We start from the raw sequence: 52217 nt of genomic DNA on the forward strand, positions 1-52217 counted from the left end.
TGGCCAGGAAGGCGATCGTCCCCGCAATCTCTTCCACCGTGCCATAGCGCTGCATGGGCACAGCCGCGCGGCGCTCGTCCTTTTCGGGCAGGCTGTTGATCCAGCCGGGCAGCACATTGTTCATGCGCACCCCGCGGCGGGCGTATTCATCCACAAACAGCTTGGTAAAGCTGGCCAGCCCCGCGCGCGCCACGGCGGACGTGGGGAACAGATCGGCCGGCTCAAACGCCCAGGCGCTGGAAATATTGATGATGGCCCCGCTCCTCTGCTGCACCATGATGGGCGTCACACAACGCGCCGCGCGCACCACGTTCAGCAAATAGGCATCAATCCCAGCGTGCCAATCGGCATCGGTCAATTCCAGCACCGGCGCACGCGGGCCTTTGCCTGCGGAATTGACCAGCACATCCACCCGGCACCAGCGTTCCATGACCTGATCGACCAGTTGCTGGATATCGGCCTGGCTTTGGTTGGTACCGGTGACGCCGACGCCGCCCAGTTCCTGGGCCAGTGCCTCGCCCTTGCCCGAGGACGACAGAATGCCGACGTGGTAGCCATCGGCAGCGAATTTGCGGGCAGCGGCGGCGCCCATGCCGGAGCCTCCGGCGATGATGATGGCGGTTTTTTGTACGTTCATAAGCTATCTCTTTTCGTAGCAATTGACGCTTTGCTGTCAAAGCAAAGACGGTGATTCTTTCAAAATCCCAGATGCTCGGACATGGTGGATTTTTCTGCGAGCATCCGCAGTGAGTTGCCCTGCCAAACCGCTTGACCGCGACCCAACACGCAATGCAGACCGGCAATCTCCAAAAGGCGGTTCACATACTTGTCCACCACCAAAATGGCTTGACCCTCCGTCTTGAGCTGTGCCAAGCACGTCCAAATCTCCTCCCGAATCACCGGCGCCAAACCTTCGGTGGCCTCGTCCAGAATCAAGAGCTTGGGATTGGTCGACAACGCCCGTCCAATCGCCAGCATCTGCTGCTCGCCACCGGAAAGCTGATTGCCCATATGGTGCTCACGCTCCTTGAGCCGCGGGAACAGTGCATAGATTCTGGGCAAACCCCAAGGCGCAGCCTGCGCAGCCAGCTCTCCTTTTTGAGGCTGGGCAGGCGGGCGCGCAAAGGCCACCAGGTGCTCGCGCACCGTGAGGTTGGGGAAGCACTGCCGCCCTTCGGGCACGATGGCGATGCCCAGGCGCGCAATCACATCGGCGGGCAGGTTGGTGATGTCACGCCCCTCGAACAGGATCTGCCCCTTGCGCACGGGCAGCGCGCCGGTGATGCATTTGATGGTGGTGGATTTGCCCATGCCGTTGCGGCCCATGAGGCTGACGACCTGGTGGGGTTCCATCGTCAAACTCACGCCAAACAGCACCTGGCTGGCGCCGTAGCCGGCCTCGATGCCGCGCACTTCGAGCAAGGGGGTGGTGGCATTGCTCATGCTGCGCCCTCCTGGGGTTCTGGGAGGCTGGCGTCGACCTCGTCTTCCTGCCCCAGGTACACGGCCTGCACGCGCGGGTCGGCCTGGATTTGGGCAGCGCTGCCCTGGGCCAGTACCTTGCCGTAGACCAGCACGGTGATGCAGTCGGCCAGCTGGAACACGGCGTCCATGTCGTGCTCGATCAGCAGGATGGCCATGTCGGGCGAGCTGGCGCGCAGCTGCTGGATCAGCGCCACCATCTCGCTGGATTCCACCGGCCCCATGCCGGCCATGGGTTCGTCCAGCAGCAGCAACTTGGGCTGGGCGGCAATCGCCAGGGCCACGTCCAGCTTGCGCTGGGCGCCATGGGGTAAGGTGCCGGCCACATCGTTCCAGCGTGCCTGCAGCTGCACGCGCTGGGCCAGGGCCCAGGCCTGCTGCAGCAGTGCAGGGTCGTCATCGCGCACGTGGAAGCTGCGAAAGCTGTTACGGCCCTGCGCCTGGGCGGCCAGCAGCAGGTTCTCGGCCACCGTCAGCCGGGGGAAGATGCTGGTGATCTGAAAGCAGCGCGCCAGGCCGGCGGCCACGCGCTGGTGCGGGGCCAGGTGGATCAGCTCCCTACCGTCCAGCGTCAGGCTGCCGCCGTCGGCCGGCAGCAGGCCGGAGATCAAATGCACCAGCGTGGATTTGCCCGCGCCATTGGGGCCGATCAGGGCGTGGATCTGGCCGCGCTCGACCGCCAGGCTGACGTGGTCGGTGGCGGTCAAGGCGCCAAAACGTTTGACCAGGTTTTGAATGGAAAGCAGGCTCATGCCGCGCCCTCCTTGCGCTGGGTGCTATTTTTTTTGGCAAAGAACGCCGCCAGCCCCTTGGGCGCCAAGAACACCACGGCAATCAGCAGCACGCCCATGGGCGCGTGCCAGTAGTCGGTGCTGTGCTTGAGCACTTCTTCCAGCGCGCCCCACAGCACCACGCCCAGCGGCGCGCCCCAGCGCAGGCCGATGCCGCCCACTACCACCATCACGATCAGCAGGGCCGACTGGGTCCAGTGCATCAGCGAGGGGCTGACAAAGCCGTTCTGCGTGGCCAGCAGCGCACCGGCCAGGCTGGCCACGCCCCCGGCCAGGGCAAAGGCCAGCAGCTTGAGGCGGAAGGTGGGGTAGCCCAGGGCCTGCATGCGGGTTTCGTTGTCGCGGATGCCTTCCAGCGCGCGGCCGAAGTACGAGCGCTCCATGCGCGACAGCCACAAAAAGATAGCTGTCAGCGCAAGCAGGACAACGACAAACAGCCAATTGTCTTGTGCCAACACATCGCCATCGGCCTGGCGCAGCAGCACCAGCGGGGTGTAGAGCGTGTAGCCATCGTCCCCGCCGTAGGCGCGCAGCGACACGGCCAGGTAGTACAGCATCTGCGCAAACGCCAGGGTGATCATCAAAAAGTACACGCCGCGGGTGCGCAGCGCGACCAGGCCGATCAGGCCGGACACGGCCGTGCCCGCCAGCGCGGCCACCAGCCAGATCAGCCAGGCGTTGGCAAAGCCGCCCTCCACCATGGCCACCACGGCATAGGCACCGACGCCGACGAAGCCGGCATGGCCCAGGGCCACCAGCCCGGCGCGGCCGATCAGGAAGTTGAGGCTGAGCGCGGCCATGCTGACGGTGAGCATGCGGCGCACCAGGTCCACGTAATAGTCCAGCCCCCACAGCGGGGCCAGCCACGGAAAGACCGCCAGCAGCAGCACCAGGGCGGCCAGCACGGCCGGGCCGGCCCAGCGGGGATGGTGGGAGGCCGCCAGCGGGGGCGGCACAGACGTGTTGGCCAAGGCCTGGGAAGAATCGGACACGGAATTCATGCGCGCGCAGGGAAAAGACCGGAAGGCTTGAACACCAGCACCCCGGCCATCAGCAGGTACATGGCAATGCTGGCCACGGCGGGGCCCACGTCGGCCGCCAGGCTGGGCGACAGCACTTCGCGCAGCAGCGGCGGCAGCAAGGCGCGGCCAGCGGTATCGACCAGGCCGACCAGCAGGCTGGCGACCAGCGCGCCGCGCACCGAGCCGATGCCGCCGATCACGATGACCACCAGGGCGGGGATCAAAATGCTCTCGCCCATGCCCACCTGCACGGCGGTGATGGGGGCCACCAGCGCACCGGCCAGGGCGGCCAGGGCCGCACCGATGGCAAACACCAGGGCAAACACCCGGCGCACGCGCACGCCCATCCACTCGGCCATGGCGCGGTTGGAGGCCCCGGCCCGCACCCACATGCCCAGCCGGGTGTGGTTGACCAGCAGGTACAGGGCCAGCGCCGCGCCCAGGCCAGCGCCCAGGATCAGCAGGCGGTAGGCCGGATAGTGCAGAAAACCGAACAGCTCCACCGGGCCGGACAGCGCGCTGGGCGTGTCGGCCATGATGGGCGACGGCCCCCAGAGGTACTTGACCACGTCATCGGCGACCAACACCACGCCAAAGGTGGCCAGCACCTGGGACAGGTGGTCGCGCGCGTAGAGGCGGCGCACCAGGGCCGCCTCCAGCAACGCCGCCAGCGCCACGGTGACGGCCATGGCCACCACCACCGCCAGCAGGAACGAGCCCGTGTGCGTGTGCACCGTGGCCGACACATAGCCACCGGCCATGAACAGCGCGCCGTGGGCCAGGTTCAGCGTGTCCATGATGCCGAACACCAGGGTCAGCCCGGCGGCCAGCAGGAACAGCATCAGGCCGTATCCCAGGCCGTTGAGGGCCTGCTCCAACAAAAAAACCGCATCCATACGCTAAGGGGGTTACAGCAGCTTGGTGCCCAGCGGCACGGGCTGGTCTGGCACGCACAGCACCACGCCACCATCGGCGTCGTGAAAGCCCGTGACCAGGCATTCCGACATAACGGGGCCAATCTGCTTTTTGGGAAAGTTCACCACGGCCACGACCTGTTTGCCGATCAGGCCCTGCGGCGTGTAGTGGTGGGTGATCTGGGCGCTGGACTTGCGGATGCCGATCTCGGGGCCAAAGTCCACCTGCAGCAGGTAGGCGGGCTTGCGCGCCTGCGCAAAGACCTCCGCCGCCACAATGCGACCGACGCGCAGCTCGACCCGCGTGAAGTCGTCCCAACCAATCAGTTCCATGGGGGCTCCTGGTGCATTCAGACACTGCCCTCGCGTTCCACGACCAGCACGCGCCGCCCCCTGGGGGTGGGCCACGTGCTCGTCACCAGGGGCGGCGTAAAAGATGTCGCCCACCTGCAGGCGGTGGACCTGTTCCTGCCCGTGCTGGCGCGTGTGCATGTGCACCACGCCGTCGAGCACGACGAACACCTCATGGCCATCGTTGACGTGCCAGCGGTAGGGCTGGTCGGTCCAGTGCAGGCGCACGCTGGTGGTGCCGCTCAGCGTAGCGATGGGCAAGGCCTCCCAGGCGCGCTGGCCGGTGAAATCGCGGGGCGAGATGGTCTGCATGCCCTCCCCCGCCTTACTTCATGCCGCACTGGCTGGCGTAGCTGTCCTGGTGGGCGGTGAACAGCTTGCCGGGTTGCAGGGCGTTGGTGATCTTGCCGTCCTTGGTCTTGACGACCTGGCGCAGGTAGTAGTCCTGCACCAGGAACTGGTTGTTGCCATAGCTGACGGGGCCGCGCACCGAGTTGAACTTGGCCGTCTTGACGGCCTTGGCCACGGCGGCGCGGTCGTCCAGCTTGCCGTTCAGGCTTTTGACGGCGGCGTCGATGTTCATCACCACATCGTAGGCAAAGGCCGCGTACAGCGTGGGCAGGCGGCCATAGGCCTTCTGGAACTCGGCCACGAACTGCTTGTTGGTGGCGTTGTCCAGGTCGTGGGCATAGGACGAGGCGTTGTAGATGCCGACCATGGGCTCGCCCACGGCGGCGATGATGTCCTCGTCGGCCGTGAAGGGCGAGGAGATCAGCACGATGTCCTTGTTCAGCCCCGCGCCCATGAACTGCTTGATGAAGTTGATGCCCATGCCCCCGGGCTGGAAGATGTAGACCGCATCGGGCTTGGTGGCGCGCAGTTGGGCCAGTTCGGCCGCAAAGTCCAGCTGACCGACCTTGGTGTAGACCTCGTCGGCCACGGGCTGCTTGTAGGCGCGTTTGAAGCCGTTGACCGCGTCCTTGCCGGCGGGGTAGTTCGGGGCCAGCACCACCACCTTCTTGTAGCCCTTGTTGGCCGCATGCTGGCCGGCGGCCTCGTGCATGGCGTCGTTCTGGTAGCTGGTGCCGAAGAAGAAAGGATTGCACTGCGCACCCGCCAGCTGGCTGGGGCCAGGGTTGGCCGACAGGAACGGCACCTTGGCACCAAACACGCTGGGGCCCACGGCCAGCACCACGTTGGAGCCCACGGGGCCGGTGAAGAAGTCCACCTTGTCACGCTTGAGGAAGCGGTCTGCCACCTGGCGCGCGGTCTCGGGGTTGCCGGCGGTGTCGGCCTGCAGGAATTCGGCCGGCAGCCCGCCCAGCTTGTTGCCCAGTTGCTTGGCCGCCAGGTTCAGGCCGTCGCGGATTTCCGCACCGGGGCCGGCAAACGGGCCGGAAATGTCCAGCGCCACGCCGACCTTGATGGTTTCGGCCGCAGCGGCCGCCAGGCTGGCGCTGCCGGCGGCCAGGCACAGGGCGGCAGCAGCGAGGGCGAAAGGTGCCAAGGGGAACCGGCGGCGGGCTGGGGTCATGGTGCGTGTCTCTCTGTCTGGATGGTGGAAAGGTGCGCGGGCGCAACGCCGCACAGCCTACACAGGCTGCTCTGTTTTGTGCAGCTTATGGCCGCCCCTTGTTGCATGCATGCTCACATGCCCTCAGCTTTGTGCAAGCTTGCTTGACAGCCCCATCAGCTGCAGCGCCGTCTGGTGGACGATGGAATCCGGCTCGGCCAGCTGCAGCGGCAGGTCGAAATGGTTGGTGGCCGGCGCCTCCACCCACTGCCCGGGCAGGCAGCGCGCGCGCCAGGCCGCCAGGTATTCGCGCGACTGGCGGTGGAATTCGCGGCTTTCAAACTCGCCGCACGCCACGCGCAGCTGGCAGTGGCCGTGCGTGCGCGCATCCGGCAGCGCAAAACGCGGGCTGTTGCGCATGGCGGCGGCATCGTCCAGCCGCATCCAGTCGTTGATGTGGGTGTGGAGCAGCGGCTGCAGGTCAAACAGCCCACTCAAGGGAAAGGCCGAAGCCGGCAACGCGCTGGCTGGCAGGTCGTACTCGTCCTGCCAGCCACGGGCCAGCAGCATGCCCACCAGATGCCCGCCGGCCGAGCTGCCGCAGACACAGATGTTGCGGGCATCGCCGCCATAGATGGCGATGTTGCGTACCACCCAGGCAAAGGCCTGGCGCACCTGGTCGACGATGTGGTCCAGGCTGACCGCCGGGGCCAGGTCGTAGTCGGGCACGACGACGATGGCGCCGGCCTGGGTCAGTGCCGGGGCCATGAAGGCCGAGTCGTCCCTGCCCAGCGCGCGCCAGTAGCCGCCATGCAGGTAAATGAAAACAGGAGCTGTTGGCCCTTGTCCAGTCAGGGCTGGAGGCAGATAGATATCCAGAAGATCGGTGGGCCTGGGGCTGTAGCGCTGGTGGCGCACGGCACCAGGCAAGGCAAAGGCGGCCTGGCTCTGCTGGGCATAGCGGGCAATCAGCGCCCCGGCATCCTGCACGCTGGCGCGGGCGTTGTACTGGCGGTCGAAATAGGCAGGGGTGGCATCCATGGCAGGGTCCAACAGGTTTGGGCGGCGGTACACGCCGCCGACACAGGCTGTGCGCAGCATACGGTGCGCTGCGGGCGGCCCAGCACATCGCCCCTCTTCCATCCACCACGGCATGACGCCGACGCGACAACTGTGGGGTCCAGGCCATGCATTCACACACGTCACCGCAGCCTGGCCGATTCCATGCACAATGCGCGCTCCTAAAAAACATTGTTTTACATATCCGCCATGTCCCCGTCGGTGAATGCATTGCGAATGAAGCCGGCCGGCATGGCCTGTGCAGCCCTGACGCTGAGCACCTGCGCCCTCGCCGGCGGCGTGGACAGAACCAGCCAGAGCCTGTCGCCACTGTTTGAAAAAGGCGCGCACCTGAGCGTCGAGGCCTATGCCTCGCGCCCGCAGATCCAGGGCACGGACGCATGGGGCCAATCCACCGGCCAGGTGGCGCCCCGCTTTGCGCAATGGGGCTTTGCGTACAAGCAGGATGTAGACGCCCGCAACTCCGTGCTGGTCATGCTGACCCGCCCCTATGGCCTGGACATTGATTACGACCGCCAGTCCTCCCGCCTGTTTGGCGGCACGCAGGCCCGCATCAGCACCTATGAGTTGATGGCCGCGCTGCGCCACCGCTGGACCGAGCGCTGGGCCGTGCATGGGGGGCTGCGCGTGCAGCGCTCCGAAGGCCATGTGGCCCTGAACGGCCTGGCGTTTGGCCCGCTCAATGGCTACCGCGTCGATTTTGCGCCCAGCACCCGCCCCGGCTACCTGCTGGGCCTGAGCTACGAGCGCCCCGAGATCGGCTTGCGCATCGCGGGCACCTATTACTCCGCTATCAAACACCACGTCACCACCCGCGAAACCCTGCGGGCGGGGACCACGACCACCGATTCCAACTCCCCCCAGAGCTTCACGCTGGACCTGCAGACCGGCCTGACGCCCTGCACCCTGGTGTTTGGCCAGATCCGCTGGAGCCAGTGGTCGCAATTCCAGCTCAGCCCCCAGGCCTTTGCCGCCGCCACCCAGGGGCGCGGCCTGACGGACCTGGAAGACGCGACCACCTACACCCTGGGGCTGGCGCAGAAACTGGGTCCGCAGTGGTCCGGCTTTGTGGCGCTGGGCTATGACCCCAAAAGCGGCAAGACCCCCCTGTCCCCGCTGCGCCCCAGCAGCGGGCGCGTGGGCTATACCCTGGGCCTGAGCTACCAGCACGAGCGCGTCAAGATCACGCCCTGGATCAGCTACCAGCGCCTGGGCGCCACCGATGTCTCCAGCACGCGTACACCCATGGCCCATTTTGGCCAGAGTTCAGCCACCGCCGTGGGGGTGAAGCTGGGGTACAGCTTTGAATGATGGAACGTATGGATGGGCATGCGTGATGCGATGACTGCTTGGTCCGCTGCGGTCATATGGGTCGCAACAGGAAAACTGGTCGATTGAGGTGCGGCACTGCCGCACAGGGACTAGCGACTGGATGTCCATTGCACGCCAAACACACTGACCAACACAACCAGCAGCCCCAACAGCGAAATACCGCCCATGGACTGGGATAGCAACACCCATCCCAGAATGACTGCGGTCAGAGGGCTTAACAGGCCCAGCGACGCCACAGCCACGGACGGCAGACGTGCCACACCCCGAAACCACAGCACATAGGCCACAAGCGCACCTGCCCCGCTGAGATAGGCGTAGGCCGCCCACTGCGATGCCGTCAATGCAGGCAGTGGCGCATCTACGAGCCATGCAACTGGGGCCAGCATCATCCCTCCCAGCACCAACTGCCAGCCCGTCATGGATAGCACTGGCAATCCGATCTGCCAACGGCGTGTCAACCAAACACCTGTGGCCATTGAGGCCGCACCCAGCAAGGCCGCTGCCATGCCGATGGGTTCGAACACGGTTTGCGGCGACAGCAACAACATGGCCATGCCAAATACACCTGCAGCAGCACAGCACGCGGTGATGCCCCTTGGCGCCTGGCGGTCTACAGCCCATGCCAGCAACATGACCAAAAGCGGTTGAATCGCTCCCAACACCGCTGCCAAGCCGCCTGGCAAACGGTAGGCGGCGACAAACAGCAGTGCCTGAAAAACACCAATGTTCAAAGCGCTGAGCACGGCCAATCGCCCCCAGTGCTGCTTGTGCGGCAACCGCCACGTAACCAGCAGCAGCAACAGCCCTGCAGGCAGCGCGCGAATCAGTGCGGCGGTGAAGGGCCGATCCGGCGGTAGAAACTCCGAGGTCACGATGTAAGTGGATCCCCAGATCACAGGAGCGCATGCCGTCAGCAGTGCGTCACGCCATGGGCGTGGAGGAGTATCAGCAGGCATGTGTTATCTTCAAATCAAGACAATTCATTGTGCAAACCAATTACCTTGAAGTCAAGACAAATGAAAGACCTTACGTTCTCTCCGCCACGTGATGCCGTGGATGTCATCCTTGGCCAGTGGCGGCGTGAGCGCCCCGATCTGGATGTCAGCCCCATGGGCCCAATTGGACGGATCAAACGCTGTGCAGTGCTGCTGGAGGCGCGGCTGGAAGCGGAGTTTGCGAAGTTTGGACTCAGCATGTGGGAGTTCGATATGCTGGCCACGCTGCGGCGGTCTGGCGCGCCCTACTGCCTCAGTCCTACGGAGTTGTTCTCGATGCTCATGGTCAGCTCAGGCACCATGACCCATCGGCTCAAACGTCTGGAAACCAGGGGCTGGGTGGAACGTGTCCCCAATGACCAGGATGCACGCAGCACCCTGGTGCGGCTCACCGACGATGGACTGGCGCTGATTGAGCGTGTTGTCGAAGCACACGTGGTCAACGAGCATGCTCTGCTCTCAGCGTTGTCTGCCGATGCGCTGCACGAATTGGATTTGCAACTGGTTGATCTGTTGCGCGCCCTAGAGTCTCCAAAAGATGGAGCTGAAGCCAAGTTGGCAGCTTGAATCAGCAATCATCACAAACTATCTGTACTTGCCATCTGCAGCGGAACTCGTGCTTGCCGCGCACGTTTCAGACTCAGGCCGCGAAGTTTTCGAAAATTTTTTGAAAAATGATTGACTCGCCCTGTGGCTATTTCATGCGAGAAACTTCTTGCACATTCAAAATCAAGAATATATAAATTTGCCACTCAGTAGTGAATGATTTTAAAATTAAAGTGGATCAAATTAAATAATTAAAAGTATAAAATTATTTCATGTAAAACAATCTAAATATTTAATATTTTTCTTACCAAGGGGTGATTTTTGCTACGTGAGCTATATATCCCGTAGATTTCTTCATTAAGCCCATCGCTGCATCCAAGAAGTTTCAGGCTTTGTATATTTACAAGATCTGCAGAACCTAACTCTGTCACAGGAAAAACGCCCATCCCTTGGGCAGAAAAAATACTCAACAAGGCACTGTCTTCGAATTCGCCAACAATCTGAGCTTGTATGCCCAGATTTTCTAACCAGCGATCCATGCGCTCACGCAGTGCTGCATGGTATGTCGGTGCAAGTATGGGCAAATCTTTAAGACTTTGCGGAAACTCCGCAATTTTCTGATCACTGACCAAAGCGGCAGGTCCATACCAATCGACCCGAGAAGCAACCAAACGCTCGCTCGACAAACGAAAGCTGGAGTTATGCGGTGGTGGCTGACAGGCCAATACCAAATCCAGCTTGTGCAAAGCCAACTCTGCCATCAACTGCTCAAGCTCGCCATCATGGCAGATAAGCTTTAAACCAGAAGTTGCCAGTACTGGTTGAAGCAGTCTGTGTGCTGCGAGCTTTGCTATTCCGTCTGAAAGACCTACGGATAAACGTACCGATGGCCCGGTTGCTGCTGCGGCAGCCTCCTCTGGGATGCGTGACCCTAGCAGGAATATTTCATCCGCACGCAAAAATACGGCACGGCCTGCATCGGTGAGAACCACAGTTCGCCCGGAAGGTTTGAGCAATTGATGGCCTATCGAGGACTCTAAAAGTCGCACTTGTGCACTGATTGTTTGGATGGCCATATCCAAACGCTCCGCTGCTCGGGCAAAGCCACCTTCGTTGGCCACAACCCAGAAGTAGTAGAGGTGTCGATAGTTGAGCATAGTGGATGCATGAATACTTCGAAAAAAACGAAGTGCAGATCATTGTAAAGCTGCTTTTTTAGTGCTGTTACGTTGAGAAGAATGGAGGCGTCGACACTGATCTCACTCCAATGAGTGAGGTTTATCAACCCATCCTCTCACATCATGGAATTCCTCTCTACCCTTTGGTTAGGCATGCCACTCTGGATATGGTTTGCCTTCTTGACCACTGTCATCGCCATTTTGGCTTTCGATCTGGGCATCCTGCACAAAGATGCGCGCGCCATCGAAATCAGCGATAGCTTGAAAATGTCAGGCTTGTACATAGGTTTGGGCCTTGCCTGGGCTGCAGCTGTTTACTGGATCTATGTCCATTACTCTGGCACGGGGGCCGTGGATCCGCAAATTGCAGCGGCAGCCAGTCCAGAAGAAAGAGGATGGATAGCCGTCAAGCTGTATATGACAGGCTATCTGGTTGAGAAGACATTGGCAATGGATAATGTATTTATCATTTCTTTGATATTTACATATTTCGCAGTGCCTCGTGAATATCAGCATCGCGTACTTTTCTGGGGCATTTTGGGCGTGATCGTGCTGCGAGCAATCATGATCGGTCTTGGCGCGGCGCTGGTGATGGAGTTCTCCTGGGTGATGTACTTGTTTGCAGTTATTTTGCTGGCAACAGGTATAAAAATGCTCATTATGGTTGATCATCAACCAGATATTTCCAACAACCCCGTGCTCCGTTTTTTAAAATCCCACATGCGGGTGACAGAGACATTGCACGGCCAAGCGTTCACTGTGCGACAAATCGACCAAAATACTGGAAAAGCCGTCCTTTTTGCAACCCCCTTGCTGTTGTGCTTGATACTGGTTGAAATCGCAGATTTGGTGTTTGCGATTGACTCTGTCCCCGCTATCTTTGCGATCACACCTGATCCATTCATTGTTTATACCAGCAATATCTTTGCAATCCTAGGCTTGAGAGCACTGTACTTTGCTTTGGCTGCTATGGTGCACAGATTCCACTACCTCAAGTATGCGTTGGCTTTGGTTCTGATATTTATTGGCGCCAAAATATTCTTGGGAGACTTTATGTTTGATGGGAAGGTGCCGGCCTCTATCAGCTTGGCAGTCACAGGTGGTCTTTTGGCTGCAGGTATTGTTTTCTCACTATTTAAAACCAGGAATAAAAACAGCAGCAACTAATTATTCCAATCAATTCAATGGGGCTTTAAGCCCCATTGAATTTTTGGAATCCGCCAGAGCGTGGTCGATGTCTCACTTCCTGGAGGCGTGAGTACACATAGCGGTGGTATCGATGGCGATCGCCCGCTGACGCTGGTGATGCATGACTGGTAGGAGGCTTGTAGCAGGTACCACGCTGCTGCGACGTGGGGGATGGAAGGCCCAAAAAGCTTAAGGCCGAAGAGCACGCTTACGAGGCGTTGCAGCCGCTATGGCTGCGCCTCATCTGCAGGAGCAGCCATAACGGCCATGGCGCCCAATACCGCCTGGGTCACAGGCATGGCTTGCACATAGAGTTGAGAGATGTCCCTCCCGTCACGCCCCGAAGTTGGACGTTTTCTGGGAAAAGCTGGCCGGTTCACACAGGCTAGGTGGAGCCCCCAGCAACCCGATCTCCAGGTTGCCCCTTTAGACTGGCAGCCTCGCCCACGCATGCCACTGGGTGTTTCTCCCGACAGGCCAGACGCTGCAACAACCATCGATGAAAACTGACTCGCACACCTATGAGCCCCGCAAAGGGCACGGACTGCCGCATGACCCCTTCAACGCCATCGTCGGCCCGCGACCAATCGGATGGATTTCGAGCAGGAGCGCAAGCGGGCAGGTCAATCTGGCACCCTACAGCTTCTTTAACGCTTTCAACTACGTCCCTCCCATCATCGGCTTCTCCAGCATCGGATGGAAAGACACGGTGCGCAACATCCAGGAGACCGGAGAGTTCGCTTGGAATCTGGCCACACGTGAGTTGGCCGAGGCCATGAACCAGACCTGTGCTGCCGTCCCTCCGGAGGTGGATGAGTTCGAACTGGCAGGGCTAGAGGCGGTGGATTCGGAGTTGATACAGGTACCCAGAGTTGCACGAAGCCCGGTGACCTTCGAATGCCGTTTGACCGACATCCACCAGTTGCGGACCGCCAGCCATGAGCCGATTCCGTCCTGGCTTGTGCTTGGGGAAGTGGTCAAGGTCTACATCGATCGTCGGCTGCTCAAGGACGGGGTGTTCGACACGGCCAATTCCGGGGCGATCCTGCGCGCGGGGGGCCCCGCAGACTATTTCGCCATCGGCGATGCGCAGAAGTTCCGCATGTATCGTCCCTGATAGCAGCTGGCATTCGCCTGCCCTTGCAAGTCAGCTCAATCCTAATGTCGGTCGCTCAGGTAGCGGCACTACGGCCGATCGCGCGGGTCCAAGACATCGCTGCGACAGGCGGCCATCAGCAACGGAAGTGCTGAAGACCGCAGCGGGCCAAACTTATTCGCCAGAGCACCACCACAGGCCGCTGCGACGCCCATGCGCGGCTACAGCACCACCCGGTCTTCCTCGAACGCCTTGCCCCAGGTGCGCAGCACATACTGGCGCGCGCCGCTGAGGTAGTACGGGTCTTGCTCGATCAGCGCCACAGCCCGGGCACGGTCGGGCACTTCCAGCACCCACAGGCCGCCGACGTAGTCGCCGCCGGCATCGCTGCGGCAGCCACCCGCCAGCACGATCTCGGCCTTGTGCCGCGCCAGAAAATCCAGGTGGGCCTGGCCCTGCTGGGCCCGCACGGCCAGCATGGCGGGGGTGTCGGTGAAGATGGCAATCCAGCGCATGTCGGGCTTTCTTGAAATTCAGGGGGGGCCGCACGGCGGTAGGCACATCCCCGATGGCGCGCAGGCTTCAGGCGGCCCTGCCCCCACAGTGCGACTGCGACGGAAGGCGACGGGGGTGCCGCCTTGGAGGCCCACCGCCAGCGGGTTCGGCGTTGCGTGGGGCCTCAGCCCAGCGCGGCGATCACTTCGGCCGGGGCCTGCACCAGCTCGATCAGCACGCCCTCCCCGGCAATCGGGAATTCGTCGTTGCTCTTGGGGTGCAAGAAGGTGATGTCATAGCCGGCCGCGCCCTTGCGGATGCCGCCCGGGGCAAAGCGCACGCCGTGGGCGGTCAGCCATTCCACGGCTTTGGGCAGGTCGTCGATCCACAGGCCGATGTGGTTCAGCGGCGTGGCATGGACGGCGGGCTTTTTCTCGATGTCCATGGGCTGCATGATGTCCACTTCCACCTTCATGGCGCCTTGGCCAATGGCGAGGATGTCCTCGTCCACGTTCTCGCGCTCGCTCTGGAAGGTGCCGGTCTGCTCCAGACCCAGCATGTCCACCCACAGGCGCTTCATGCGCTGCTTGTCGGTGCCGCCGATGGCGACCTGCTGGATGCCCAGGACTTTGAAGGGACGTTGGTGCATGGTGTGACTCCTTATTGAATAGCTGTCAGCGCAGGCACAGCAAGCGCTGGAGGTTGTTTTGATGGTTGAAATCCTCAGACTTCGCGCAGCACCCAGCTGCTGGCCATGGCGAAATATTCGCGCAGCCAGGCGTTGAAGCGGGTGGCCAGCGGCGTGGGCGCGGCCACGGGGTACATCTGGCTCAGCCCCTGGCGCTGGGCAATGCGCAGTGCGCGCATGAGGTGAAAGTCGCTGCTGACCAGGGCCGTGGGCGCATTCGCCACCACGCCACGCGCGGCCAGCAGCGGGCGGCTGAGCTGCAGGTTCAGCTCCGTGCTGGTGCTGAGCTTTTCCAGCACCAGGCGCTCGGGCGCAATGCCGTGGCGCTGCTGCAGGTAGCGCGCCATGACCTCGGCCTCGGATTCGGTCTCGCCCCAGTCCACGCCGCCGCACACGGCGATCAGCGCCCCGGGCTGCAGCCGGGCCAGCTCGGCCGCGGTGTCCAGCCGCTGGGCCAGCACCGGTCGCGGCTGCCCGTCCAGGGTGCCGCTGCCCAGCACCACGATGGCCTGCACGGCAGGCACCTGCGGTGGCTCCAGCCCCAGACTGAACAAACGGCTCCAGAACCACAGCACGCTCAGCACCCACAAGGCCAACAACACCCAGGCGGCGCGCCACATGCGGTGGCGCCAGGGCCGGGCCTGGCGCCAGACCTGCACCGCCGGCCACTGCCAGGCCAGCACCAGCGCGCCGGCGCCCAGCACGGCCGGCACCTGCACGCCAACGTTGAAGTGGCCCAGGGCGATCAGCACCAGCGCATCCAGCAGCAGCACCGCCCCCACGACGGCCAGCAGCCCGCGGGCCACTTGCGCGCCGCGGGAGGAAGAATTTTGTGCTTGCAAAGCCATAGCTGTCTGCGCAGGCTGGATCAGCGTTGAAGGGGGATTTGGCATAAATGGTCAGAGAAGGAAAAACCCGCACAGCCTAAGCCATGCGGGCCCTGCCTGTCAGCCCCGGTGCGCAGGCGCAAGCCGCCATGTCGGCGCCGCGCACCGGGGCCCATACCCACGCATCACTCGAATTCGAGGATCACGTCGTCCACGGCCAGGGAATCGCCCTTGCCGGCGCTGACCTTGCTGACCACCCCATCCTGCGTGGCGAACAGGATGTTTTCCATCTTCATGGCCTCGATCACGGCCAGCTTTTCGCCGGCCTGCACCTTCTGGCCGACCTGCACGGCCACATCCACCAGCAGGCCGGGCATGGGCGAGAGCAGGAACTTGGACAGATCGGGCGGCGCCTTGTAGGGCATCAGCTGGTGCAGCTGGGCGCCCCGGGGCGACAGCACCATGGCGTCGATCTGCGTGCCGTTGTGCGTGATGCGCAGGGCCAGCGGGTTCTTGGGCGTGCCGCGCTCCACCTGGACGGTGAAGGGCTGGCCGTTGCAGCTGCCTTGCAGGCGCAGCTCGCGCATGGCGCTGAAGCTCTGGAACTCATAGCGCTTGCCGTTCAGCGTGACCGTGCTCTTGCGGCTGTCGTACTCGAAGTCGCTCACGGTCACGGGGTGATGCTGGCTCTGCCCTTCGGCGCCCAGCACGACCACGGTGTAGTCGGCCGAGACCACCACCTCGTGGCCACGCATCTGGCCGCTGATGGTGGAGGCGCGCGCGCGGTAGCGGCGGTTCATATGGGCGGCCAGGGCCACCAGGAAGTCCGGGTCGCTGTGTGGCACGTCGCTGCTGTTGAAGCCGTGCGCATAGTGCTCGGCGATGAAGCCGGTGTTGAAGTCGCCGCTCTGGAACTTGGGGTGCGCCAGCAGCGCCGCCTGGAACGGGATGTTGGAGCTGATGCCACGGATGACAAAGCCGTTCAGGGCTTCGCGCATCTTGGCGATCGCCTCGGCGCGGTCCTTGCCGTGCACGATGAGCTTGGCAATCATCGAGTCGTAGAACATCGGGATCTCGCCGCCCTCGTACACCCCGGTGTCCACGCGCACACCGTGCAGGTGCGCGGTGTCGCCCTGCCACATGCTCTGCTCGGGCGGGTTGAAGCGCACCAGGCGGCCGGTGGAAGGCAGGAAGTTGCGGAACGGGTCTTCGGCGTTGATGCGGCACTCCATGGCCCAGCCGTCGCGCTTGACGTCTTCCTGGCGGATCGTCAGTGCCTCGCCGGCGGCCACGCGGATCATCTGCTCCACCAGGTCCAGGCCGGTGATGCACTCGGTCACGGGGTGCTCCACCTGCAGGCGGGTGTTCATCTCCAGGAAGTAGAAGTCCTGGTTCTTGCCAACCACAAATTCCACCGTGCCGGCCGACTGGTACTGCACGGCCTTGGCCAGGGCCACGGCCTGCTCGCCCATGGCCTTGCGTGTGGCGTCGCTGATGAAGGGGCTGGGCGCCTCTTCGATCACCTTCTGGTGGCGGCGCTGGATGGAGCATTCGCGCTCGTTCAGGTAGATGACGTTGCCGTGGCTGTCACCCAGGATCTGGATTTCGATGTGGCGCGGCTGCTCGACAAACTTCTCGATGAAGATGCGGTCGTCGCCAAAGCTGTTGCGCGCCTCGTTCTGGCACGACGCAAAGCCTTCGAAGGCTTCCTTGTCGGTGAAGGCCACGCGCAGGCCCTTGCCGCCGCCGCCGGCCGAGGCCTTGATCATCACGGGGTAGCCGATGCCCTTGGCGATCTCCACCGCCTGCTCGGGGCCGGCGATGGGGTCGTTGTACCCGGGGATGATGTTGACCTGGGCCTCGTTGGCCAGCTTCTTGGAGGCGATCTTGTCGCCCATGGCGGCAATCGAGTGCGCCTTGGGGCCGATGAAGGCAATGCCCTCGTCCTCGCAGCGCTTGGCGAAGGCCTCGTTCTCGCTCAGAAAGCCGTAGCCAGGGTGGATGGCCTGGGCACCGGTCTGCTTGGCGGCGGCAATGATGCGGTCGGCCACCAGGTAGGACTCGCGGCTGGGCGCGGCGCCGATGTGCACGGCCTCGTCGGCCAGCTTGACGTGGCGCGCTTCCTTGTCGGCGTCGGAATAGACGGCGACGGTGGCAATCCCCATCTTCTGGGCGGTGGCGATGACGCGGCAGGCAATTTCGCCGCGGTTGGCGATCAGGATCTTGGTAAACATGGTGTGCGATCTCCTGGTTGTTCTTGTTGTGCTCACAAAGGGATGTTTCCGTGCTTGCGCCAGGGGTTCTCCAACTCCTTGTTCTTGAGCATCTCCAGCGAGCGGCAGATGCGCTTGCGCGTCTCGTGCGGCTGGATCACGTCGTCAATGAAGCCACGGGCACCGGCCACAAACGGGTTGGCAAAGCGGGCCTTGTACTCGGCCTCGCGGGCGGCCAGCTTGGCGGGATCGTTCTTGTCCTCGCGGAAGATGATCTCCACCGCCCCCTTGGCGCCCATCACGGCGATCTCGGCGTTGGGCCAGGCCAGGTTGACGTCGCCGCGCAGGTGCTTGGAGGCCATCACGTCGTAGGCGCCGCCGTAGGCCTTGCGCGTGATGACGGTGATCTTGGGCACCGTGGCTTCGGCATACGCGTACAGCAGCTTGGCGCCGTGCTTGATGATGCCGCCGTACTCCTGGCTGGTGCCGGGCATGAAGCCGGGCACGTCGACAAAGGTGATGACGGGGATGTTGAAGGCATCGCAAAAGCGCACGAAGCGCGCCGCCTTGATGGACGACTTGATGTCCAGGCAGCCGGCCAGCACCAGGGGCTGGTTGGCCACGATGCCCACGGTCTGCCCGGCCATGCGCGCAAAACCGATGAGGATGTTCTTGGCGTAGTCGGGTTGCAGCTCGAAGAAGTCGCCATCGTCCACGGTCTTGAGGATCAGCTCCTTCATGTCGTAGGGCTTGTTGGGGTTCTCGGGCACCAGGCTGTCCAGCGACTTGTCGGCGCGGCCCACGGGGTCGGTGGTGCTGCGGATGGGTGCCTTTTCCTTGTTGTTCAAGGGCAGGTAGTTGTACAGGCGGCGCAGCATCATCAGCGCCTCGACGTCGTTGTCGAAGGCCATGTCGGCCACGCCGCTCTTGCTGGTGTGGGTGACGGCACCGCCCAGTTCCTCGGCCGTGACTTCCTCGTGCGTCACGGTCTTGACCACCTCGGGGCCGGTCACGAACATGTAGCTGCTGTCCTTGACCATGAAGATGAAGTCGGTCATGGCCGGCGAGTACACGGCGCCACCAGCGCAGGGGCCCATGATCATGGAGATTTGCGGCACCACGCCGCTGGCCAGCACGTTCTTCTGGAACACGTCGGCATAGCCGCCCAGCGAGGCCACGCCCTCCTGGATGCGGGCGCCGCCCGAGTCGTTGAGGCCGATCACGGGGGCGCCGACCTTCATCGCCTGGTCCATGACCTTGCAAATCTTCTCGGCATGGGTTTCGGACAGCGCACCGCCGAACACGGTGAAATCCTGGCTGAACACGAACACCAGACGGCCGTTGATCATGCCGTAGCCGGTCACGACGCCGTCGCCGGGGATCTTGGTGTTCTCCATGCCGAAGTCGGTGCAGCGGTGCTCGACGAACATGTCCCATTCTTCGAAGGTGCCATCGTCCAGCAGCAGCTCGATGCGCTCACGGGCGGTGAGCTTGCCCTTCTTGTGCTGGGCATCAATGCGCTTTTGGCCGCCTCCCAGACGGGCGAGTTCACGTTTCTTCTCCAGTTGCTGGAGGATGTTGTCAGCTTGTTCCATGCTTGTCTTCCTCGGTTCCTTGTTGGGACGGTATTTCAATTACATGTAATGTGGATTCAAGAATCTCTGGCCGCAGCGCATGCTCTCACGGACCTGCCTGCGCCGCCAGCAACTGGCGCGCGGCGGTGCTGGCGGCCAGGCGGCCGCTGGACACCTCGCCGACCACCTGCGGCAGCAAGGCCTGGACCTTGGGGTGCTGCTGGAAGGCTTGTTTGAGCCCGGCGTCGATGCGCTCCCACATCCACGCCAGGGATTGCTGCTCGCGCCGGCGCGCCAGCCGGCCGTTGGCGGTCTGCAGCTGGCGGAAATCCTGCACGGACTGCCAGAACTGCTCCACCCCCTCGGCCTTCAGCGCGCTGAGCTGCAGCACCCGGGGCTGCCACAGCTGCTCGTTGTGGGCCGCGTGTTCGGGGTGGCCGTGCATGCCCAGCAGGCGCAGGCTGGACGTGATCTGGGCCTGGGCACGGGTGGCGGCGTGCGGGTCGATGTCGGCCTTGTTGATCACCACCAGGTCGGCGCGCTCCATCACGCCCTTCTTGATGGCCTGCAGGTCATCGCCGGCATTGGGCAGCTGCAGCACGCAGTACATGTCGGTCATGCCATGCACGGCGATCTCGCTCTGGCCCACGCCCACGGTTTCGACGATCACCACGTCGTAGCCCGCGGCCTCGCAGACCAGCATGGCTTCGCGGGTCTTCTCGGCCACGCCACCCAGGGTGCCGCTGGACGGGCTGGGCCGGATGTAGGCGTTCGGGTCCACGGACAACTGCTCCATGCGGGTCTTGTCGCCCAGGATGGAACCGCCGGACACGGTGGACGACGGGTCGATGGCCAGCACCGCGACCCGGTGCCCCTGGCGCGTCAGGAACAGGCCCAGGGCCTCGATGAAGGTGGACTTGCCCACCCCCGGCACACCGCTGATGCCCAAGCGCAAGGCCTGGCCGGTGTGCGGCAGCAAGCCGGTCAGCAAGGCATCGGCCTGCACCCGGTGGTCGGGGCGGGTCGATTCCAGCAAGGTGATGGCCTTGGCCATGGCCCGGCGCTGCACCGCAGGGTTGCCCTGCAGGATGCCGTGTTGAATTTGCTCAGGCGTCACGCGCGCTGTCCTCTTTTTCGTCGAACGGACCAGGGATGGTTACAGCGCATTCGCCTTCTTGATCTGTTCCAGCACATGCTTGGCGCTGGCCGGAATCGGGGTGCCGGGGCCATACACGCCCTTGACGCCCGCGTTGTAGAGGAAGTCGTAGTCCTGGGCCGGCACGACCCCGCCCACGAAGACGATGATGTCGTCCGCGCCCTGCTCCTTGAGCGCCTGGATGATGGCGGGCACCAGGGTCTTGTGGCCGGCGGCCAGCGTGGAGACGCCCACGGCGTGCACGTCGTTCTCGATGGCCTGGCGGGCGCATTCCTCGGGGGTCTGGAACAGCGGGCCCATGTCTACGTCATAACCCAGGTCGGCAAAGGCCGTGGCCACCACCTTGGCGCCGCGATCATGGCCATCCTGGCCCAGCTTGGCGATCATCACGCGGGGGCGGCGGCCCAGCAGCTCGGCGGCGGCGTCGATTTCGGACTTGAGCTTTTCCCAGCCTTCGGCCGAGTCGTAAGCGGCAGCGTACACACCGGTCACCTTTTGCGTATCGGCGCGGTGGCGGCCGAAGATTTTTTCCAGGGCGTCGGAGACCTCGCCCACCGTGGCGCGCAGACGCACGGCCTGGATGGCCAGATCCAGCAGGTTGCCCTCGCCGGTCTGCGCTGCAGTTGTGAGAGCATCCAGCGCTTGCTGCACCTTGGCTGCATCGCGTTTTTGCTTCAAATCCTTGAGGCGGGCAATCTGGCTGTCGCGCACCTTGACGTTGTCCACGTCCAGGATTTCGATGGGGTCTTCCTTGGCCAGCTTGTACTTGTTGACGCCGACGATGACTTCCTTGCCGGAGTCGATGCGGGCCTGCTTCTCGGCGGCTGCGGCTTCGATCTTGAGCTTGGCCCAGCCGCTGTCCACCGCCTGGGTCATGCCGCCCATGGCGTCGACCTCTTCGATGATGGCCCAGGCCTTGTCGGCCATGTCCTGGGTCAGCTTTTCCATCATGTAGGAGCCGGCCCAGGGATCGATCACGTTGGTGATGTGGGTCTCTTCCTGGATGATCAGCTGCGTGTTGCGGGCGATGCGCGCCGAGAACTCGGTGGGCAGCGCGATGGCTTCATCCAGCGCATTGGTGTGCAGCGACTGGGTGCCGCCGAACACGGCCGCCATGGCTTCGATGGTGGTGCGCACCACGTTGTTGTAGGGATCCTGCTCGGTCAGCGACCAGCCCGAGGTCTGGCAGTGCGTGCGCAGCATCAGGCTCTTGGGGTTCTTGGCGTTGAAGCCCTGCATGATGCGGCACCACAGCAGGCGCGCCGCGCGCATCTTGGCCACTTCCAGGTAGAAGTTCATGCCGATGGCCCAGAAGAAGGACAGGCGGCCGGCGAATTCGTCCACGTCCATGCCCTTGGCGATCGCGGTCTTCACATATTCCTTGCCATCGGCCAGGGTGAAGGCCAGCTCCAGCGCCTGGTTGGCCCCGGCTTCCTGCATGTGATAGCCCGAGATCGAGATCGAGTTGAACTTCGGCATGTGCTTGGCCGTGTACTCGATGATGTCGCCGATGATCTTCATCGATGGCTGGGGCGGGTAGATGTAGGTGTTGCGCACCATGAACTCTTTCAGAATGTCGTTCTGAATGGTTCCGGACAGCTTGTCCTGGCTCACGCCCTGCTCTTCCGCCGCCACCACATAGCCGGCCAGCACGGGCAGCACGGCGCCATTCATGGTCATGGAGACCGAGACCTTGTCCAGCGGGATCTGGTCGAACAGCACCTTCATGTCCTCGACCGAGTCGATGGCCACGCCGGCCTTGCCCACGTCGCCCGTCACACGCGGATGGTCGGAGTCATAGCCGCGGTGCGTGGCCAGGTCGAACGCCACGGACACGCCCTGTCCACCGGCCGCCAGCGCCTTGCGGTAAAAGGCATTCGATTCCTCGGCCGTCGAGAACCCGGCGTACTGGCGGATGGTCCAGGGGCGGCCGGCGTACATGGTGGCCTGGGGGCCACGGATGTAGGGGGCAAAACCCGGCAAGGTGTTGGCATAGGGCAGATCGGCCGTGTCGGCCGCGGTGTACAAGGGTTTGACCTCGATACCGTCCGGCGTGACCCAGTTCAGGTTGCGCAGATCCCCCTGGGGGGCCGCCTTGCTGGCCGCCTTCTCCCAGTCCGTCAGGCTGGCGGTGGGAAATTCCTCGGGAGTTCCTGTGGCCGCCGCTTGGCCTTGCTTTGCATCGATGCCCATGGGTAAAACAATCTCCGTGATGGTCATGTTCTGGAAAACGCCAGTTCTCCGGAACTTTTCGTGATTCATAATTATTGATTCATAACCATGACGAAACTTATGGGGTTAGCCCTAATACATCCATGACGGACACCACCACCCTGCTCACGCCCAAACCGCTGTACGTCGAGGTGGCCGAATTGATTCGGCAGCGCATCTACAGCCGCGAGCTGGAGCCCGGCAGCTGGATCGACGAGATGAAGATGGCCGAGGCCTTCGGCATCAGCCGCACCCCCCTGCGCGAGGCACTGAAGGTGCTGGCCGCCGAAGGCCTGGTCACCATGAAGGTGCGGCGCGGTGCCTATGTGACGGAAGTGTCGGAGAAAGACCTGCGCGATGTCTATCACCTGCTGTCCCTGCTGGAAAGCGATGCTGCGGCCACCGTGGCCGAACAGGCCACGGCTGCGCAGCTTGAGCAACTGCAGCGGCTGCACCAGGAACTGGAAGCCGCGGTCGCCGATGCCGACCAGTTCTTCCGCGTGAACGAGGCCTTCCACATGCAGCTGCTGGCCCTGTGCGACAACCGCTTCCTGTCCCAGGTGGTGGCCGACCTGCGCAAGGTGATGAAGCTCAATCGCCACCAATCCCTTTTCAAACGGGGGCGCATCGAGGACAGCCTGCAGGAACATGCTGCCATCGTGCAGGCCCTGGCCCAGCGCAACCCCGCTGCGGCACGGCAGGCCATGCACACGCACTTTGCGAATGGGCTGGCTGCAGCCAAAAACCAACCCCTGCCCGCCGCATGACCGATTTCCCTGGAAAAACCATGGCAGACCGCAGAAATTGCCCTATTGTTTCCAGGTGTGTTTGTGTGCGATCGATTTGTGGGATGGATAGACGCCATATGTAATGTAGATTCAAGAGTCCGTCATCTGCCACGACCATGACACCCGAGGCCTCTCACCATGCTGGATCTCCTGATCTTTGACGCTTCCTCCATGGCTGCCGACTGGCAGTCGGCCAGCCATGACGGCAGTCTGGTGGCCTTGTCGCTGGCGGTGGCCTTCACCAGCAGCTGTGCCGCCTTCTACATCGCCCAGACCAATCGGCAGGCCAGCAGTCCCCGCCACCAGCACCTGGCCCTGCTGTGCGCCAGCCTGGTGCTGGGTCTGGGCATCTGGGCCATGCACTTCATCGGCATGCTGGCCATGGAACTGCACCCGGCCGTCAGCTACAACCCGCAGTGGACCGCCCTGTCCATCCTGCCGGGCCTGGCGGCGGCGTGGCTGGCAATGTGGTCGCTGCAAGGCCTCCGCCCCACGAACGCCCGGCTGGTCGCCAGCGGCTGCCTAGTGGGCCTGGGGATTGCCACCATGCACTACAGCGGGATTGCCGCCATGGACCTGCCCGGGCACCTGCGGTTCGACGGCCCCCTGTTTCTGCTGTCGCTGCTGACCGGACTGGTGTTTTCCGTGGCCGCGTTTGCGCTGCACCGCCGCCTGCGCACCCAGGCACCGCCCACGCGGGGGCCCTGGTGCTGCGCCCCCGCGGCCCTGTTGACGGCGGCCATGGCCAGCATGCATTACCTCTCCATGCTGTCGCTGCGCCTGGAGCATGCGACCGTGCATCCCGCCGCAGAGCCCCAGCTGATGCCCGAGACCCTGGCCCTGATCGTGGCCTTTGTGAGCTTGCTGGTGGTGGTGGTGCTGGGACTGGCCAGCACCATCCTGCGCTACCGCGACCTGTGGCAGGCCGTGGCCATCCGCGACGCACGGCTGGCGGCCATGATCAACACCGCCAGCCACGGCGTGATCACCATCAACGCCCACGGACTGGTGCAGGACTTCAACCCCGCGGCGCAGCAGATCTTTGGCTACAGCCGGGACGAGGTGCTGGGCCGCAATGTGTCGATGCTGATGCCCTCCCCCCTGGCGGAGCAGCACGATGCCCATGTGCAAAAGCACACCAACCAGCCCGACAAACCCATCGGCGCCCACAGCCGCGAGGTGCTGGGCCTGCGCAAGGACGGGCGCCTGATTCCCATCGAGCTGACCATCGGCAAGGCCCAGACCCCATCGGGCACCATTTTTGTTGGCTATCTGCAGGACATCTCCGAGCGCAAGCGCACCGATGCGCAGCTGCGCATTGCCGCCAGCGTGTTCCAGCACGTGCGCGAAGGGGTGGCGATCGTGGACGCCAACCACAACATCTCCGAAGCCAATCCCGCCTTTCTGCGCCTGATGGAGCAAACCCGTGACAGCTGCATCGGCAAGCCACTGGAGGCGCTCTACGAGGATGCCGACCTGCCACCGGACACCGGCAAACTCTGGAAAACCGTGGCCACCGCGCATTACTGGCAGGACGAGATCACGCTCACGCGCCGCGACAGCAGCGCCTGGGTACTGCGGCTGTCGATCTCGCCGGTGCTCAACGAACTGCAACGCCCCCACCATTTCATTGCCGTGGCCAGCGACGTGACCGAGCGCCCCGGTCTGGAAGCCCAGCTGCCGCACGATGCCCTGCACGACGCGGCCACCGGCCTGCCCAACCCGCAGCTGTTCATGGCGCGCCTGGGCAGCCAGCTGCAGCACAGCCAGCGCAAATCGACCTTTCTGGGGGTGGCCATCGTCCAGCTGTGCCCGCAGGCCAGCCCCGCCACCCAGCCCACCGCAGCCAACCACGACGCAGCCATGGCCTGGCTGGCGCAATGGCTGCCCCAGCAGCTGCGCAGCCCCGACACACTGGCACGCTGGCAAGACCACCAGCTGGCGCTGGCCCTGCCGGGCATCCAGGACCCCGCCGCCTGGCTGCACATGACCCAGCGCCTGGCCCAGACCCTGGTGGAGGCACAGCAGCTATGCCAGCCCTACGGCATCCAGTCGCTGCAGCTGGGCTGCAGTTGCACCCTGGTGCCCTTGGGCACCGCGGCCGAGCTGGTGGAGCGCGCCTGTGCCGACCTGCAGCCGCTGCCCGCCAGCCCACCGCCCACGCCCGCCAATGCGGCGCAGATCAAGGAAAATCCCTGAGTCGCCCGGGCTGCCGGGCGCCCCCCCGCGGCCCGCCGCCTGTTTGCTTGCCCTGAATGCCCGACCTGATTGCCCCGCCCCCACCGGCCCCTGCGCTGCTGCCCTTGCGCGGCGAGCACGTGTTTGACCACTGGCTGCTGCACTGCGGCCAGAACCCCTGGTCGCCCCTGAGCCCCGAGGCGGCCAAGCCCTACAGCTTCATCTGGCAATCGTGGCTGCGCTTTCTGGCCGGCCACGCGGCGGGGGACGAGCTGGCCTGGGCCCACGCCAGCGCCGTGCAGGTGCTGGACTTCATCAACCACAGCCCGCAAAGCCCCAAGCAGGCCCAGCCCAGCGACATCACGCGCCGCCGCTACTGGCGCGTGCTGGACCGCGTCTACGACCATGCCCTGCTGCAAGGCTGGATCCGCAGCAATCCGGCCCAGGGCATCACCGCCCAGGACATGCCGCCCAGCGAAGACCCCAAGGGCGCCATCCTGTCGCCGCGCATGTGGCACGCGTTGCAGCGCCAGCTGCCGGCCCCGGACGACCTGGTCAGCAGCCGCGACCGCGCCGTGCTGGTGCTGTTGATGGAGCTGGGCCTGACGCCCGAGGAAGTGCGCCTGCTGGAAATTGGTCACCTGCGCTGGAGCGACGGCACGCCGCGCGTGATCGAGGCCATCGATGTGGTGGGGCAGCGCGACCGCCAATCGCGCAGCCTGCCGGTGTCGGCCCACTTGCACAGCGCACTCAGCGCTTGGCTGCAGGCACGCGCCGGCTACCACGCCATGCAGGGGCAAAGCGCCCTGTTCTGCACGCGCAAGGCGCCACAGCTGTCCAACCACACCTTGCTGCACCTGGTGACCAAGACCTTGCAGCAGGCCGCCCAGCGCCACGACCTGCCCGAGCCCGCGCGCATGGGCCCACAAGTGCTGCGCAACACCGTGCTGGTGCAGTGGCTGGATGCGGGCTGCAGCGTGGAAGAGGTCCTGCAGCGCGCCGGCATGAAGCACCCGAATGCCCTGCAGCATTTGCGCGCCTACTTCGGCGACGACACCACTGCCGCGGCCTAGTGCCGGCACCTGGCACATAAAAAAAGAGCGGTTGGCGCTGGTATTCACAAGTTTTCAGGTGCTTTTCAACCTGAAAACTCCATGGCTACAGCGCGAACCGCTCATTTTTTAGGGGTCTGCACCACTGCGCAGCCCCAGACCACTCAGTGGCGCTCCCCGGCCTTGCGCGCCGCAAAATACTCGCGGGTCAGCCGCGCCACCACCGGCGACAGCAGCAACAGCGAAATCAGGTTGGGGATCGCCATCAGCGCGTTCAGCGTATCGGCCACCAGCCATGCCACGTCCAGCGTGACCACGGCGCCCACGAACACCCCCAGCACCCACAGAAGTCGGAACGGCTTCTCGCACACTGGGCCGACCAGGTAGTTCCAGCACTTCTCGCCGTAATAGGCCCAGCCCAGGATGGTGGTGAAGGCAAACAGCGCCAGCGAGATCGCCAACAGGTACTTGCCCACGCCGGGCATGGCCGCCTCGAAACTCTGCGTACTCAGCAGTGCGCCGCTGGCGCCGCTGTCCCACACGCCGCTGACCACGATGGCCAGGCCGGTCATGGTGCAAACGATGATGGTGTCGATGAAGGTGCCCATCATGCCGACCACGCCGGAGAACACGGGGTCGTTGCTCTTGCCGGCCGCCTGCGCGATACCGGCTGTGCCCAGGCCCGCCTCGTTCGAGAAAATGCCGCGCGCCACACCCATGCGGATGGCCATCAGCACGGTCGAGCCGGCAAAGCCGCCCACGGCCGCCGTGGGGTTGAAGGCCTGCTCGACGATCAACACCAGCGCGCCCGGGATCTGCGCGTGGAAATGCGCCAGCACCCACAGCACGCAGACGATGTAGACCACGCACATCGAGGGCACCAGCTTTTCCGCCACCGCACCGATGCGCTGGATGCCGCCCAGCACCACCGCCGCCGTCAGCGCCGCCACCACCAGGCCGGTGATCCACGTGTCCAGGCCGAAGGCGCCATGCATGGCCGAGGAAATGCCGTTGGCCTGCACCATGGCGCCAATCCCGAAGCCGGCAAAGCCGCCGAACACGGCAAAGGCCGTGGCCAGCCAACGCCAGCGTGGACCCAGGCCGTTCTTGATCGCATACATGGGGCCGCCCACCCACTGGCCCTTGGCATTCTTCTCGCGGTACTTCACCGCCACCACCACCTCAGCGTACTTGGTGGCCATGCCGACCAGCGCCGTCATCCACATCCAGAACACGGCACCGGGGCCACCGACGGCAATGGCCGTGGCCACACCGGCGATATTGCCGGTCCCCACCGTGGCCGACAGGGCCGTCATCAAGGCGGCATAGGGAGAAATGTCGCCGTGCTGCTGGTCGTCCACCGAGCGGCTCTTCCAGATCATCCGGAAACCGTAGCCAATATTGCGCAAAGGCATCAGGCCCAGGCGCAGTTGCAGGTAAAAACCCGTTCCCAGGATCAGCACGATCATGGGAACGCCCCAGACCCATCCGTTCAAGGCCTGGAGCCATTCAGTCAGTTGTTGCATACCGTGTTTTTCTTTAATTGAGTCACTGCGCAGCCGGGCCGCCCAACGCCACCCTCGCCAAACGCAAGGGCGACATTCTCCTCCCACGATGGACCCTGCGCAGCCAGTTATGCGTTAAACCTCAGTCCAAGCTCTGCTCTGGCGCATAACTTGCTTGTTTTTTGCACCGTTTGACCCCGCCTCACGCCCATGCCCACGCTCTACATCGTCAAGACCGGCAGCACCTTTGACCACATCGCCCAGTCGCTGGGGGATTTTGAGCAGTGGATTGCCGAAGGACTGCACCCGCCGGAGCTGTTGCCGGCCGAGCGGCTGCGGCTGGCCGTGATCCATGCCCCCAGCTGCCGCTATGCGACCCTGCACTACCCCGAGGCGACGGACTGCGCCGGCGTGGTGATCAGCGGCTCGCACGCCATGGTCACCGACCACGCCCCCTGGATGCAGGACCTGCAGAGCTGGCTGCGACCCGTGTGCGACGCCGGTGTGCCCGTGCTGGGCATCTGCTTTGGCCACCAGATCTTGGCGCACCTGCTGGGCGGTGAGGTCGGTCCCCATCCCGCAGGCCTGGAACTGGGCACCATCCCCGTTGCCGTGCAGGCCGATGTCAGCCACGACCCGCTGTGGCGGCACATGCCCGGCTGCTTTGAGGCCCAAGCCGTGCACTACCAGAGCGTGCGCCGGCTACCGCCTGATGCCCGCGTGCTGGCCGGCAACTCGCACGAAGCGCACCACGCTTTCCGCTGGCGCCACAACGTCTGGGGCGTGCAGTTCCACCCGGAATTCAGTGCTGCCGCCATGCAGGCCTACATCGACCACATCCCGCCCACAGCCTGGCCGCGCACCGGCCGCGGCCGCCCGCATTGCGACGACACGCCGCAAGCCGCCCAGTTGCTACAGCACTTTGCCCGGCATGTGCAACAGCAGGCGGCACTGCGCGCACACAGCCTGGCGCACTGAAGGGCGCTGGCACCTGGCATGGCGGCGTGCGCCGGACAAGGGGGTCTTGTCCGACGCCTGGCGCCCCTGCAGCCCTCTAGAGTGGCAGCTTCTCAACGCTTTCTAGGAGTACTTGGCCATGATGTCCTTGCTGGGAACCTTGTTGGTCGGATTCATCGTGGGCCTGATTGCCCGCGCCCTCAAACCGGGCGATGACAGCATGGGCTGGATAATGACCATCGTGCTGGGCGTGGTCGGCTCGATGCTGGCCAGCTATACCGGCGCCGCCATGGGCTGGTACCCGGCCGGCAGCAGCGCCGGCTGGATCGCATCCATCATTGGCGCCGTCGTGCTGCTGTTCCTCTACAACCTGGTGCGCGGCAAAGGCAAGTCCTGAGCACCGCCATGCACACCGATGCCCCGCCGCCGCGGCTGGGTGCCATGCCCCACGATGCCCAGGCGCTGCAACAGGCCCTGCAGCGCAGCCAGGCCCTGCTGCACCAGCGGGCGCTGGTGGCTGCGGCCGTCAGTGCCGTGCCCATCCCGGGGCTGGACTGGGCCGTGGATGCCGCCTTGCTGTCCAAGCTGCTGCCGCAGATCAGCGAGCACTTCGGCCTCAGCCCCGAGCAGCTGGACGCCCTGGACCCCGACCTGCGCGCGCACGTGCAAAAAGCCGTGGCCATGGTCGGCTCCGTGTTCATTGGCAAGCTGCTGACGCGCCAGATGATCCTGCGCCTGGCGCGCACCGTGGGCCTGCGCATGGGCAGCAAGCAGTTGGCCAAGTTCATCCCCTTTGCCGGCCAGGCCATCGCCGCCGCCGTGGGCTATGGCGCCCTGCGCTATTTGGGGGAGCGCCACATCCAGGACTGCGTGCGGGTGGTGCAGCAGGCCCAGGCCGTCCAGGCCGGGGCACAGCCTCCAGGGTCACCACCGTGAATGCCGGCGCAGCCAGGCCTGCAATGCTTAAATAGCGCCATGACGACGCCGCACTACTGGCTCATGAAGAATGAGCCCGACGAATACTCCATCGATCACGCCCTGAACGCCCCTGGCCAGCTCATGCCCTGGAGCGGCGTGCGCAACTACCAGGCGCGCAATTTCATGCGCGACCAGATGCAGGTCGGCGACGGCGTGCTGTACTGGCATTCCAGCTGCGCCGACCCAGGCATCCACGGCATTGCGCGCATTGCCGGCCATCTGCGTGTGGACCCGACCCAGTTTGACCCGGCCGATCCCTACTACGACCCCAAGTCCTCCCCCGACCAGCCGCGCTGGCTGATGCTGGACGTGCAGGCGCTGCGCAAGACGCGCTACGTGTCGATCGCCGAACTGCGCGAACACCCGGCGCTGGCCAACATGCGCGTGCTGCAGCGCGGCAACCGCCTGTCCATCACCCCGGTCACGCCCGAGGAGTGGGATTACATCCTGCACACGGTACTGCAATCCCCACGCTGAGGCCCCCCGGGCTGCACGCTGCGCCGTGGCCCGCCCCAGCACAGCCCTGTATGCACGTACAGATTCACGTATGCTGCAGCCCATGCAACGCACCAATGCCTTCCCGACAGACTATGGCCAGCCCCTGATGCTTACCACGGAGCAGCAGGCCATCGTCCACAGCCAGGCAGGCTCGGCCATCATTGCCGCACTGGCCGGCACCGGCAAAACCACCACCCTCGCCTGCTGTGCGGTGCAGGCCCTGCGCGCCCAGCCGGGTGCCCGCATCCTGGTGCTGGCCCACTCGCGAGCCGGGGTCCAGGCCTTCCAGCACCGCCTGCGCGCGCTGGTGCACCAGGTGCCCGGCCAGCTGCAGGTCACCACACTGGAGCGCTGGAGCGCCCGCACCCTGCGCCAACGCGATGCCGGCGTGCGCTTTGTGGCCGACCCGGTGGAGCTGCGCCAACAGGCCCAGCAGGCACTGCTGGAGCTGGAAGCCCAGCTGCAGCGCCAGCCCGACGAGCGCATCAGCGTGCCGGCGGAAGTGGACATGCAGGCCTTCTGGGCCTTCAACCGCGCGGCCAAGAAGTCCCTGCTGCTGCAGCGCGTGCAGGAAGCCGGCGGCGATCTGGCCGCGTTCTGCGAAGAGCAGCTGCTGGACTACACGCTGGCGCGCATCTTCTGCGCCTACGAGCGCCTGCGCCTGGATACCTGCGGCGATGTGCGCTATTACGCCGAGGGTGACTGCACCTACGCCCTGGCCCAGGAAGAGGACACCGCCCTGCCCGCCCCCTATGACCTGGTGCTGTTTGATGAAATGCACGACCTGGACCTGGCCGCGCTGACGGTCTTGCGCCGCCTGCTGCACGACCCGGCCACCCGTTTTCTGGGTGCCGGAGACTTCAACCAGCACATCGACACCCAGGCCTGGTCCGTGTTCCGCAACCAGCTGCACCAGCTGGCTGACTTCCTGCCGCAGACCACGGCCACCCTGCCGCTGACCCAGTCGCGCCGCTTTGGCCCGGCCGTGGCCCAGGCGGTCAACCGCTGGTTTCCCGTGGGCATGCAGGCCTCCGCCAAGCGCTACAGCACGGTCTACCGCTGGTCGTACCAGGACGATGCCGATTGCATCCGCCAGTTGCTGCAAGCCCAGGCCAGCCTGAGCGCGCGCGACGGCGCCACGCCTGCCCCGCTGACGGTGATCCTGCGCCACCCGCACGAGGCCGCCGCGCTGGAATGGGCCGTGGCCGCCGCCGGCCAAGTGGCCAGCCTGCACGGCCTGCCGCACTTTTACGAAGAGCGCGAGCTGGCCCTATTGCTGGGTCTGATGTACGCCCATGGCCTGCAGGCCCCCGACTGGAAAAGCAGCCCCTGCCCGCTGGGGCCACAGATTCTGGAGCGCTTCATCGACGGGGCCCTGTACTTTGGCAAAGGCCGGGTCGATACGCGCCAGGAAGACAGCGACCTGCCAACCATGGCCACCCAGATGCACCAGCACCCGCAAGGCATTTGGCGCTTTCTGATCGGCGAGCACACCGCACAAGGCGGCCGGCGTAACTTTGCCGCCTTCGGCAACTTCCTGCACCTGCCGCTGGCCCTGCAGGACAACGCCCAGGCCCTGCTGCAACAGGCCGATGTCTGGGGCCTGTTTGCCGCCACACCCATGCCGCACGCCGAGGCACAGCGCCTGCGCACCCGGGTGCAGGGCTTCATCGACTTGGTGGCGGGGCTGACCGTGCCCCAGGTGCTGCAGCAGATTGACAGCATGGTGCAGCGCCGGCAACGGCTGCAGCACACCGGCCAGCCGGCGCATTTCCAGATCCTGAGCATCGAGCAGGCCAAGGGCCAGGAATTCGAGGCCGTGGCCATTCCCTTTCTGGCACCGGGCCGCTTTCCAGCGCCGGTGCCGCACGCCCTCGCCTTTGTGGAGCGCAACCGCCTCTACGTGGCCATGACCCGCGCGCGCCAGCGCCTGTGGCTGCTGGAAGATGCGCGCCACCCCATCCAGGCCTTCGAGGCCTGATGGCTTGGGCACAATGGCGTTTTTCCTCCGCTTTTGATTTTTGATAAGGACTGCCCGCATGGCCTTCGCCGACAACCTCCAGCAACTGCCCTCCATCGACCACCTGGCCGAATTGCGCCTGATGGATGCCCAGGGCCAGGTCGCCGCCGTCATCCCCAACCAGCCGGGCAAGGCCGGCTCGCTGCGCCTGTACGCAGCCCTGGCCGCCAAGCACGGCAGCTTGAACGCGGCCGCCGCCCAGGAAGGGCTGGAACTGTTTGCCGAGCACACGGAGTCGGCCCGCCAGGACCCCGGCAGCCATCCGAACATCGACCGCCTGTTCGAGATCATCGCCACGGGCCAGGGCTACACCGTCGAGCTGGTGGCGGCCTGAGTCCCCTGCCCCCGGTCGTGCACAAACCGCACACAAAAAAGGCTCCGACAGGAGCCTTTTTTCATAGCTATTGACGCGCACTGGACAAGGGCCAGAGGCCAATTTGACCCCAAAGACAGGGAATTACCACTCTACGGCCGTGCCACACGCGACACCTGGGCCAGGCAGCGCGCACTGAACCGTGCAGACAAAGAAAAAGCCCAGTTCGCTTGAACGAACTGGGCTGGATGTCTTGGCAGGGGAGGAAGGACTCGAACCCTCGCATGCCGGAATCAAAATCCGGTGCCTTAACCAACTTGGCGACTCCCCTACGGCGCTCTGACCTGCTTATGCAGACCAGAACTAATCTGGCAGGGGAGGAAGGACTCGAACCCTCGCATGCCGGAATCAAAATCCGGTGCCTTAACCAACTTGGCGACTCCCCTTGAGAGAAGCCGAGATTATGCCGCGAGTTTTGGACACCCACAGCGAAAAACGAAACTTTTTATGCACAAACTGCCTGGACTGCTCACTTTTTCATCAAAACGGCAGTCCATGGACTTCGGCATGCCGGGCTCCGCCCCTCACAAAGAACGCGCGCGCACTTAGCGCTGCCAACACCACCCAGCACATCTTCGATTGGCGATTGAGACGAGGAGCGAAGCCGCAGGCCGTATAAGTAGTACGACAAGGCTGAGCAACGGCGTATCCAGGGCGGTGTGCGCGGGTCTTATGCGCCGCTTGCTGCGGTTTGTAAAGCAAGGGCCGCAAGCCCATGCCCGGCACGCATGCATCGCCGTGACCGCTGGAGCGCGGTTGTAACGAATGCCTACACTGACCGCCATGGACACTTTGCTGACGGCCGATTTCTGGATCGGCATCTTCAAGATCATCTGGATCGACGTCATCCTCTCCGGCGACAACGCAGTGGTGATTGCCCTGGCGGCACGGGCCCTGCCCCCGGAACAGCAACGCAAGGCCATCCTGTGGGGCTGTGGGTTTGCGATTGCCTTGCGCGTGGCCCTGACCGTGGTGGCCGCGCAGCTGATGCAGCTGCCCTTGCTCGAAATCCTGGGCGGCTGCCTGCTGCTGTGGATCGGCGTGGGCCTGCTCCAGGGAGACGCCCCCAGCGCCACCAGCTCGCAAGCGCCCCACTGCAACGCGGGCATGTTCACCGCCATCCGCACCATCCTGCTGGCCGATCTGGTGATGTGCCTGGACAACGTGATCGCCGTCGCCGCCACGGCCCAGGGCGACATGGTGTTGCTGGTCTTCGGCCTGGCACTGAGCATTCCGCTGGTGCTGTTTGGCTCCACGCTGATGATCCGCCTGATGGAGCGCTTCCCCTGGATCGTGCTGGTGGGCGCGGCCTTGATCGGCTGGGTGGCCGGGGAAACCATCGTCAACGACCAGCTGTTGCTGGGCGTGAGCCAGCAGTATCCGGCGCTAAAGTACATCGCGGCGGTGTGCGGGGCGGCCCTGGTGCTCGCGGTGGGCCAGCGCCTCAAGCAGCGCCAGCCCAGCGCCACCGACTGAAGGCCGCCGCGCTCCAGCGCGGTGCCCGTTGGCGCCGCAGACGCCGCCGCGTCACAATCGCAGGCTATCGTGCACTTTCCGTGCCCCCTCTTTCCGGCGCTTTTGCGCACTACCGTCTGCCATGTCCCGTCCACCCACCACGCCGCCCCCACCTACCCCTGCATGGCGCAGGACGCTGGAAGTGTTTGCCATTTTTTTGCGACTGGGTCTGACGTCCTTTGGTGGACCCACCGCCCACCTGGGCTATTTCCAGACCGAGTTCGTGCAGCGCCGGCGCTGGCTCAGCGATGCGCACTATGCCGAACTGGTGGCGCTGTGCCAGTTTCTGCCCGGCCCGGCCAGCAGCCAGGTCGGCATGGCCTTGGGACAATGGCGCGCCGGCTGGGCCGGCATGGCGGCGGCCTGGCTGGGTTTCACCCTGCCTTCGGCGCTGGCCCTGGTGGCCCTGGCCGTGGGGCTGAACCACGCCCCGCACCTGGCCCAGTCCGGGCTGCTGCACGGACTCAAGCTGGTGGCCGTGGCCGTGGTCGCCCATGCCGTCTGGGGCATGGCCCGCAGCCTGTGCCCCGACCTGTGGCGCCGCGCCCTGGCTGTCGTGGCCTGCGCCGCCCTACTCGCCTGGCCCCAGGCCAGCGTACAGCTGGGCGTGATCGCCCTGGGCGCCGCCGCGGCCCTGCTGCGCCAGCCCGTCGCGTCCCCCGTCATCACCAGCGCCTGGCCCACCTCCAGCCGGGCGCGCCGCACCGGCTATGCCCTGCTGTACCTGTTTGCGCTGCTGCTGATCGCCCTGCCCGTAGCTGCAGCCCTGTGGCCACACACCGTCTTGCAGGCGTTTGCGGCCTTCTACCAGGCCGGGGCGCTGGTGTTTGGCGGCGGCCACGTGGTGCTGCCACTGCTGCAAACGGCCGTGGTGCCCAACGGCTGGGTCGCGGCCGATAGCTTTGTCGCCGGCTACGCGGCGGCCCAGGCCGTGCCTGGCCCCCTGTTCACCCTGGCCGCCTACCTGGGTGCGCTGCTGCCGCTGGGGCCGGCGTGGTCACCCTGGATGGGCGGCCTGTTGATGCTGCTGGCCATCTTCCTGCCCGCAACCTTGCTGGTGGCCGGCGCCCTGCCGCTGTGGGCCCAGTTGCGGCAACGCCCGCACATGCGCCAGGCCGTCACCGGCATCAATGCCGTGGTGGTCGGCATCCTGGCCGCCACCTGGTACCACCCGGTGCTCACCAGCGCCATCGGCAGCCTGCTGGATGTGGGAGTGGCCCTGCTCTACCTGGGTCTGCTGCTGTGGCGACTGCCGCCTGTGGCGGTGGTGGCGCTGGCGGCCGGGTTGGGGTGCGTGCTGGCCTGAAGCCACACTCCCCGATGACAGATTCGATGAAAAAAGCCGCACCAGAGTGCGGCACCAGGGGTGTAAAGAGTGAATGGGCATAAACGGTTGACCGCGGCCCATCGGCTGACATTCATCGGATCGTCTGCTTTTCCAGGCCCTTTTTAAGCACCAGGTCCACGATGGGCTGCTCACGCTTGTTGGCGCGCTGACAGTGCCCTTGCTGAAAGCGATCGGTGATCCAGATCACCGTGCGTGCCCAGCGCTGCTCTCTCTCGCGCCAGGCATGGGAAGACACGCTTTCCCATGCATAACCGTTGAACACGGTGGCGTTCACAAAATGATCCAGTGCACGCACGCCTGCACGCCCACGCTCAGTCCTGCCACACAAGCCCACCCACCACAGCACCAGATATCCCAGGATGGCCAAAGGCACCATTGCACACATCAGGGCAAAGCCTGCCAAACGCTCCTTCATTCCTCATCTTTCATCAAAGCTGGTATTGCCGCTCAACGCTTGCGCAGTTTCAGGCGCACCCCGTTTTCGGAACGGATCGTCAACCGGCCGACCGGCTGGGGCACATGCCCATACACAGGCTGCAACTCAAAGCGACGCAACAGGCACGCCAAGATCAGCACAGCTTCCTGCAAGGCAAAAGCGGCGCCCAAACACACGCGGGGCCCCATGCTGAACGGCATGTAAGCGTGCTTGATGGCGGTCTTGCTGGATTCCTGGTCAAAGCGGTCCGGATCAAAATCATCGGGGTTTGCCCACCACTTGCGATGGCGTTGCAGCAACCAGGGCGCAATCACCACGGTGCTGCCTGCCTTGACCTGCTTGCCACGAATGGGACATGCCTGCGTATTTTCGCGTGCAAAAAAGCCCACAGGGGGAAATAGCCGCAGGGCCTCGCGAAAGATGTTCCAGACCAGCGGCAAGCTCTTCATATCGCTTTGCGCCGGAGCACGATCGCCCAGCACTGCATCGATCTGCTCGAAAGCGCGCTGCTGCACCTCGGGAGATTTGGCAAGGAGATAGCAGGACCATGTCAAGGCGCTGGCAGACGTCTCATGGCCAGCGAGAAACAGCATGGCGACCTGGTTGACCAGCTCGTCGAAATCGAAAGGTAGCCCTGTCTGCGGATCCTTGGCCATCATGAAAGCGGCCAGAATGTCCTTGGGCTCATCGTCAATCTCACCGCGCTGATGTGCCTCATAACGGGGCAGCACCATTGCGCGCAACAAGCTGCGAATCTCCTTGGCGGCCTGGCGGCTGCGCCAGCGGTGCCAAGGCAATGCAGCCCAGCGCACGCCAAACAAGGCGGGCAGCATCAGCTTGGGCGCCAACGCCTGGTAACGCGCAAAAGCGTGGAACACGCGGTGTGCATCTGGCCCCTGCATGGGCTCTGAAAAAATCGTGCGAAAGATGATGTCGGCCGTGACGTGGGTCATCTCCACCTCGATGTCGTACTCTTCACCATCCTTCAGGGCATCGAGCCGCTCCAGCATCGCCGTGGCCGCATCGAGCATGCGCGGAAAAGCAACGTGCAGGCGCGCCTGCTCAAACGCAGGGTTCATCATCGTCCGCTGGCGCTGCCATTGCGCGCCATTCGTGGTGAAGATGCTTTCTCCCAGCAGCGGCTCCAGCGACTCATGTAACAGACGGCTCTTGGGGAAATGCTCTGCCTCGGTCTGCATCACACGCTTGACCTGCTCAGTGTCATTGAGCATGTACAAATCCACGCCCGGCAAATGCACCTCCCCCATCTGCATGGTGTAGCTGCGCTCGTACAGCGCATCCATCCAGGAACGCCGGGCATGCCAGAACATCCGCAGTTTGGACGCTTTTTCAGGATGGGGTTTGGGGTAAGCAGGACAAAAACGACTCATCGCACCAATCTTTTCGAAATGAATTCCATCAACAGGCCTTTGGAGGTAAGCATCGCAAAATAGTCATAGGCTCCAGGCAACTCGGAAGCCATCAAGTACTGAAAATGCATGCGCATCTTGTTACGGCGCAGCCAACGGTATGTGGAAGGGTGAAACAGCTTGTGAAACCGCGGAGAGCACATGTGCCGTGGATTGACACACTGCTTCAAATCGGAAGGCTGTGCCTGGGGCAAGCTCAATGCCACCAGATTGCACATGCCAAAACTCACGCTGTCACTGGGTGACGAAATATCCACCCAATACAAATCACGGTCTTGCGCCAACGCAAGCAACTGCTGACGCAAGACATCATCCGCCTGAGGCATCAGCGTGAACAATGGGATGCAGTTGCCCAAGGTTAGTAAATTCACACGCTGAAGCCCGTCTGGCCTTGCTTGCAGCCTGTGTCGCAGCGCCTTCACAAACGACACAGCCATCACACTCCCAACGCTGAAACCCACCACCACCACTTCGCGGTAGCGCGCCTGTTGCAACTGCTCGGCGACCAGATTCGCAGTGGTGGCCAATCGCTCATCCAGGCCCTCCACCGGGTGTTGTCCAGCCCCACGGCTAAAGTTCAGGATCCGCAATAGCCAGCTGACATGCAGCAGCTGGTCCAGCTTGTAGCCCCCAAGCAATACCAAACCTGCAGCCAGACAGCCAAGCAGCCAGCCCTGCCATCCAGCAAGAACAGCAGGTCCCACCATCAGCACAGCCAAAGCCATCAACAGACACAGCAGCATGTACACCAGGGGATAGGCAAGTGTCCACAGCACATAAGGCGTTTCTTTGTGCACTGGTGGCAGTGTGGCTCGCACCTTGAATACGGACATATAAGTGCGCCAAGCTTGGGCCACGACCTGCCATGTGTGCTGAGGCCAGTGTCGACGCACCAAATCCGACCAATCCAGAAACAGGTAATCGCTATCAGCACCTTGACCAGCAGAAATTGTCCATATGGAATGCTGCAAATCCGCAACGTTTCCGGGAGCCCAGCGCGAACGTGAGCCCACCTCATAGCGGACATCAGCCACCCACGATTGCTTATCCGCTTCACGGCGCATCAACTGGTGGTAGTGGCGCGCACCGCGAGGGTCGAACCCGCCGACGAATACGGTCAATCGCTCGCAGACTGGTTGTGTGGCAGCGACATTTTTTTCAATCGGCACGCGCTAGACCTCGGATTGGCGTGCAACGGGCACTGACGTTGTAATGGATTGCTCTACGCGCAGCAGCTTTGGGTGGTGGACGCTTTGAGTCTGCGTAGACACTCGATCGTTGGCGACCTCTTGCGCCCGCAACGGGTGACGCGCTTCCGGCACCTCCTGGGGCCACAAGCGCTCGGCCATCTGTCCATCCAGCGCAACGCCACATGTCCATGGAACGTCCTGGAGCTTGCGGTAAAAGCTTCCATTGAGCTGGGTGCGACGAATCAAAGCGCGCTTGAAACGCAGCAACTCCTGGCTATCGGGTACTGCCTGGCCGGCTAAGTGCCAGAACTGACGCAGCCGACCTTGAAAGGTCAGGCCTGGAATATCGTACAAGGCCGTTCCACAGACCTTGACGGGCGCACCATGACCCAAAGCCGACAAACCCACTGTGCTGTTGACGACCACGACACCGCGCGTGGCTTTCAGCAACGACGGCAAGTGCTGGTCATGGATGTACACCACCTTGCCATGTAATCCATAACGTTGCGTCAACCTGCGCAAGACCTTGCCATAGTTTCGATGGCCACGGTCCATAGGGTGGTGCTTGAAGACCAAAATAGCGTCCTTGATTGAAACACCACCGGCCGGAATTCCATCGGACTGCTCCGACACCCTGGCCTTGGCGAAAGAGCGCATTACATAATCCGCGAAATTGCACACCGAATTGAAGTCCGAGTGCACCGTAATCTGCGCGTCGTTGTAAACCTGCAGCGGCACCAGAAAGAACTGCCCGCGCTGCTCCTGGCATAAACGCTGTTCAGCACCTCGCTCCTTGAGCTTGTACCAGGCTTTGCGGCCGAACGACAGCCACCACCAAGGCGCATCCAGCACCGTCATCCGCCGGTGGTGCAAGGCATTGTTCCAACACCATTGGCCCAGCCATGCCGCAAAGAAATAGGCCATACCCCACATGGCGGCATGCCAGAAAGTATTACCCACAGGCTTGGCGGCAATAGCCTCCGGCAGTTGCTGCGTCGCACTGCTTAAGGTCGACTGCGGGCGCATGGCCTGCTCCACCAACCAAGGACCAAGGCTTTGGGCAAAAACCGAGTTCCCGTTCACCCCCACGGGTTCGAATGTCACGTAATCTGGGCGCAGATACCCTTCTTCGAACACACCCAGCGCACAACCCAATTCCTGGGCCAGCCCTCTGACACACGCATGTACCGGACGGCAATCACCAAACAGCAGCACCACATCAATATGGTGGTCGCGCATGAAGGCTTCCAACACGTCAGGCCATTGCGCCAAGTCGCCGCGAAATGCATTCGCGCCGCGCGGATAAAACAGCCAATCCCCGGCATTGAAATTGAACTTGAAGACTTCGGCCCCCTTGCGCTGCAGGTCCTTGGCCAAGTTCCAGAAAAATGGTCCGACGGGCCCTTGCAAGAAAAGCACACGCTTACCGGCAAAGCTCGGCAAATTCATGGAATGGGTTTTATAAAATTAAGCGCTGGACAGGCATCCAGATCTGAAAGCCATACAACATAAAGCGCTGAAAACATCGAACGCGTTTTTGCATGCGGGATTTTACGTAGCTTCAAGGCCTGGTTTATGTAAAGACCTGTCATCGTATACGCCGCAAACTTCGAACCAAAACCGCTATTTTTCTCCACTGGCGTCGCACATAGCCGATTCGCAAAGTTTGCAATCGCCCTGTTCCACGTAGCGATTCGCGCTGCTCCAACAGCTGACTCAATACAGCTTCGCAAGTGGTATAGCCTTTGAGCACCGGATCCCAGTACAAGGGATAGTGAAGCAAGGCACATGCCACGAGCTCGTCGAGATTGCGTGATCTGTGTCGTCGTGGCACTGCCAGTTGGTCCTCGGTCAACCCCCATCCGGCATAAAAAGGTCGACCGTGCACCACCACCCGTTTGCCGCGCAACAAGGCATCAAAACCAGTCAGCGATGTCATGGTGACCACCACGTCACAGGCTTCAATGCAGCTGACCACCGAAGCTTGGACTTCGACATGGTCCGCCACATTCAAAGCCTCATGGACAGCCATCTTTCCACGACGATTGCCGCTGGCCACATCCGGATGCGGTTTGTAAACAATAAAGGCGTCCGGAAATTGCCTGCGCGCAGCCTGCAACAACCCAAAATTGGTGCACACCCCTGAAGCATCGCAACCAAACCGGATGGATGCATCGTCTTCCACCTGGCCCGGCACCAGCACCACTGGCTTGCCGCCGCAAGGCCAATCCACAGGTATCAAAGGCTCCAGGTTGTACTTGGTGATGCCATGCTCAATGATGAAGGACCGCACCGCCTGTGCACGGCATATATCCTGCTCCGTCAATGCACGGGTGTTGAGCATGTCTTCCAACTCGGATGGCTGGCTGGGATCGAAATAAATGCCACGCGCATCCAACACGAAAGACTGTGGTGGAATCAAATCCGATCCCAACCCCACGGAGCGCACGAATCCATCTTCCATGCGCAGCAGGCGCACACCAGACTGCATCGCCAGACTCTCGAGCCCCGCCGGCGGCACACGCCCCCAGCAAACCAAGCAGTCCTGACCTTGAGGCTGCAAAGCAGCTGCTTCTTGCGTGTTCTTCACAAACAGCACGGCCCCAGGGCGCAGCGACAGCATGGGCTGGACATTCGCCGCCTTCCAGCGCCGTAAACCCACCACGATCATGCGACCACCAAAGCGCTGGCTCACGCTCCGCTGGCGCTGCAACCAGCGCATCACATCCTCAATACTGCCACGCTGGTGCGTTTCAGGATTGAGATAGCGTGTGTAGTGCAGATAGCCTGCAGCAAACAGCTCGTCCACTGACCGGCACCGCCCAGTGCCTGCGGAGCGACGCGCCATTGCGGGGTGATCTGGCTGTCGATCATCCGTCACACCCCAGCCGGCATACCAAGGCACTCCAAAACACGCTACCGGTTTACCAGCCAGCAAAGCCTCAAACCCCATGGTGGAACTGACCACATACACCTTGTCCATCTGGCGGATCAGTGACAACGGGTTCACCGCTTCACGTAACAGCACCACACGTTCACTCGGCTGCACGGCAGTCAGATAGCCCCCCTTGTGCCCAGCACTGACCTCTGGGTGCGTTTTGACGTAAATCGTAGCTTCGGGGTTCTCGGCCAGCGCAGCCGCCAGCATGGCATCAAAGGTCGCGGCATCCGCTCCACCCAATGCCACGCTCATGTCGCCAGCCGTCTGATCCACCACCAGCACACGCTGCGCATCGTCTGGGCGTAGCATCTGTGGCGAAGCATCAGGTGCATGGTTGTATTTGCTGAGCGCGGATTTCAGAAACTGGATCCGAATCTGGCGCACAGCTTGAGCGCTTGGCTGCAGTACATCGGCATCGCTGGCCAGTAGAAGCTCCAGCGCACTGGGCCGGGTACAGTCGTAGTAAATACCCGTATCGTCGAGCACCAGGGCTAGCGGCGGAAAATCCTGCCCCGTGCCAAATGAGCGTAAAAAACCATCTTCTAATCGAATGACAGCACCGCCTGCACATTGTGCAAATCGCGCAGCCCGTCTTAGGCTGGCTTTCTCTCCCCAGCCGACCCAGCATGTCTGCGATTCATGTCCCCATGGCAGCAAAGAAAACTTCACTGGCTGCCCCAAAAACGCATCCAGCCTAGACAAACGCCATAGCCCAACGCTCCAGATCGGTATGTGAACTACTGAATGGGCCATCAAAGTCCTCAAAGTCCTACCACGCGGACTATTTCTGCCAGCCGGTGCGCCCAAGTATGCTCGTTCAGCACATAGCGCGCACCCGCCTCAGCGCGACCTAGGTCATCCGCTGATGGCCCATGCTTAAGGCGGGCAAACAGATCAGCCGCTTCATCCGCATCGTGCACCACATGGCAGAAATCCTTGAAGTAACGCTCTACCGCAGGGCTGGGGTTCGTCACCGCAATGCCGCCACAGGCCAGTATCTCCACCAGGCGGCGTGAATACATGGTTGCAGAATCTTCAATCGTGTTCACGTTCAGCGAGACGAGGTAATCCCTGTAGATCTGCGCCGTACGGTCATGCGGCAGCGCAGGCCGCACCTCCAGCCCAGGCGCACTGGGAAAGCGATAGTTGGACGACTTGCGATCAGAGTTGCGGTCAACCACCGTCAGGCCTAGACCGGTGTCACTGGCAGCGCCAAACATCAAGTCTTGCCAATAACGCCGCCGATCATGCACATGATGGCTGTAGCTGCCTACGAAATTGGCACGGTGGTACTTAAATTGGAACCCGGTGAAATGATGGGTTTTGGGCTGAACGGGAAACATCAAGGTATTTACCGTAGTCCCTTCCCCAACCACGGTACGGTAGCGCGGAATGCAGTTTTCATCGACGGTAAAGATATGGTCGAACATCTTCGCGCTGTCAATGAAGCGGTCGAAATGAACGCCATCTTCTTTGTTCCAGAACACACAAGGAATACCCAGATCACGGGCACAAGCCACCATGCGCGCCAGCGCCCGGTTGTTGCGCTCAGGGTAGTCCGGGTAGGCGGCGATCTTGAACTTCCATGCGTTCCGGCAACCATTCCATGCAGACTCGACGAAGAGCAGATCAGGCTTCCAAAATTTGAACAACAGTTTGTAGTTCAGCGCAGTAACGTCACGCACAGTAACCTCTGGCTCCAAGCAAGCACGTGTTAATGCATCTGAAACCAGAGCTACTTTCAATTTTTTATTCATTTTCTAAACAGTAAACTGAATTTTGCGTGCGAAAAACCTAGGAGCATGCAGCAATAGTCTTATTGGGCTGCACAGTCATCGATTATTTTCTGTGATGCACGCAAACTCCATGGCAAAAATTCATTAAATGGAACCTTGCATGTCACTGTATTGATGGCAGTGTGTTGCATAAATCCTATCCCCGTAATTCCACGAATTGGAGCGACCTCATCCTCATTAAAAGATATATGGCATTGATCTGTTGGCAAGCGGAGCATGAGTTGGAATCTGGAATCTGGATGCGAAAGAATAATATCTTGTCCATGCAAAATAACATGGACTTTCTCACCGCAATGAAACATTAAAAACAAATCTTCTGATTCATTTTTTTCTTCTGTTTTCGCAATATCAAGAAAATCTATTTCAAGGCGATCAATACAACCACGAATATCGCGTTTCACTACTATATTCTCGTAGGCATGATGTTCACCATTCAATAAAAATTCGCTGCCATCTGTTTTTCCATCCAATTTTGCAACTCCTGGTTCAATCGAATAGTCGAACCCAGGAATAGCAAGTCCATTGTGCGCCACGGCCGAGCGTAGGTATGCTGGGATGGGCGCCTTGTATTCATGCGAATAGAAGCTCGGATCTATCAGCCATTCGATTCCGTCAAAAAACAGGGTAAAGGAAAGGTTATCCTCGTGCTTGTGCGTACGACACAGTGAGGTAGCAAACACAGTCAGCATAAAGGGAATACCGTCATGATTGCCTTTCACGATGCCATAACCGGCATTTGGCAAAATGGCACATACCGGGTTTTCATATGCCTTGCTGCGGCGCACATCAGAGCCCGATGCATTGCTGCGACGAAAAGTATCTCCTTGCGCTGGAGCTCTATTGTCTGGATAACGCAGAAAATTCGAAAACTCTGAAAGCTCACGCGCCACATCAGGTATATGTGAATCACGGCCTGTCAGTGTGACGAGATCACCTGCGAATTCAACAATTCGTTGTACACCTTGGTGATAGCCAATCGAGTTTTCAATAAAAACGGCAAATCCATTGTCACGAACAATAAGCGTATCCAATTGATCCGTCAGCCGCGCAAGAGCCGTTTCTAACCATCGACTCGCACAAGGAAAATCTGGCATCGCTAAAGCCGTCGCCATCAAAGCGATATCCTGAAACCAAGCATGATTGTGATATCGGGTTGGTTGGTGCGAAGCGTAGAAAAGCTCTGAATCGAGCAATTGACCATGCCGGAAAATCGCAGATCGCAATCGCGTCATGAATCGGTAATCGAACTTGTGCTCCACTCCCACCGCCCACATGAGAATCATGGCCAGCAACCGCTCTGCCGTACCGTGGTCATACCATGCGAACTTTTTGTTCTGGTCTGGCTGAAAATAACTACGATCCAGCCAATTGGTTATGAATTCCCGGGCTGCAAATAGCGGTGCCAATTCTCCACTCTTTCGTGCAAAAATCATCAAAATCGTTGCTGGGTGCAGCGCATGCCAAGAAAACTGGTAGGTTCCCACATTACCGAGATCCTTGGGTAAGGCCTGTTCGCCAGACCACGTCAATGCAGTTTCGCCATAAAGTGGGCAATTTCCTTCTGTCAAGAATAACTGGGCTTGTGTTTCTGCCGTGCGAAAACACTTATTCAAATAATTAAAAACAACATCAAGCAACTGTGGTGATACTTTCTCTAATTCCTCTACAGAACGTGAATTTTTATTATTTTGATGATCTTCGTACCATTTTTCCGGCTTTGACTCCATCTCCCGCCAGCACCAGAGTTTCTCGACATCGAGGGCTGCTCTATCAGCTCCAGGATTTCCTTTTATATATATACGTATATCACTAATTTGAGTTGCAGGTGGATTTTCCCATCCATTTTGCAAACCAAATGCAATATCGCCATGACCAATAGAAAATTCAATCCATTGATCTCGGGCTGCATTCGTAATCTTTACGTGTCGGAAAGCGTTTTCATGCGTATAACCTATACCAACGTAACGCAGAGAATTCCAGCCACGCAATCGAAACCGTGCACTGACGCCATTTCCTAACCGCGAACTTGGCAACTTGAATCGAAATTGATAAGTACCCTCTTCCCCTTCAAAAACAGACTCAATATGAGTCTCAAGCGATCTGGAAATGCAATTTCCAGAAACAGAAGTCAAATCAATAACGTTGGAGGAAGAAGAAAATTCTTCCCAGTCTTCTAAAAAACGATCAGAAAGCAGCGCAGGAGGGTGCATATCTTTATTAACAAGTAACTTCAAGGCATGTCGATAGTAGTCATCAATATAATGAAATGGACTCAGCCCCCATTGATGATTTATAGAACCTATCATCAATTTTTTTTCAAAACAAAGAAATTGCGAATCTTCAATATCCAACCTTATTCTTTCGTACATACGATTGAGAAATTTGTTGGAATCAGATATCCCACGCAGGCTGTAATGGGGAGAGAAATCCCCTCCACTCTCAGTTTTTTCAGCCCAATAAACACGATTAACCCGAAGAGAGGCGAGCTTACCAAGCTTCTTCAGAATTCCAACAAATCTGCTCCACCCACCTTCCCAGAGCCTGAAAAATTCTTCACTTCCCGATTTAACGATACGCCCATTATCAGGCAGGCACTCCAAACCAGCTGCAACAGCCTCATTCGACACCGTACACACAGCGCCAGATTGGAAAACAAAAATATCAAAGCGCTCATCGATTAAGTCTATCAATAAATAATCGAACTGCGATTTTTCAATAATATTTTCAAGTTTTTTCGTCAAGTCCGCATGAACAATCTTACGCTGAAAAGGTGAATTTAAATTTTCAGAATAGACATCATGAATTGGAAAACTATCAAACGCACTGGCAAATGAACTCCGTGCATAGTATTCAATCAACGAAAAATTTTTCAATTCATCAAAGTTTAATATATCGCGACTAACACAGCTGCCAAAAATAAAAAGCACTTGAGAATTTATTTTTTTTTCAGGGAACATTTTTAATAACTATAAATAGAGATTTAATATTAGAAGCAAAGCTCTTAAAAAATAATCACCCATGCATAATGTGAGATACATGATTTTTTATTTTGTTATTTTCTTAATTTCATAAGGAACATTAAATGGATTGCTTACATCGAATGAATTCCCAATTAACCAAATATCTTTAAATCTATCGTAAATAGCACAAAGAATATTTTGATCCAACCCCCAATTAAATCCTTGATGAATATATGTACTTTTAAAAAGTTCAGAATAAATGTGTAAAAACGCGTTCCCAACCGGCGTGTTGTTAATCACTACAGTTCCAGCCAAAACCTTTAACCATGGAAACCATGAGTTTATTAAATTCTCACTCTTCACCTGAAGACCAATATCTATTTCTTCACACCAATCGATAAATTTTTCAGGATTTTCTATGAGCTGATAGTCTATATCTGTAATTATTAAACCCCTCTTATTCTTTATCACTTCTGCTGCAATTAAAAATCTAGAGTTAGCAAAAAAAGTTCGACTATCTCTAAATTTCGGGCAATCCTGCCTTGTTACATCGAATCTAGATCCGAGTAAATTTCTTGCAAAATTAATTGCGTCTTCAGCAGAAGATTTCTCATCAAAATTCTCTGAATTATCAATCCAGTGCAAATGCAAGCCAACATTTGTGGTGTGATTTTTTATTGACAAAGCATAGTTATTTAAGAATCGAGTTATATATTTTGAATCGGCCGAAACAAGAATCCACCAGCCATTATCGTATTTAGTCTTTTTTTTCTGAAGAGAAAAATCCCGAATAATATCCGCGCCATCAAATGGACAAATACTTCTTGAGTACGAAAAAAAACTAGTGACAATACTACCCTCAATATATTCTTGATTACCCTTCAAGAAATAATATTGAGCCTCCTTTATTCCAGAGGCCTTATAATTAATACAACCTTTAAACAAAAGATTAGATTTTGTTGGTGGTGATAAATCCAACATCGAATCATATTTCCCGAGAGCAAGACTAGGATCTTCCCCTCGGATTAAATTTGATTTCATACCATGAAAAACAGCCAACTCATAAACCCTTGATCCCAAATGGGGAAAATAATAGGTTTTCTCCATAGCACTTACATAATTCGCCTGAGATATATCCCCTTCATCTAAATTATTCACCAAAACTTTCCACATAAGGCTGGTAAGCTTATCACACAAACTTTTACACACAGGATCGCGAAGATCTTGAGGCACATCTTTTACTGCTAGTAATGTACTGGATATTTCGCTTACTAAACTCATTTTTATTGCTTGTTTTTACTTTGAAAAAGTTCTATCTCAAATTGAATAACCAAGCTAGAACTACTCTGCTTTTGAATACGTTTTGCAGCAATCGCAGACATACTCTCAAAGAGATTAGGGGTTAGATATATACGTTCAATCCCATTTGCCATTTCTATAGCGTCATTCTCCGGCGCTAATACCCCAGAAATTTCATCAACGAACTCAGGAATAGCACCAACTCTATTTGTAATTGGAACTAAACCTGACGACATTGCCTCATCTCTTGAAACTCCTTGCGTATCCATTCTAGTAGGACACAAGAAAATACCATATTCCTTGTGGAGTGCTGCAATTTCACTCTGAGTGAGAAAACGCTGTTCTATATAGACATTGCTAAATTGGCGCAACGGTGCCAAGGTTTCTTCAAACAACGGCCCATCTCCTATCATTCGGAACTCTAAATCATTAAAAAATGATTTCTTTGAAAGCTCCAGGATAGCTTTTACACTTAAATCATTGGCATAGATTTTTGATGCGTAAGGGCGAATAGAAAGTATTTTCTTCCGCTGTTCAACCGGTTTTTTCTCGTAGCTGAATAAATCAGCATTGATAGGATTGTGAATGATAGAGTAATGGTCTTCCGAAATGCGAAAGCCCAGATCTTCCATGACATTCTCAGCAAACCATTTCGACACGAATACCAGCTTCAGATTGGTTGGTATATCTTTGAGTAGTTCACGCCAGAATGCCATGCGTTTGTCGCTTTTCATCTTGGCGACGGTGCGCTGCTCTTCGGTCTCGTTATTAAAGTCTCTGCGATGCCAAGGCTGGATTTCTGCACCATGCACCCACACCACAACCTTGATGCGGTCTACATGGTGCTGCAACACCTCCCACATGGCTGGATCGAGGAAATGCACCAGCACGCTCTTGTATTGGCCGCTGCATAGCATTTTGTGCAGCACCTCCTGCGAGCCGCTGATCACATCGACATCTTCAAACTCGTGGTATGAGACGGCTTCTTCTGTACGTAACCTGAACACATCGCACCTGACACCACGCTCACGGTAGGCGCGCACGCGACTGTGCACAAAGCCGTTGCGGTACAGGTCTTCATATGAGGGGTAATGATTGGTCAGCACCAGGTGCTCTGCCTGGCTAATCATTTCGGACGGCTGCAAGTTGCGGTGTCCTAGCACCAGCCCTTTGATTTCAGCGCTACCACCGGCGTAGAAGCGCAGCCCAAAGCGGATGCTGGAGGTACCCACCGGGATATCGACCTGCTGATTGCGGTTGGGGTGTTTGATAGCGTGGCTGATCTTTTGCTTTTGAGCATCAAGAAACACGACAACCAACTGAATGTTCAGGCCTGGGGTGACATCCAGATAAAACTTGAATTGGTTGTCGACACCAAGCGCCTTTAGGCTGTGCTCAGTAGTGGCGTACAGATATTCATGCTTGCCGTCGGGCAAGCTGGAATCAATGCGCCAATGGTCATATTCCACGCCCAGTTGGATGGCTGCGCTGGGTGCTTTGCCGAAGTTGGATGCCAGCTGTTTGCCAGTGAATACGGGGGATTCATCGTGGCCCGTGGTGGCAGGGGCAATACGTTCTGCGCGCATCAACAGTTCATCGATGCCGATGCCGGTGTTGAGCCCTGGCAGATCGTCAACGCTAGCGGTGACCTGTTCGCGCAGGGCCGGTTCAGCGCCGTCGCGGCAATAGTTGAACTCATCAATGGCAAGGCCGTTGTCCGTGGTGAGTTGCCGCTCAGGCAGGCCACTGAGCCATTCGGCGAGTAAAACATCTGCCACTGTCTGGATCCGGGTTGCCGCGCAGCGAGCCGGCAGGCTGTTGGCTGGCCTGTAGGCGGCATCAGGCTGCTGTAGTGCGGTTGCGCCATCAATCCCAGTGAAGTGCGCGGCCTTACCAATCATGTCGGCCCCGCTGTAGCGTGTGGCCAGAGCAATATCGAGCAGGTAATTAGGGCCGTAATAGTCTTTTGGCACCATGGCGGCAACCCACTGTGCTTCGCCCACGACAGAGCGCAGGGTTTGGCCTTTAATCTCAGCGGCTGGGACAAAATGTATGCCCGGCGTGGCCATGGGTTGCAGCGACTCCATGCCGTTCGAAACCACCACCAGCAAGCTGCGGTGTGCGTGGCGCTGCTGCTGGTAATGCACCAGGATGCTGTCAAGTTCCGCCTTGGTGGTTGCCAGGGCGATCACCGCGATATGTGGCAGAGTGTTTAGGGTGCCCTGGCCCGTGGCTTTGGACACCACATAGGCCATGCGCTGTGCATAGGTGTGCTCTTGCATGACCTTGCGCAGAGCGGCGAGACGCAGCTTGCGGCCGTGCACGTCATCGTTTGCCACCTTGTTGAGATGGCGCACCATTTCACTGCCACTGTCAGTGGTGATGACCAGATCGCCGAACAACAAGCGCACGCCGCGCGAGAAATTGCTGACGGTGATGGTGTTGGACGCCAGCAGTTCAAACACGCGGCGGGCAAACATGGTTTGCGACTGTTTGATGGAGTTCAGGTTGATCGCGTAGCGATAGCCTTTGTAGGCCTTGTCAATCTGGTCAAACGGCAATGTGCCAACAATGTAGGGCTGGTATTCAGGGGGAAACTGGTAGTTAGGGTCGCTTTTGCCAAAATTGCGGTCGTAAATTTCCAGCGGACGGAAGGCGGGTAAGGTCTCCACGAAGTTACCCAAATCGCGCGTGCGTTCGGGGTATTTGGCGTAATAGGCGCCAGCAAAACAGAAGGCGTCTTTGCGGTCGTAAGTTTCAATCGGGTTGTTGTTGGCCGGCTGGCAGGCAAAGGGCAGCAAATACACGCGCTCATGGCCGAGGGCCGCCTTGTAGCGGTGGATGCAGTCGATATCTGTCGTGAAGACATGATCGAACAGTTTTGCGGTGGTCAAGAAGGTTTCGAAATGGACCGGGTCTTCCTTGTTCCAGAAAACAGTGGGCACATTCTTCGTGCGGCACCAGGCGACGATGCCTTGCAACTCGGTGCTGGTATGGCCGACCTTGCTGCCCCACAGCTCATCTTTGCCGCGCCATGCGGATTCGATAAACAACAACTCTGGCTGGAATGCCGCCAGCTCCGCTTCCCAGTGATCGGGGGTGAGCTGTTGCGTCGTGCATTCAGGTTGGTACGAGCCGAAAGTGAACTCGTCCATGATGCACGCCACTTTGAGGTGATGCGGGTCTTTAACTGGCGCAGTAGCAGACACCGAGGCGTCTGGGGCATTTTGTGTAAGCACTGACACGGGCTGCAAAGCAATCAGCTGTTGCCTTTCGGGTGCGGCCGGTTTTTGATCGACCACTACCTTCACAGGTTTGGCCGGTACAACGACTTCCAGAGCTTTCTGGCGCTGATTCTTTTGTGCACGGCGTTTGAGCAGTTCTTTGCGCCACGCCCATAAGGCACCCGGCAAGCTGATGATTCCGCGCACCGACTTGAAATTTTCGATGAGCAGGTAGCCCAATTGAAATGATAGGCTGGCACGTGTCTTGATCACTTGTTGATCTGCAGCCATTTTCTGCTGCTGCAACTTTTGCAGCTTGGCATGAGCTTCGGAGAGTGCTTGCTTGCTTTTCCTTGCATCAAGCTTAAGCTGTTCTATTGCATGTTGCTGCTCACGCTTGAGCGCGTAATTTTCTTCCAGTTTGCTTTTCAAGCTGGGTACGTCTTCTGCCGTGATCTTGCGGTATTTCAGATTGGCTTGTTCCAGCTGCACTGCGGTTTGCTTGACCCGCTTTTCTGCGGCAAGACGAGCGTTTTCTTGCTGAGACAGTTGCTGCTTGAGTTTGTCCACTTGCTCAGTGGCAAAACGGTATTTTTGATTCGCGCTTTCCAATTCGTGACTGGCAGCATCCAATTGACGGGCCTGTGTCTGCAGTTGTTCAATTTGCTGCTGCAGCGCACTGCGCTCTTGCTTCAACTGGGCTTGGGCCTGTGTGAATTGCGCCTGAATTTGCTCCAGCGCCTTGACACTCTCCGCACGGGCAGCCTCTTCCTGCACCACGCGCTGCTTCAAGCTGCTGACCTGCTCGGTCGCATCCCGGTACTTTTTGTTCGCCTCTTCCAGCCGCTCCTGATTCGCTTCAAACTTGGCCTGCAGGCCAATGAGCTGTTTTTCTGCCTCATGCAAGGCCGTCGTGCGGCTTTGCCCCTGAGCCTGCAACTGTTCGATTTGTTGCTGCAGCCCACTGCGCTCTTGCTGCAACTGGGCTTGGGCCTGTGTGAATTGCGCCTGAATTTGCTCCAGCGCCTTGACACTCTCCGCACGGGCAGCCTCTTCCTGCACCACGCGCTGCTTCAA

The 52217-nt window shown here is 60.3% G+C and carries 42 protein-coding genes, 2 tRNA genes and 1 pseudogene; 15 read left to right on the top strand and 30 right to left on the bottom strand.

Translation table 11 applies throughout. From position 1 onward, the window contains the following. The 9 genes and pseudogenes from FYM52_RS13010 to FYM52_RS13045 form a co-directional block, all read right to left on the bottom strand. Positions 1 to 637, bottom strand: a 637-nt coding sequence (locus FYM52_RS13010) for an SDR family NAD(P)-dependent oxidoreductase (RefSeq protein ID WP_154164403.1), incomplete at its 3' end; no start/stop codon positions are given. Between the two features lie 59 nt (positions 638 to 696). Beyond that, the gene (locus tag FYM52_RS13015) at positions 697 to 1443 is read right to left on the bottom strand and encodes an ABC transporter ATP-binding protein (protein WP_154164404.1); all 747 of its coding nucleotides are present in this window, start codon (positions 1441 to 1443) and stop codon (positions 697 to 699) included. Continuing rightward, positions 1440 to 2234 carry an ABC transporter ATP-binding protein gene (locus FYM52_RS13020; protein ID WP_154164405.1) on the bottom strand — a complete coding sequence of 265 codons (795 nt, stop codon included), beginning with the start codon at positions 2232 to 2234 and terminating at the stop codon, positions 1440 to 1442. The genes FYM52_RS13015 and FYM52_RS13020 overlap by 4 nt, the downstream gene beginning before the upstream one ends. Next, positions 2231 to 3265 (bottom strand): branched-chain amino acid ABC transporter permease, encoded by a 1035-nt coding sequence (locus FYM52_RS13025; RefSeq protein WP_370513846.1) that lies wholly within the window; start codon positions 3263 to 3265, stop codon positions 2231 to 2233. The genes FYM52_RS13020 and FYM52_RS13025 overlap by 4 nt, the downstream gene beginning before the upstream one ends. Before the next feature lie 5 nt (positions 3266 to 3270). After that, positions 3271 to 4191 (bottom strand): branched-chain amino acid ABC transporter permease, encoded by a 921-nt coding sequence (locus tag FYM52_RS13030; RefSeq protein WP_042419654.1) that lies wholly within the window; start codon positions 4189 to 4191, stop codon positions 3271 to 3273. A 12-nt stretch (positions 4192 to 4203) separates the two neighbouring features. After that, complete coding sequence (locus FYM52_RS13035) at positions 4204 to 4542, bottom strand: tRNA-binding protein (RefSeq protein ID WP_042419651.1); 339 nt, start codon at positions 4540 to 4542, stop codon at positions 4204 to 4206. Positions 4543 to 4559: 17 nt separating this feature from the next. After that, positions 4560 to 4872 (bottom strand): annotated as a pseudogene (locus FYM52_RS18785) (cupin). A gap of 13 nt (positions 4873 to 4885) precedes the next feature. Then, positions 4886 to 6094 carry an ABC transporter substrate-binding protein gene (locus FYM52_RS13040; RefSeq protein WP_154164407.1) on the bottom strand — a complete coding sequence of 403 codons (1209 nt, stop codon included), beginning with the start codon at positions 6092 to 6094 and terminating at the stop codon, positions 4886 to 4888. 123 nt (positions 6095 to 6217) lie between these two features. Beyond that, the gene (locus FYM52_RS13045; RefSeq protein WP_154164408.1) at positions 6218 to 7114 is read right to left on the bottom strand and encodes an alpha/beta hydrolase; all 897 of its coding nucleotides are present in this window, start codon (positions 7112 to 7114) and stop codon (positions 6218 to 6220) included. A 240-nt stretch (positions 7115 to 7354) separates the two neighbouring features. Here FYM52_RS13045 and FYM52_RS13050 point away from each other — a divergent pair, with 240 nt between their 5' ends. After that, positions 7355 to 8464 carry an OmpP1/FadL family transporter gene (locus FYM52_RS13050; protein WP_370513847.1) on the top strand — a complete coding sequence of 370 codons (1110 nt, stop codon included), beginning with the start codon at positions 7355 to 7357 and terminating at the stop codon, positions 8462 to 8464. A gap of 110 nt (positions 8465 to 8574) precedes the next feature. Here FYM52_RS13050 and FYM52_RS13055 read toward each other — a convergent pair whose 3' ends face one another. Next, positions 8575 to 9441 (bottom strand): EamA family transporter, encoded by an 867-nt coding sequence (locus FYM52_RS13055; RefSeq protein WP_154164409.1) that lies wholly within the window; start codon positions 9439 to 9441, stop codon positions 8575 to 8577. A 60-nt stretch (positions 9442 to 9501) separates the two neighbouring features. On the opposite strand from FYM52_RS13055, the gene FYM52_RS13060 reads away from it, so the two are divergent. Then, the gene (locus tag FYM52_RS13060) at positions 9502 to 10047 is read left to right on the top strand and encodes a MarR family winged helix-turn-helix transcriptional regulator (RefSeq protein WP_154164410.1); all 546 of its coding nucleotides are present in this window, start codon (positions 9502 to 9504) and stop codon (positions 10045 to 10047) included. A 263-nt stretch (positions 10048 to 10310) separates the two neighbouring features. Here the strand turns inward: FYM52_RS13060 and FYM52_RS13065 are convergent, their stop codons facing one another. Continuing rightward, a complete protein-coding gene (locus tag FYM52_RS13065; protein WP_154164411.1) occupies positions 10311 to 11183 on the bottom strand; it encodes a LysR family transcriptional regulator in 873 nt (290 codons plus the stop codon). Positions 11184 to 11327: 144 nt separating this feature from the next. On the opposite strand from FYM52_RS13065, the gene FYM52_RS13070 reads away from it, so the two are divergent. Beyond that, entirely contained in the window at positions 11328 to 12371 is a 1044-nt protein-coding gene (locus FYM52_RS13070; protein ID WP_154164412.1) for a TerC family protein, read from the top strand. 520 nt (positions 12372 to 12891) lie between these two features. Further along, on the top strand, positions 12892 to 13509 hold the full coding sequence (locus tag FYM52_RS13075; RefSeq protein ID WP_042419154.1) for a flavin reductase family protein: 618 nt from the start codon (positions 12892 to 12894) through the stop codon (positions 13507 to 13509). A 200-nt stretch (positions 13510 to 13709) separates the two neighbouring features. On the opposite strand, the gene FYM52_RS13080 is transcribed toward FYM52_RS13075, so the two are convergent. The 7 genes from FYM52_RS13080 to scpA all read right to left on the bottom strand — a co-directional run bounded on the left by FYM52_RS13080 (position 13710) and on the right by scpA (position 22634). After that, positions 13710 to 14003 carry a YciI family protein gene (locus tag FYM52_RS13080; protein WP_042419157.1) on the bottom strand — a complete coding sequence of 98 codons (294 nt, stop codon included), beginning with the start codon at positions 14001 to 14003 and terminating at the stop codon, positions 13710 to 13712. Between the two features lie 164 nt (positions 14004 to 14167). Further along, positions 14168 to 14632 carry a VOC family protein gene (locus FYM52_RS13085; RefSeq protein WP_154164413.1) on the bottom strand — a complete coding sequence of 155 codons (465 nt, stop codon included), beginning with the start codon at positions 14630 to 14632 and terminating at the stop codon, positions 14168 to 14170. A gap of 74 nt (positions 14633 to 14706) precedes the next feature. Further along, complete coding sequence (locus FYM52_RS13090; protein ID WP_154164414.1) at positions 14707 to 15519, bottom strand: YdcF family protein; 813 nt, start codon at positions 15517 to 15519, stop codon at positions 14707 to 14709. A 164-nt stretch (positions 15520 to 15683) separates the two neighbouring features. Continuing rightward, positions 15684 to 17732, bottom strand: a complete 2049-nt coding sequence (locus FYM52_RS13095) for an acetyl/propionyl/methylcrotonyl-CoA carboxylase subunit alpha (protein ID WP_154164415.1) — start codon at positions 17730 to 17732, stop codon at positions 15684 to 15686. 32 nt (positions 17733 to 17764) lie between these two features. Continuing rightward, positions 17765 to 19306, bottom strand: a complete 1542-nt coding sequence (locus tag FYM52_RS13100; RefSeq protein ID WP_042419169.1) for an acyl-CoA carboxylase subunit beta — start codon at positions 19304 to 19306, stop codon at positions 17765 to 17767. An 85-nt stretch (positions 19307 to 19391) separates the two neighbouring features. Further along, positions 19392 to 20402 (bottom strand): methylmalonyl Co-A mutase-associated GTPase MeaB, encoded by a 1011-nt coding sequence (gene meaB, locus FYM52_RS13105; RefSeq protein WP_179954951.1) that lies wholly within the window; start codon positions 20400 to 20402, stop codon positions 19392 to 19394. Between the two features lie 39 nt (positions 20403 to 20441). Next, positions 20442 to 22634 carry a methylmalonyl-CoA mutase gene (scpA, locus tag FYM52_RS13110; RefSeq protein ID WP_154164417.1) on the bottom strand — a complete coding sequence of 731 codons (2193 nt, stop codon included), beginning with the start codon at positions 22632 to 22634 and terminating at the stop codon, positions 20442 to 20444. 122 nt (positions 22635 to 22756) lie between these two features. On the opposite strand from scpA, the gene FYM52_RS13115 reads away from it, so the two are divergent. The 3 genes from FYM52_RS13115 to xerC all read left to right on the top strand — a co-directional run bounded on the left by FYM52_RS13115 (position 22757) and on the right by xerC (position 26691). Beyond that, positions 22757 to 23419: a GntR family transcriptional regulator gene (locus tag FYM52_RS13115; RefSeq protein ID WP_042419176.1), complete on the top strand. Its 663-nt coding sequence runs from the start codon at positions 22757 to 22759 to the stop codon at positions 23417 to 23419. A gap of 159 nt (positions 23420 to 23578) precedes the next feature. Then, complete coding sequence (locus FYM52_RS13120) at positions 23579 to 25639, top strand: MHYT domain-containing protein (RefSeq protein ID WP_154164418.1); 2061 nt, start codon at positions 23579 to 23581, stop codon at positions 25637 to 25639. A 56-nt stretch (positions 25640 to 25695) separates the two neighbouring features. Then, the gene (gene xerC, locus FYM52_RS13125) at positions 25696 to 26691 is read left to right on the top strand and encodes a tyrosine recombinase XerC (protein ID WP_154164419.1); all 996 of its coding nucleotides are present in this window, start codon (positions 25696 to 25698) and stop codon (positions 26689 to 26691) included. A gap of 143 nt (positions 26692 to 26834) precedes the next feature. Here the strand turns inward: xerC and FYM52_RS13130 are convergent, their stop codons facing one another. Next, the gene (locus FYM52_RS13130; protein WP_154164420.1) at positions 26835 to 28196 is read right to left on the bottom strand and encodes a sodium:alanine symporter family protein; all 1362 of its coding nucleotides are present in this window, start codon (positions 28194 to 28196) and stop codon (positions 26835 to 26837) included. 189 nt (positions 28197 to 28385) lie between these two features. Here FYM52_RS13130 and FYM52_RS13135 point away from each other — a divergent pair, with 189 nt between their 5' ends. The 6 genes from FYM52_RS13135 to FYM52_RS13160 all read left to right on the top strand — a co-directional run bounded on the left by FYM52_RS13135 (position 28386) and on the right by FYM52_RS13160 (position 32962). After that, entirely contained in the window at positions 28386 to 29153 is a 768-nt protein-coding gene (locus tag FYM52_RS13135) for a glutamine amidotransferase (protein WP_154164421.1), read from the top strand. 118 nt (positions 29154 to 29271) lie between these two features. Then, entirely contained in the window at positions 29272 to 29529 is a 258-nt protein-coding gene (locus FYM52_RS13140) for a GlsB/YeaQ/YmgE family stress response membrane protein (protein WP_045266817.1), read from the top strand. 8 nt (positions 29530 to 29537) lie between these two features. Beyond that, entirely contained in the window at positions 29538 to 30068 is a 531-nt protein-coding gene (locus FYM52_RS13145) for a hypothetical protein (protein WP_238826208.1), read from the top strand. Positions 30069 to 30107: 39 nt separating this feature from the next. Continuing rightward, a complete protein-coding gene (locus tag FYM52_RS13150) occupies positions 30108 to 30587 on the top strand; it encodes an EVE domain-containing protein (RefSeq protein WP_042419193.1) in 480 nt (159 codons plus the stop codon). 82 nt (positions 30588 to 30669) lie between these two features. Then, entirely contained in the window at positions 30670 to 32589 is a 1920-nt protein-coding gene (locus tag FYM52_RS13155) for a UvrD-helicase domain-containing protein (protein ID WP_154164422.1), read from the top strand. 58 nt (positions 32590 to 32647) lie between these two features. Further along, complete coding sequence (locus FYM52_RS13160) at positions 32648 to 32962, top strand: DUF2322 family protein (protein ID WP_154164423.1); 315 nt, start codon at positions 32648 to 32650, stop codon at positions 32960 to 32962. A gap of 233 nt (positions 32963 to 33195) precedes the next feature. Here the strand turns inward: FYM52_RS13160 and FYM52_RS13165 are convergent. Both FYM52_RS13165 and FYM52_RS13170 read right to left on the bottom strand, forming a co-directional pair. Beyond that, positions 33196 to 33272 (bottom strand) — tRNA-Gln (locus FYM52_RS13165). 38 nt (positions 33273 to 33310) lie between these two features. After that, positions 33311 to 33387 (bottom strand) — tRNA-Gln (locus FYM52_RS13170). A 397-nt stretch (positions 33388 to 33784) separates the two neighbouring features. On the opposite strand from FYM52_RS13170, the gene FYM52_RS13175 reads away from it, so the two are divergent. After that, entirely contained in the window at positions 33785 to 34477 is a 693-nt protein-coding gene (locus FYM52_RS13175; RefSeq protein ID WP_154164424.1) for a TerC family protein, read from the top strand. Between the two features lie 121 nt (positions 34478 to 34598). Continuing rightward, positions 34599 to 35822, top strand: coding sequence for a chromate efflux transporter (gene chrA, locus FYM52_RS13180; RefSeq protein ID WP_154164425.1), 1224 nt, complete (start codon positions 34599 to 34601; stop codon positions 35820 to 35822). A gap of 112 nt (positions 35823 to 35934) precedes the next feature. Here chrA and FYM52_RS13185 read toward each other — a convergent pair whose 3' ends face one another. From FYM52_RS13185 to FYM52_RS13225, 9 genes are all read right to left on the bottom strand, one after another. Further along, the gene (locus FYM52_RS13185; RefSeq protein WP_043383344.1) at positions 35935 to 36279 is read right to left on the bottom strand and encodes a hypothetical protein; all 345 of its coding nucleotides are present in this window, start codon (positions 36277 to 36279) and stop codon (positions 35935 to 35937) included. 32 nt (positions 36280 to 36311) lie between these two features. Next, complete coding sequence (locus FYM52_RS13190; RefSeq protein ID WP_154164426.1) at positions 36312 to 37691, bottom strand: cytochrome P450; 1380 nt, start codon at positions 37689 to 37691, stop codon at positions 36312 to 36314. Beyond that, complete coding sequence (locus FYM52_RS13195; RefSeq protein ID WP_162524718.1) at positions 37688 to 38899, bottom strand: hypothetical protein; 1212 nt, start codon at positions 38897 to 38899, stop codon at positions 37688 to 37690. The genes FYM52_RS13190 and FYM52_RS13195 overlap by 4 nt, the downstream gene beginning before the upstream one ends. Positions 38900 to 38902: 3 nt before the next feature. Further along, positions 38903 to 40369 carry a capsule biosynthesis protein gene (locus FYM52_RS13200; protein ID WP_154164427.1) on the bottom strand — a complete coding sequence of 489 codons (1467 nt, stop codon included), beginning with the start codon at positions 40367 to 40369 and terminating at the stop codon, positions 38903 to 38905. 139 nt (positions 40370 to 40508) lie between these two features. After that, positions 40509 to 42530, bottom strand: a complete 2022-nt coding sequence (locus FYM52_RS13205; protein WP_370513848.1) for a capsular polysaccharide biosynthesis protein — start codon at positions 42528 to 42530, stop codon at positions 40509 to 40511. Between the two features lie 92 nt (positions 42531 to 42622). After that, positions 42623 to 43618 (bottom strand): glycosyltransferase, encoded by a 996-nt coding sequence (locus FYM52_RS13210; RefSeq protein ID WP_154164429.1) that lies wholly within the window; start codon positions 43616 to 43618, stop codon positions 42623 to 42625. Positions 43619 to 43677: 59 nt separating this feature from the next. Then, positions 43678 to 46614 (bottom strand): DUF6270 domain-containing protein, encoded by a 2937-nt coding sequence (locus tag FYM52_RS13215; protein WP_154164430.1) that lies wholly within the window; start codon positions 46612 to 46614, stop codon positions 43678 to 43680. A gap of 87 nt (positions 46615 to 46701) precedes the next feature. Continuing rightward, positions 46702 to 47898, bottom strand: coding sequence for a hypothetical protein (locus FYM52_RS13220; RefSeq protein WP_154164431.1), 1197 nt, complete (start codon positions 47896 to 47898; stop codon positions 46702 to 46704). A gap of 2 nt (positions 47899 to 47900) precedes the next feature. After that, positions 47901 to 52202, bottom strand: a complete 4302-nt coding sequence (locus FYM52_RS13225; protein WP_370513849.1) for a glycosyltransferase — start codon at positions 52200 to 52202, stop codon at positions 47901 to 47903. Positions 52203 to 52217 lie beyond the last annotated feature (15 nt).

It is taken from the genome of Comamonas sp. CAH-2 (genome assembly GCF_009668305.1).
GTDB classification, from domain to species: Bacteria; Pseudomonadota; Gammaproteobacteria; order Burkholderiales; family Burkholderiaceae_C; genus Comamonas; species Comamonas aquatica.

Excerpts from the sequence above, each read along its gene's own strand:
- FYM52_RS13095 (WP_154164415.1), bottom strand. The coding sequence starts at position 17,732 with ATGTTTACCAAGATCCTGATCGCCAACCGCGGCGAAATTGCCTGCCGC.
- chrA (WP_154164425.1), top strand. The coding sequence starts at position 34,599 with ATGTCCCGTCCACCCACCACGCCGCCCCCACCTACCCCTGCATGGCGC.
- xerC (WP_154164419.1), top strand. The coding sequence starts at position 25,696 with ATGCCCGACCTGATTGCCCCGCCCCCACCGGCCCCTGCGCTGCTGCCC.
- FYM52_RS13140 (WP_045266817.1), top strand. The coding sequence starts at position 29,272 with ATGATGTCCTTGCTGGGAACCTTGTTGGTCGGATTCATCGTGGGCCTG.
- FYM52_RS13035 (WP_042419651.1), bottom strand. The coding sequence starts at position 4,542 with ATGGAACTGATTGGTTGGGACGACTTCACGCGGGTCGAGCTGCGCGTC.
- FYM52_RS13115 (WP_042419176.1), top strand. The coding sequence starts at position 22,757 with ATGACGGACACCACCACCCTGCTCACGCCCAAACCGCTGTACGTCGAG.
- FYM52_RS13130 (WP_154164420.1), bottom strand. The coding sequence starts at position 28,196 with ATGCAACAACTGACTGAATGGCTCCAGGCCTTGAACGGATGGGTCTGG.
- FYM52_RS13190 (WP_154164426.1), bottom strand. The coding sequence starts at position 37,691 with ATGAGTCGTTTTTGTCCTGCTTACCCCAAACCCCATCCTGAAAAAGCG.
- FYM52_RS13085 (WP_154164413.1), bottom strand. The coding sequence starts at position 14,632 with ATGCACCAACGTCCCTTCAAAGTCCTGGGCATCCAGCAGGTCGCCATC.
- FYM52_RS13150 (WP_042419193.1), top strand. The coding sequence starts at position 30,108 with ATGACGACGCCGCACTACTGGCTCATGAAGAATGAGCCCGACGAATAC.
- FYM52_RS13210 (WP_154164429.1), bottom strand. The coding sequence starts at position 43,618 with ATGAATAAAAAATTGAAAGTAGCTCTGGTTTCAGATGCATTAACACGT.
- FYM52_RS13070 (WP_154164412.1), top strand. The coding sequence starts at position 11,328 with ATGGAATTCCTCTCTACCCTTTGGTTAGGCATGCCACTCTGGATATGG.
- FYM52_RS13215 (WP_154164430.1), bottom strand. The coding sequence starts at position 46,614 with ATGTTCCCTGAAAAAAAAATAAATTCTCAAGTGCTTTTTATTTTTGGC.
- FYM52_RS13030 (WP_042419654.1), bottom strand. The coding sequence starts at position 4,191 with ATGGATGCGGTTTTTTTGTTGGAGCAGGCCCTCAACGGCCTGGGATAC.
- FYM52_RS13090 (WP_154164414.1), bottom strand. The coding sequence starts at position 15,519 with ATGGCTTTGCAAGCACAAAATTCTTCCTCCCGCGGCGCGCAAGTGGCC.
- FYM52_RS13075 (WP_042419154.1), top strand. The coding sequence starts at position 12,892 with ATGAAAACTGACTCGCACACCTATGAGCCCCGCAAAGGGCACGGACTG.
- FYM52_RS13185 (WP_043383344.1), bottom strand. The coding sequence starts at position 36,279 with ATGAAGGAGCGTTTGGCAGGCTTTGCCCTGATGTGTGCAATGGTGCCT.
- FYM52_RS13065 (WP_154164411.1), bottom strand. The coding sequence starts at position 11,183 with ATGCTCAACTATCGACACCTCTACTACTTCTGGGTTGTGGCCAACGAA.
- FYM52_RS13155 (WP_154164422.1), top strand. The coding sequence starts at position 30,670 with ATGCAACGCACCAATGCCTTCCCGACAGACTATGGCCAGCCCCTGATG.
- FYM52_RS13175 (WP_154164424.1), top strand. The coding sequence starts at position 33,785 with ATGGACACTTTGCTGACGGCCGATTTCTGGATCGGCATCTTCAAGATC.
- FYM52_RS13060 (WP_154164410.1), top strand. The coding sequence starts at position 9,502 with ATGAAAGACCTTACGTTCTCTCCGCCACGTGATGCCGTGGATGTCATC.
- FYM52_RS13120 (WP_154164418.1), top strand. The coding sequence starts at position 23,579 with ATGCTGGATCTCCTGATCTTTGACGCTTCCTCCATGGCTGCCGACTGG.
- FYM52_RS13080 (WP_042419157.1), bottom strand. The coding sequence starts at position 14,003 with ATGCGCTGGATTGCCATCTTCACCGACACCCCCGCCATGCTGGCCGTG.
- FYM52_RS13135 (WP_154164421.1), top strand. The coding sequence starts at position 28,386 with ATGCCCACGCTCTACATCGTCAAGACCGGCAGCACCTTTGACCACATC.
- FYM52_RS13055 (WP_154164409.1), bottom strand. The coding sequence starts at position 9,441 with ATGCCTGCTGATACTCCTCCACGCCCATGGCGTGACGCACTGCTGACG.
- FYM52_RS13015 (WP_154164404.1), bottom strand. The coding sequence starts at position 1,443 with ATGAGCAATGCCACCACCCCCTTGCTCGAAGTGCGCGGCATCGAGGCC.
- FYM52_RS13040 (WP_154164407.1), bottom strand. The coding sequence starts at position 6,094 with ATGACCCCAGCCCGCCGCCGGTTCCCCTTGGCACCTTTCGCCCTCGCT.
- FYM52_RS13220 (WP_154164431.1), bottom strand. The coding sequence starts at position 47,898 with ATGAGTTTAGTAAGCGAAATATCCAGTACATTACTAGCAGTAAAAGAT.
- FYM52_RS13020 (WP_154164405.1), bottom strand. The coding sequence starts at position 2,234 with ATGAGCCTGCTTTCCATTCAAAACCTGGTCAAACGTTTTGGCGCCTTG.
- FYM52_RS13045 (WP_154164408.1), bottom strand. The coding sequence starts at position 7,114 with ATGGATGCCACCCCTGCCTATTTCGACCGCCAGTACAACGCCCGCGCC.
- FYM52_RS13160 (WP_154164423.1), top strand. The coding sequence starts at position 32,648 with ATGGCCTTCGCCGACAACCTCCAGCAACTGCCCTCCATCGACCACCTG.
- scpA (WP_154164417.1), bottom strand. The coding sequence starts at position 22,634 with ATGGGCATCGATGCAAAGCAAGGCCAAGCGGCGGCCACAGGAACTCCC.
- FYM52_RS13145 (WP_238826208.1), top strand. The coding sequence starts at position 29,538 with ATGCACACCGATGCCCCGCCGCCGCGGCTGGGTGCCATGCCCCACGAT.
- FYM52_RS13200 (WP_154164427.1), bottom strand. The coding sequence starts at position 40,369 with ATGAATTTGCCGAGCTTTGCCGGTAAGCGTGTGCTTTTCTTGCAAGGG.
- FYM52_RS13100 (WP_042419169.1), bottom strand. The coding sequence starts at position 19,306 with ATGGAACAAGCTGACAACATCCTCCAGCAACTGGAGAAGAAACGTGAA.